The sequence below is a fragment of the Kitasatospora sp. NPDC003701 genome (genome assembly GCF_053587085.1).
The window spans coordinates 1-52,703 of sequence record NZ_JBSFNM010000067.1 but is presented as its reverse complement, the minus strand read 5'-3'; the positions used below and the strand labels follow the sequence as shown (position 1 = coordinate 52,703).

General features: G+C 74.5%; 41 protein-coding genes and 1 other RNA gene. 21 read left to right on the top strand and 21 right to left on the bottom strand.

The features are described from left to right. Positions 1–133: 133 nt before the first annotated feature. Positions 134–5,656, bottom strand: coding sequence for a pullulanase-type alpha-1,6-glucosidase (pulA, locus tag ACWDRR_RS37700; RefSeq protein ID WP_449776791.1), 5,523 nt, complete (start codon positions 5,654–5,656; stop codon positions 134–136). Between the two features lie 319 nt (positions 5,657–5,975). On the opposite strand from pulA, the gene ACWDRR_RS37695 reads away from it, so the two are divergent. Beyond that, positions 5,976–6,941 carry a phosphatase PAP2 family protein gene (locus ACWDRR_RS37695; protein WP_449776790.1) on the top strand — a complete coding sequence of 322 codons (966 nt, stop codon included), beginning with the start codon at positions 5,976–5,978 and terminating at the stop codon, positions 6,939–6,941. 120 nt (positions 6,942–7,061) lie between these two features. Here ACWDRR_RS37695 and ACWDRR_RS37690 read toward each other — a convergent pair whose 3' ends face one another. Continuing rightward, the gene (locus ACWDRR_RS37690) at positions 7,062–10,085 is read right to left on the bottom strand and encodes a bifunctional [glutamine synthetase] adenylyltransferase/[glutamine synthetase]-adenylyl-L-tyrosine phosphorylase (protein WP_449776789.1); all 3,024 of its coding nucleotides are present in this window, start codon (positions 10,083–10,085) and stop codon (positions 7,062–7,064) included. Positions 10,086–10,364: 279 nt separating this feature from the next. Here ACWDRR_RS37690 and ACWDRR_RS37685 point away from each other — a divergent pair, with 279 nt between their 5' ends. Beyond that, on the top strand, positions 10,365–11,528 hold the full coding sequence (locus ACWDRR_RS37685; RefSeq protein ID WP_449776788.1) for an acyltransferase family protein: 1,164 nt from the start codon (positions 10,365–10,367) through the stop codon (positions 11,526–11,528). Here ACWDRR_RS37685 and ACWDRR_RS37680 read toward each other — a convergent pair. Both ACWDRR_RS37680 and ACWDRR_RS37675 read right to left on the bottom strand, forming a co-directional pair. Next, on the bottom strand, positions 11,495–12,706 hold the full coding sequence (locus ACWDRR_RS37680) for a hypothetical protein (protein ID WP_449776787.1): 1,212 nt from the start codon (positions 12,704–12,706) through the stop codon (positions 11,495–11,497). The genes ACWDRR_RS37685 and ACWDRR_RS37680 overlap by 34 nt on opposite strands. Before the next feature lie 169 nt (positions 12,707–12,875). Then, complete coding sequence (locus ACWDRR_RS37675) at positions 12,876–14,237, bottom strand: glutamine synthetase family protein (protein WP_380576773.1); 1,362 nt, start codon at positions 14,235–14,237, stop codon at positions 12,876–12,878. A gap of 151 nt (positions 14,238–14,388) precedes the next feature. On the opposite strand from ACWDRR_RS37675, the gene ACWDRR_RS37670 reads away from it, so the two are divergent. Next, on the top strand, positions 14,389–16,143 hold the full coding sequence (locus ACWDRR_RS37670; RefSeq protein ID WP_449776786.1) for an NAD+ synthase: 1,755 nt from the start codon (positions 14,389–14,391) through the stop codon (positions 16,141–16,143). Positions 16,144–16,196: 53 nt separating this feature from the next. Here the strand turns inward: ACWDRR_RS37670 and ACWDRR_RS37665 are convergent, their stop codons facing one another. The 3 genes from ACWDRR_RS37665 to ACWDRR_RS37655 all read right to left on the bottom strand — a co-directional run bounded on the left by ACWDRR_RS37665 (position 16,197) and on the right by ACWDRR_RS37655 (position 20,036). Beyond that, on the bottom strand, positions 16,197–17,345 hold the full coding sequence (locus tag ACWDRR_RS37665; protein ID WP_449776785.1) for an endonuclease/exonuclease/phosphatase family protein: 1,149 nt from the start codon (positions 17,343–17,345) through the stop codon (positions 16,197–16,199). Between the two features lie 203 nt (positions 17,346–17,548). Continuing rightward, a complete protein-coding gene (locus ACWDRR_RS37660; RefSeq protein ID WP_449776784.1) occupies positions 17,549–18,190 on the bottom strand; it encodes a TetR/AcrR family transcriptional regulator in 642 nt (213 codons plus the stop codon). Between the two features lie 184 nt (positions 18,191–18,374). Continuing rightward, entirely contained in the window at positions 18,375–20,036 is a 1,662-nt protein-coding gene (locus ACWDRR_RS37655) for an MFS transporter (protein ID WP_449776783.1), read from the bottom strand. Between the two features lie 275 nt (positions 20,037–20,311). On the opposite strand from ACWDRR_RS37655, the gene panB reads away from it, so the two are divergent. The 3 genes from panB to ACWDRR_RS37640 all read left to right on the top strand — a co-directional run bounded on the left by panB (position 20,312) and on the right by ACWDRR_RS37640 (position 23,188). Then, complete coding sequence (panB, locus tag ACWDRR_RS37650) at positions 20,312–21,181, top strand: 3-methyl-2-oxobutanoate hydroxymethyltransferase (protein WP_449776782.1); 870 nt, start codon at positions 20,312–20,314, stop codon at positions 21,179–21,181. A gap of 175 nt (positions 21,182–21,356) precedes the next feature. After that, complete coding sequence (locus tag ACWDRR_RS37645; RefSeq protein WP_449776781.1) at positions 21,357–22,379, top strand: ATP-binding cassette domain-containing protein; 1,023 nt, start codon at positions 21,357–21,359, stop codon at positions 22,377–22,379. Beyond that, positions 22,376–23,188, top strand: a complete 813-nt coding sequence (locus tag ACWDRR_RS37640) for an ABC transporter permease (RefSeq protein ID WP_449776780.1) — start codon at positions 22,376–22,378, stop codon at positions 23,186–23,188. The genes ACWDRR_RS37645 and ACWDRR_RS37640 overlap by 4 nt, the downstream gene beginning before the upstream one ends. Before the next feature lie 50 nt (positions 23,189–23,238). Here the strand turns inward: ACWDRR_RS37640 and ACWDRR_RS37635 are convergent, their stop codons facing one another. After that, on the bottom strand, positions 23,239–26,604 hold the full coding sequence (locus tag ACWDRR_RS37635) for an ATP-binding protein (RefSeq protein ID WP_449776779.1): 3,366 nt from the start codon (positions 26,602–26,604) through the stop codon (positions 23,239–23,241). 177 nt (positions 26,605–26,781) lie between these two features. Here ACWDRR_RS37635 and ACWDRR_RS37630 point away from each other — a divergent pair, with 177 nt between their 5' ends. Continuing rightward, positions 26,782–27,597, top strand: a complete 816-nt coding sequence (locus ACWDRR_RS37630; protein ID WP_449776778.1) for a site-2 protease family protein — start codon at positions 26,782–26,784, stop codon at positions 27,595–27,597. 31 nt (positions 27,598–27,628) lie between these two features. Here ACWDRR_RS37630 and ACWDRR_RS37625 read toward each other — a convergent pair whose 3' ends face one another. Continuing rightward, positions 27,629–27,823: a hypothetical protein gene (locus ACWDRR_RS37625; protein ID WP_449776777.1), complete on the bottom strand. Its 195-nt coding sequence runs from the start codon at positions 27,821–27,823 to the stop codon at positions 27,629–27,631. A 181-nt stretch (positions 27,824–28,004) separates the two neighbouring features. Beyond that, the gene (gene npdG, locus ACWDRR_RS37620; protein ID WP_449776776.1) at positions 28,005–28,697 is read right to left on the bottom strand and encodes an NADPH-dependent F420 reductase; all 693 of its coding nucleotides are present in this window, start codon (positions 28,695–28,697) and stop codon (positions 28,005–28,007) included. Positions 28,698–28,744: 47 nt separating this feature from the next. Between npdG and ACWDRR_RS37615 the strand changes: the two genes are divergently transcribed. The 3 genes from ACWDRR_RS37615 (at position 28,745) to ACWDRR_RS37605 (ending at position 31,545) form a co-directional block, all read left to right on the top strand. After that, positions 28,745–29,344 (top strand): hypothetical protein, encoded by a 600-nt coding sequence (locus ACWDRR_RS37615; protein WP_449776775.1) that lies wholly within the window; start codon positions 28,745–28,747, stop codon positions 29,342–29,344. Positions 29,345–29,428: 84 nt separating this feature from the next. Then, positions 29,429–30,760 carry an MFS transporter gene (locus ACWDRR_RS37610; RefSeq protein ID WP_449776774.1) on the top strand — a complete coding sequence of 444 codons (1,332 nt, stop codon included), beginning with the start codon at positions 29,429–29,431 and terminating at the stop codon, positions 30,758–30,760. A 116-nt stretch (positions 30,761–30,876) separates the two neighbouring features. After that, positions 30,877–31,545 carry a GNAT family N-acetyltransferase gene (locus tag ACWDRR_RS37605; protein ID WP_449776773.1) on the top strand — a complete coding sequence of 223 codons (669 nt, stop codon included), beginning with the start codon at positions 30,877–30,879 and terminating at the stop codon, positions 31,543–31,545. A gap of 54 nt (positions 31,546–31,599) precedes the next feature. On the opposite strand, the gene ACWDRR_RS37600 is transcribed toward ACWDRR_RS37605, so the two are convergent. Then, positions 31,600–31,830 carry a hypothetical protein gene (locus tag ACWDRR_RS37600; RefSeq protein ID WP_449776772.1) on the bottom strand — a complete coding sequence of 77 codons (231 nt, stop codon included), beginning with the start codon at positions 31,828–31,830 and terminating at the stop codon, positions 31,600–31,602. Positions 31,831–31,934: 104 nt separating this feature from the next. Between ACWDRR_RS37600 and map the strand changes: the two genes are divergently transcribed. Beyond that, on the top strand, positions 31,935–32,780 hold the full coding sequence (gene map / locus ACWDRR_RS37595; RefSeq protein ID WP_449776771.1) for a type I methionyl aminopeptidase: 846 nt from the start codon (positions 31,935–31,937) through the stop codon (positions 32,778–32,780). Positions 32,781–32,840: 60 nt separating this feature from the next. Here the strand turns inward: map and ACWDRR_RS37590 are convergent, their stop codons facing one another. Next, positions 32,841–33,542 carry a bifunctional DNA primase/polymerase gene (locus ACWDRR_RS37590; RefSeq protein WP_449776770.1) on the bottom strand — a complete coding sequence of 234 codons (702 nt, stop codon included), beginning with the start codon at positions 33,540–33,542 and terminating at the stop codon, positions 32,841–32,843. Between the two features lie 502 nt (positions 33,543–34,044). On the opposite strand from ACWDRR_RS37590, the gene ACWDRR_RS37585 reads away from it, so the two are divergent. Together ACWDRR_RS37585 and ACWDRR_RS37580 are read left to right on the top strand one after the other, a co-directional pair. Next, positions 34,045–34,275 carry a hypothetical protein gene (locus ACWDRR_RS37585; RefSeq protein WP_449776769.1) on the top strand — a complete coding sequence of 77 codons (231 nt, stop codon included), beginning with the start codon at positions 34,045–34,047 and terminating at the stop codon, positions 34,273–34,275. A gap of 71 nt (positions 34,276–34,346) precedes the next feature. After that, the gene (locus tag ACWDRR_RS37580; protein ID WP_449776768.1) at positions 34,347–34,502 is read left to right on the top strand and encodes a hypothetical protein; all 156 of its coding nucleotides are present in this window, start codon (positions 34,347–34,349) and stop codon (positions 34,500–34,502) included. A 58-nt stretch (positions 34,503–34,560) separates the two neighbouring features. Here ACWDRR_RS37580 and ACWDRR_RS37575 read toward each other — a convergent pair whose 3' ends face one another. Then, positions 34,561–35,229, bottom strand: a complete 669-nt coding sequence (locus ACWDRR_RS37575) for a PadR family transcriptional regulator (RefSeq protein ID WP_449776767.1) — start codon at positions 35,227–35,229, stop codon at positions 34,561–34,563. A 335-nt stretch (positions 35,230–35,564) separates the two neighbouring features. Here ACWDRR_RS37575 and ACWDRR_RS37570 point away from each other — a divergent pair, with 335 nt between their 5' ends. From ACWDRR_RS37570 to ACWDRR_RS37560, 3 genes are all read left to right on the top strand, one after another. Then, positions 35,565–36,860 carry a hypothetical protein gene (locus tag ACWDRR_RS37570; protein WP_449776766.1) on the top strand — a complete coding sequence of 432 codons (1,296 nt, stop codon included), beginning with the start codon at positions 35,565–35,567 and terminating at the stop codon, positions 36,858–36,860. 89 nt (positions 36,861–36,949) lie between these two features. Then, positions 36,950–37,348: an ACT domain-containing protein gene (locus ACWDRR_RS37565; protein WP_449776765.1), complete on the top strand. Its 399-nt coding sequence runs from the start codon at positions 36,950–36,952 to the stop codon at positions 37,346–37,348. 101 nt (positions 37,349–37,449) lie between these two features. Further along, positions 37,450–37,707: a Prokaryotic metallothionein gene (locus tag ACWDRR_RS37560; RefSeq protein ID WP_329487397.1), complete on the top strand. Its 258-nt coding sequence runs from the start codon at positions 37,450–37,452 to the stop codon at positions 37,705–37,707. 155 nt (positions 37,708–37,862) lie between these two features. Here ACWDRR_RS37560 and rnpB read toward each other — a convergent pair. From rnpB to ACWDRR_RS37535, 5 genes are all read right to left on the bottom strand, one after another. Then, an RNA gene (gene rnpB, locus ACWDRR_RS37555) (RNase P RNA component class A) lies at positions 37,863–38,261 on the bottom strand. A gap of 13 nt (positions 38,262–38,274) precedes the next feature. Continuing rightward, positions 38,275–39,750, bottom strand: coding sequence for a DHA2 family efflux MFS transporter permease subunit (locus tag ACWDRR_RS37550; protein WP_449776792.1), 1,476 nt, complete (start codon positions 39,748–39,750; stop codon positions 38,275–38,277). Between the two features lie 243 nt (positions 39,751–39,993). Next, positions 39,994–41,466, bottom strand: a complete 1,473-nt coding sequence (locus tag ACWDRR_RS37545; protein ID WP_449776764.1) for an RNB domain-containing ribonuclease — start codon at positions 41,464–41,466, stop codon at positions 39,994–39,996. A 91-nt stretch (positions 41,467–41,557) separates the two neighbouring features. Then, a complete protein-coding gene (locus ACWDRR_RS37540; protein WP_449776763.1) occupies positions 41,558–41,950 on the bottom strand; it encodes a type II toxin-antitoxin system death-on-curing family toxin in 393 nt (130 codons plus the stop codon). Beyond that, entirely contained in the window at positions 41,947–42,282 is a 336-nt protein-coding gene (locus ACWDRR_RS37535; RefSeq protein ID WP_449776762.1) for a hypothetical protein, read from the bottom strand. Before ACWDRR_RS37535 ends, ACWDRR_RS37540 begins: the two co-directional genes overlap by 4 nt. A gap of 116 nt (positions 42,283–42,398) precedes the next feature. Between ACWDRR_RS37535 and ACWDRR_RS37530 the strand changes: the two genes are divergently transcribed. Together ACWDRR_RS37530 and yaaA are read left to right on the top strand one after the other, a co-directional pair. Further along, positions 42,399–42,857 carry a DUF3995 domain-containing protein gene (locus ACWDRR_RS37530; RefSeq protein ID WP_449776761.1) on the top strand — a complete coding sequence of 153 codons (459 nt, stop codon included), beginning with the start codon at positions 42,399–42,401 and terminating at the stop codon, positions 42,855–42,857. Between the two features lie 75 nt (positions 42,858–42,932). Continuing rightward, a complete protein-coding gene (gene yaaA / locus ACWDRR_RS37525) occupies positions 42,933–43,718 on the top strand; it encodes a peroxide stress protein YaaA (RefSeq protein ID WP_449776760.1) in 786 nt (261 codons plus the stop codon). Between the two features lie 40 nt (positions 43,719–43,758). Here yaaA and ACWDRR_RS37520 read toward each other — a convergent pair whose 3' ends face one another. From ACWDRR_RS37520 to ACWDRR_RS37510, 3 genes are read right to left on the bottom strand one after another with little or no spacing between them, the layout of a single operon-like run. After that, complete coding sequence (locus tag ACWDRR_RS37520; RefSeq protein WP_449776759.1) at positions 43,759–44,901, bottom strand: bifunctional RNase H/acid phosphatase; 1,143 nt, start codon at positions 44,899–44,901, stop codon at positions 43,759–43,761. 4 nt (positions 44,902–44,905) lie between these two features. Then, the gene (locus ACWDRR_RS37515) at positions 44,906–45,649 is read right to left on the bottom strand and encodes a zinc ribbon domain-containing protein (protein ID WP_449776758.1); all 744 of its coding nucleotides are present in this window, start codon (positions 45,647–45,649) and stop codon (positions 44,906–44,908) included. 23 nt (positions 45,650–45,672) lie between these two features. After that, positions 45,673–46,509: a Nif3-like dinuclear metal center hexameric protein gene (locus ACWDRR_RS37510; protein WP_449776757.1), complete on the bottom strand. Its 837-nt coding sequence runs from the start codon at positions 46,507–46,509 to the stop codon at positions 45,673–45,675. A gap of 626 nt (positions 46,510–47,135) precedes the next feature. Here ACWDRR_RS37510 and ACWDRR_RS37505 point away from each other — a divergent pair. The 3 genes from ACWDRR_RS37505 (at position 47,136) to ACWDRR_RS37495 (ending at position 52,553) form a co-directional block, all read left to right on the top strand. Then, complete coding sequence (locus tag ACWDRR_RS37505) at positions 47,136–50,273, top strand: class III lanthionine synthetase LanKC N-terminal domain-containing protein (RefSeq protein ID WP_449776756.1); 3,138 nt, start codon at positions 47,136–47,138, stop codon at positions 50,271–50,273. After that, positions 50,270–52,270 carry an alpha/beta hydrolase family protein gene (locus tag ACWDRR_RS37500; RefSeq protein ID WP_449776755.1) on the top strand — a complete coding sequence of 667 codons (2,001 nt, stop codon included), beginning with the start codon at positions 50,270–50,272 and terminating at the stop codon, positions 52,268–52,270. Before ACWDRR_RS37505 ends, ACWDRR_RS37500 begins: the two co-directional genes overlap by 4 nt. A 139-nt stretch (positions 52,271–52,409) precedes the next feature. Next, entirely contained in the window at positions 52,410–52,553 is a 144-nt protein-coding gene (locus tag ACWDRR_RS37495) for a VenA family class IV lanthipeptide (protein WP_153882823.1), read from the top strand. The last annotated feature ends 150 nt before the right edge of the window (positions 52,554–52,703 follow it).

Here is a 52,703-nt window from a genome sequence, read left to right as displayed (position 1 = left end):
TGCTGGAGGCGGCCGAGCGCGGCCTCTGGGAGCAGCCCGACCCGGCGCTGATCGAGCAGCTCCAGGCGGCGTTCCTGGAGACCGAGGGCGACCTGCCGCCCGGAGGCGGTGCGGGGCCGGGTGCGACGGTCCGTCAGCCCTGGACGAAGACCGCCACGGTGCGGCCCGGCACGGTGAAGGTGCCGGTCGCCGCGGCGAAGCCGGCCTGCCGGACCACCGGGTCGGACCCGCCGGCCTGGACGGGGTGCAGCGCCTGCGCCGTCCCCCGCAGGGCGGCCACGGTCTGGCTCTGCGCGGTGGGCGTGGCGTTGAACACCACCGTGACGCCCTTCTCCGCACCCGCCAGCCCGGTGCCGTCCAGGTGCAACGTGATCACCCCGGGCGTCTCGCCGGCCGTGCCGGAGAGCGGGTAGGAGAGCCGCTGCTGCACGGCGGCCAGGGTCGGCAGCGAGAACAGCGGCGAGCCCTGCTTGATCCGCAGGAACTGCTGGTACTGCGCGCCGGTCGCCCGGATGTCGGCGGCGCCCACCGCCAGCCGCGGATCGGCCAGCAGGGACTTGGCGGCCGGCCACATCTCCTTGTTGTCGGCCGCCATCGGCACCCCGCGGCCCCAGCCGTTGCCCCGCGAAGGGTCCCACTGGATGGCGTTGAACCAGTCGCCCGAGTCGTAGGAGTTGGCGTCCAGCGACTTGGAGCGCAGCAGGTCGCTACCGGCCTGGACGAAGCCCGGCCCCTGGGTGAGCGCGGTCAGCGAGAGCGCGAGCGCCTGCATCCGGGCCCGGTCGGCGGGCGCGGTGGCGGCGGGCAGCTTGTACGCCAGCGCGTCGAACAGGTCGGTGTTGTCGTGCGCGTCGACGTACTCCACCGCCTCGCCGGGCCCGGCCGCGTACCCGGTCGGGGCGCCGTTGTAGTCGACGCCCGCGCCGGTGACGGCCCTGCCCGCGCTGTCGGTGAAGGAGTACCCGGCCAGATTGCCGGTGAGCGCCACCTTCAGCTGGTCCATCTGCTTCAGCAGCCGGGCCTTCTGCTCCGCCGCGGTGCCGTTGGCGGGCGAGCCGTTGGGGTCGGTGAACAGGCCCGAGGCGAAGCCCTGCTGCGGGGCCGAGGAGAGCTGGAAGTTGCCGCCGCGCGCCGCGTCCCGGATCCGGTCGTCGAAGGTGGCGATGCCGGTGCCGGCCATGTTCAGCTGGGTGGCCTGCTCGAACCGGGCGTTGTTCGCGACGACGCCGAAGTTCCAGCCCTCGCCGTAGAGGAAGACGTTCTTCCCGTCGACGCCGTCCGAGTCCGGGGTCATCCTGCGCAGCGCGGCCTGCACGTCCAGCATGGTGGACTTGGGATCCAGGCCCATCAGGTCGAAGCGGAAGCCGTCGACCTTGTACTCGCGCGCCCAGGTGGTCACCGAGTCCACCACCAGGCGGTTCATCATGGCGTGCTCGGGCGCCGTGTCGGCGCAGCAACTGTCCGTCGTCACCTTGCCGTTGGCGTCCAGCCGCTGGTAGTAGCCGGGGACGACCCGGTCCAGCACCGAGTGCTCGGCCTGACCGGCGGCGGCGGTGTGGTTGTAGACCACGTCCAGCACCACGCGCAGCCCGGCCTCGTGGATCGCCTGCACCATCCGCCGGAACTGCACGGTACGGGCGGTGCCCTCCGGATCGGTGGCGTACGAGCCCTCCGGCACGTTGTAGTGCAGCGGGTCGTAGCCCCAGTTGTAGGCGTCCGCGGCGGCGACGGCCGCCACGCACTCCTGCTGCTTCTCGCTGTCCGCCGCCAGCGCCTCGAGGTCGCAGGCGGGCAGTTGCTGCTGGGCCCGGTTCTCCCGGATGGTGGCGATGTCGAAGGTCGGCAGCAGGTGCACGGTGGTCACCCCCGCCCCGGCCAGCTCGCGCAGGTGCCGCATCCCGGCCGACTGCGACTCGGTGAAGGCCAGGTAGGTACCACGCTCGGCGGCCGGCACGGTGGTGTCCTCGACCGAGAAGTCCCGGACGTGCAGCTCCTGGATCTGCTGCTGCGCGGGCGGCACGGCCTTCGGGACGGCGTGGTTCTCCCAGCCCTGCGGCTTGAGCTCCTCGGCGGCGAGGTCGGCGACCAGGCTGCGCCCGGAGTCGGTGGAGAGCGCCACCGCGTAGGGGTCGGTGACGGTGTTGACCACCAGCTGCTGGACCGACGGCGCCCAGACCTTCACCTGGTACAGGTAGTACTTGCCGTCCAACTCGGCCTTGTCCCGGACGAGTTCCCAGACGCCGGTCTCGTCGTCCAGCTTCAGCGGCACCGTCCTGGAGGTGCCGCCGGCCGGGCCGTCGAAGAGCTGGACGGAGACCTCCCGCGCGGTCGGCGCCCAGACCGACAGCGCCACCTTGCCGTTGTAGTAGGCCGGACCGAAGTCCACCCGGCCGGTGCGGCGGGCGTACAGGTCGTCCAGGACGCCCGGGATCTGCACCCCGGTGGCGGCCAGGGCCGCGCCGCTGGGCAGGTGCTCGGTGAAGAGCAGCTGGCTGCGGAGCGCGGCGGGCACCCGGGCGGCGTCCCGGGCGTCCACGGTGAAGGCCCGGTAGCCCGCCAGGTGCGGGTACTCGGCCTTCTGCGCCGCGGTCAGGCCGCCGGCGGCGGGCACCAGCCGGATCCACTGCCCGGGCCTGCTCAGCACCCCCTTGTCCGCGCGGATGCCGCCCTCGGGGTCGTACACCAGCTGGGCGCTGGTGCCGCCGGCCAGGGCGGCGTCGTTCGCGCCGTAGCCGGCGGGCACCACCACCGTCCGGGCGTCGATCCACTGGGCCTTGGCGGAGCCGAGGTCCAGCTGGGAGGAGGCGGCGGCGTTCTGCGGCAGCAGGTAGCCCTCCCGGCCGCCGAGGATCCAGACCTCGCGGCCGTTGACGGCGAGGTCCAGCGACTGGTCGTTCGGCAGGTCCTTGTCGTTGCCCCGGTGCAGGATGTAGCTGAGGCTGGTGGCGCCGGGGGCCAGCGGCACCTCGAAGACGGCGCCGAAGGCGTCGCGGCGGGCCGGCAGCAGCGGGTTGCCCCAGTCGGTCGGGGCGGCGGCGCCCGTCCAGTCGTGCAGCCCCCAGCCGTCGTAGTTCCCGTCGGCCCGGTTGTAGTGGATGACCGCGGTGTTCGCGGGCTGGGTGTCGACCGGCCCGGGGTTGACCGTCCGGACGGCCGGGTCGCCCTCCTTGAGCCAGATCTCGCCGGTCGCGCCGACGTCGATGTGGCGGTCGGCGTCCACGTCCTTGACGCCGCCCTTCTCCACGACGAAGCCGACGTCCGAGGCCCCCTCCTTCAGCTTCACGTAGGCGAAGGCGCCGTACGCGTCGCGGCCGGTGAAGCCGTGCCCGGCCGGCCAGGTGGTGGTCTCGCCGTCCGCGAGGTCGCCCCAGGCGTAGAGGTTCCAGCCGTCGTAGTCGCCGTTCGTGCGCTGGTAGTGCACGACGGCGTAGGGGCGGGCGGTGGCGCTGGGCGCCGGCGTGGGGGCCGGGGTGCCGGTGGTGAAGCTGCCGGTGGCCGAGCGCAGGTGGCCGCCGGAGTCCTGGACCACGGCCTTGTAGCGGACCACCGTGCCGGGCTTCACGGCGCCCAGGTCCTGGGTGACCCGGTACGTCCCGTTGTCGGCGGTGCCGAGGGTCTGCCAGGGCGCGTCGCCGATCTGTGCGGCGAAGGTGACCCGGTCGAAGCCGCCGCCGCCGACGTCCGCGCCGACGGTGACGGTGCCGGTGGAGCCGTCGGCCGGGGTCCGCAGCGTGAGCTGCGGCGCGGCCGCGACGGGCGCGAGCTTCGCGCCGGCCCTGAACACCACCGAGGAGAGCGCGGGCACGGTGACGGTGACCTTGCGGTCCGCGCCGCTGGTCAGCCGCTCCCCCGCCGCCGGGTAGATCCGGTCGAAGCCCTGGCCGGCCGAGAAGGTGTCCAGGGTGACGGTCTTCGCCCCGGTGGCGTTGTTGACCGCGACCAGGTACTCGACCTGCTGCCCGGCGTCGATCCGGGAGAAGGCGTACACGCCCGCGCCGTCGGCGGCGTACCGCTCGATCTGGGCGCCGTCGCCGAGGGCCGGGTGGTCGCGGCGCAGCGCGGCCAGCCCGGCGATGCCCCGGTAGAGCTCGCCGTCCCGGCCGTAGCGGTCGGCGGAGCCGGCGGGGCCGCCGAGCACCCGGTCGCCGTTGTACGAGGGGGTCTGCGAGGCGAAGAGGTCCTGCCGGGCGTCCTTGTCGCCGCCCGCGCCGGTGAAGCCCTGCTCGTCGCCGTAGTAGACGACCGGCTGGCCCCGGGTGAGGAACTGCAGCTCGGTGCCGAGCCGGTCCTTCTTCAGCAGGGTGGCCTCGTCGGCGCCCGGGTTGTCGCCGACCAGGAAGGACCCGAAGCGGCCCATGTCGTGGTTGCCGAGGAAGGTCGGCAGCTCGTAGGCGTCGGTGTCGGCGGTGGTGTAGCGGTAGTCCTGCCCGTACACGTCGGCGAGGCCGCGGGCCGAGCCGCCCTGGGAGACGTAGGAGCGGGCGGCGTTCTGGAACGGGAAGTCCAGGGTGGCCTGGAGCCGGCCCTTGGTGACGTACGGCGAGGTGATCGCCGGGTCGCCGGAGTAGACCTCGCCGAACATGAAGAACTTCTTGTTGCCCTGCTTGGCGGCGAAGTCCTTGAGCGCGGGGGCCCACTGCTGCCAGAAGGCCATGTTGACGTGCTTCACGGTGTCGATCCGGAAGCCGTCCACACCGGCGTCCTTGACCCACTGCTGGTAGACCTTCTCGAAGCCCTTGACCACCTTGGGGTTCTGGGTGTCGAGGTCGTCCAGGCCGGAGAAGTCGCCCTCGGTGGCGGACTCGCCGACGAAGGTCGAGTCACCCCGGTTGTGGTAGAGCGCGGGGTCGTTGAGCCAGGCCGGGGTCTTGGCACCGGTGTCGGCCGGGTTGCGGAAGACCGGGCTGTAGGGGAACGAGTCCTTGGTCAGCCGCGGGAAGGCGGCGCCGGACCCGACGCCCGCGTCGGCGGCGGCGGTCTCGTCGACCGGCCGGCCGTCGGCGTCCAGCACCGGGTAGGCCCCGGTGGAGCGGTAGCCGTACTGCTTCTGCGCGTAGTCGAGGACGTCGGCGGTGTGGTTGGTGATGACGTCGAAGAAGACCTTGATGCCCCGGGCGTGCGCCTTGGCTATCAGCTCCTTGAGCTGCTCGTTGGTGCCGAAGTGCGGGTCGACCTGGGTGAAGTCGGTGATCCAGTAGCCGTGGTAGCCGGCCGAGGCCTGGTCGCCCGAGCCCTGGACGGGCTTGTTCTTGAAGATCGGCGCCATCCAGATCGCGGTGGTCCCGAGGTCCTGGATGTAGTCGAGCCGCTGGATCAGGCCCGCGAGGTCGCCGCCGTGGTAGAAGCCCTTGTCGGCCGGGTCGAGGCCGTGGTCGAGCCAGCTGCCGGTGATGCCTCCGGTGTCGTTGGCCCGGTCTCCGTTGGCGAAACGATCCGGCAGGACGAAGTAGAACTGCTCACGGGTGAGGTCGTGCCGCCCGACGGTGGCGGCCAGCGCGGCGTCCGAGGGCGGGCCGGGCGGGGCCGCGGCGAGGGCCGCGGGAGCCGCGGTGCCGAGGGTGGCGGCGGTCAGCGTCGCGGCGAGCAGTACGGCCGTGCGGCCGGGTCTGCGGGTGGGGGTGGTGCTCCGCCGGCGGCGGGGCGGGACATCGGCCACAGAGGGCTCCCTTGCGGGGAAAGGGGTGTCGAGTTGCCAGGACGCTAGCGGTCTGCAATCTGTTTCAGCAAGATGCAGAAACGGTTTCGGTCCTGGAAATTCGGCCCCTCGAGCCCGCTGCCCGCCCCCCGATTGCGCCACCCGATCCGACCGGCGTGACAATAGGACGTATGCCCGTCCCACCGGTTCGTACCAGACCCCACAGCGCCCCCTACCCCGGTGGGAGTCGTCCCCTACCCCTCAAGGGGGACAGTCGGTGAAGAATCCACTTCCAGAGGATGAGCAGACGGCTACGGGACGTCTGGCAGACTTCTCGTTCATGGGGGAACCGACCGAGATCCAGCAGACCGGCGCCGAGCGCGCCGGTGCGGCGCACGGTGGCGGTTCCGCAGCGGGCCAGGCCGCCTCCGGCCGGATGCCCGACGGAGCCACCCGCGTCGCCCAGTCCCGCTCGGCCGCGCTGCGCGGCCGCATCCGTGACCAGCGCCGCTCGCCGGCCCGGCCGCGGATCTGGTTCGAGCTGGCGCTGATCGCGATCAGCTACTGGGTCTACTCCCTCGTCCGCAACGCCGTCCCCGAACAGGAAGCGATAGCCCAGAAGCACGCGAGCTGGATCTGGGACTTCGAGCAGAGCTTCGGCTTCGCCGTCGAGCGCTCGGTCAACCACGCGGTCGACAAGGCGTCGTGGCTGATCGTGGGGATGAACTACTACTACGCGACGCTGCACTTCATCGTGACCATCGGCGTCCTGGTCTGGCTCTACCGCCGCCACCCCGGCCGCTACGTCGCGGCCCGCACGGTGCTGTTCGTCACCACCGGCATCGCCCTGGTCGGCTTCTACTTCTTCCCGCTGGCCCCGCCCCGGCTGATGACGGACGGCGGCTTCATCGACACCCTCAAGGTCCACAACACCTGGGGCTCGATGGCGTCCGGGCCGGCCACCCACGTCTCCAACCAGTACGCGGCGATGCCCTCGATGCACATCGGCTGGTCGCTCTGGTGCGGTCTGACCATCTTCTTCCTGGCCCGCGCGGCCTGGGTCCGCGCGCTCGGCCTGCTCTATCCGGTCGCCACCCTGGTGGTGATCGTCTCGACCGCCAACCACTTCTGGATGGACGCCGTCGGCGGCGTCGTCTGCCTCTCGGTCGGCTTCCTCGCGGCCCGGCTGATCTACCACGTCTGGGTCTACCGATTGCCGAGGATCCCGGCCCGGGAGACGGCGGAGGAGCCGATCACCGTGCCCGAGCAGTGGAGTGCGCCCGCCGTGAGCGCCGGGCGGCGCTGAGCGACCGGGGTACGGCGAAGGGCCCGCGGAGCGATCCGCGGGCCCTTCGCCGTACCCGCCGTGCCGGGGGCCCGCCGTAGCCGGAGGCCCGCCGTACCCGAAGGCCCGCCGTACCGGGGCTCAGCCGTAGAACAGCCGCTCCACCACCGCCCGGGCCCGCCGGGTGGTGCGCCGGTAGTCGTCCACCAGCTCGCCGCTGTGTCCGGCGCCGTAGCCGAGGTAGCGGGCCACGCCGGCCAGCTCCCGGGCGTCCCCGGGGAAGCTGTCCCCGGGCCGGCCGCGGACCAGCATCACCGCGGAGCGCACCCGGGAGGCCAGCACCCAGGCGCCGTCCAGCACCGCGGCGTCCTCCGCCGCGACCAGCCCGGCCTCGACGGCGGCCGCCAGCGCGGGCCTGGTCCGGGTGGTGCGCAGCGCCGGCAGCTCGTGCCCGTGCTGGAGCTGGAGGAGCTGGACGGTCCACTCCACGTCCGCCAGCCCACCCCGGCCGATCTTGGTGTGGGTGGTCGGGTCGGCGCCGCGCGGCAGCCGCTCGGCCTCGATCCGGGCCTTGATCCGGCGGATCTCCACCACGTCCCGCTCGGGCACCCCGGAGCCCGGGTAGCGCAGCGGGTCGATCAGCTGCCGGAACCGCTCCCCCAGCTCCGCGTCCCCCGCCACCGGCTCGGCGCGCAGCAGCGCCTGGCTCTCCCAGGCGTGCGACCAGCGCCGGTAGTACGCCGTGTACGAGGCCAGGGTGCGCACCAGCGGGCCGTTGCGGCCCTCGGGGCGCAGATCGGCGTCGACCACCAGCGGCGGCTCGGTGGACGGCCCGGAGAGCAGCGTGCGCAGCTCGTGGCAGACCGCCTGGGCGGCCCGGGCGGCGTCCTGCTCCAGCGACCCGAGCAGCGGCTCGTGGACGAAGAGCACGTCCGCGTCGGAGCCGTAGCCCAGCTCGCGCCCGCCGAACCGGCCCATCGCGATCACCGCGATCCGGGTCGGCAGCTCGCCGTTGCGGGCCTCCCAGGCGGCGGTGCAGGCGCGCAGCGCGCCCTGCAGGGTGGCCGCGTTCAGCGCGGTGAGGGCCTCGCCCGCGGCGTCCAGGGCCTCGGCCGGATCCTCGCCGAGCCGCCCCAGGACGTCGGCGGCGGCGGTCCGGAACAGCTCCCGGCGCCGCACCGAGCGGGCGGCGGCGACCGCCGCGGCGGCGGAGTCGGCCCGGCCGACGGCGGCCAGTATCTCCTGCTCCAGGGCGGGCCGGCCGCGTGGCGCCAGGCCCTGCGGGTCGCCCAGCATGGCGACCGCCTCGGGGGCGCGCAGCAGCAGGTCGGGGGCGAGCCGGCCGGCCGAGAGGACCCGGGCCAGCTGCTCGGCGGCGGCGCTCTCGTCGCGCAGCAGCCGCAGGTACCAGGGGGTGCGGCCGAGCGCGTCGGAGACCTGGCGGAAGTTGAGCAGCCCGGCGTCCGGGTCGGCGGAGTCGGCGAACCAGCCGAGCAGCACCGGCAGCAGGGTCCGCTGGATGGCGGCCTTGCGGCTGACGCCGGAGGCCAGCGCGGTCAGGTGGCGCAGCGCGGCGGCCGGGTCCGCGTAGCCGAGCGCCTCCAGCCGGGCCCGGGCCGCGTCCGGGCTCAGGCCGGTCGCGCCGGTCGGCAGCTCGGCGACCGCGTCCAGCAGCGGCCGGTAGAACAGCTTCTCGTGCAGCCGGCGGACCTCGACGGCGTGCCGCTTCCACTCCCGCTGGAGGGCGGCGACCGGGTCGGCCCGGGTGTCGTCGTTGATCAGCGGGGCGAGCGAGCGGGCCAGCCGGCGCAGGTCCTCCTCGCCGGTGGGCATCAGATGGGTGCGGCGCAGCCGGTGCAGCTGGATCCGGTGCTCCAGCGAGCGCAGGAAGCGGTAGGCGGTGTCCAGCGAGGCGGCGTCGGCCCGGCCCACGTAGCCGCCGCGGGAGAGCGCGGCGAGCGCCTCCAGGGTGTTGCCGCTGCGCAGCGCCGGGTCGGTGCGGCCGTGCACCAGCTGGAGCAGCTGGACGGAGAACTCGACGTCGCGCAGGCCGCCCGGGCCCAGCTTGAGCTGGCGGTCCAGCTCGGTGACGGGGATGGAGTCGATCACCCGGCGGCGCATCTGCTGCACGTCGGTGACGAAGTTCTCCCGGGCGGCGGCCTGCCAGACCATCGGCTCCAGCGCCGCCAGGTAGGCGGCGCCCAGCTCGGCGTCCCCGGCGACCGGGCGGGCCTTGAGCAGCGCCTGGAACTCCCAGGTCTTGGCCCAGCGCTGGTAGTACGCCTGGTGGCTGGCCAGGGTCCGGACCAGCGGCCCGTTGCGGCCCTCGGGGCGCAGGTTGGCGTCGACCGGCCAGATGGTGCCCTCGCCGGTGGTGTCGGCACAGAGCCGGGTGAGGGCGGCGGCCAGCCGGGTGGCGGCCTTGAGCGCCTCGTGCTCGTCGACGCCCTCCTGCGGCTCGGCGACGAAGATGACGTCCACGTCGGAGACGTAGTTGAGCTCGCGCCCGCCGCACTTGCCCATCCCGATGACGGCCAGGCGGCAGGCCCCCGCGGCCTCCGGATCCTCCTCGGCGGCGAGCTCCAGCGCGGTCTGCAGGGTGGCGCCGGCGAGGTCGGCCAGCTCGGCGGCGGTCTGCGCGAGGTCGGTGGTGCCGGTGAGGTCGCGGGCGGCGATGGCCAGCAGGCAGCGGCGGTAGGAGACCCGCAGCGCGTCCGCCCGGCTGCCGGCGGTGTCCGCGGCCACGCCCTGGCGCAGCGCGCGCCGGAAGTCCTCCGGACCGGGGTGCATGTCGCGCAGCTCGAAGGTGACCAGGGCGTGCCAGTCGTGCGGGTGCCGGGCCAGGTGGTCGGCGAGCGCGGTGGACGCGCCGAGCACACCGAGCAGCCGGTCGCGCAGCGGCTTGGAGGTGGTCAGGGTGTCGCGCAGGGTGTGCCGCTCGGTCTCGTCGGCGCCCTCCAGCAGCCGGGCCAGGCCGAGCAGGGCGAGATCCGGGTCGGCGGTGGCGCCGAGCGCGTCCAGCAGCACCGGGTCGTCGGCCAGCCCCTCCAGGCCGGGCCCGGCGAGCAGCCGGACGGCCTGCGCCGGGTCGGTGAACCCGCGCCGGACCAGCCTGATCTCCGGCCGGCTCACCCGGCTCCCGGCCCGCTGCTCCTCCACCGTCATCGCCCCTCCGGCTCCGGCCCGCGCGGCCCGCGACCGAACGGTCCGGCCCGCCTCCAGCAGGGTACGCGGCCGGGCTCCGCCCGCGCGCCCCGGACGCGGCCCGGCCGCCGCGCCGGGGCGTGTCACCGCCGCGCCGGGGGCGTGTCCTGGGCCGGCCCCGGCTCGTTGGACCGGGCCCGACCCAGCCCGACCCAGCCCGACCCAGCCCGACCCAGCCCGACCCAGCCCGACCCAGCCCGACCCAGCCCAGCCCCACCCCCGGAGAGGAGCGCGCGCCCGATGCCCACCCGACTGCCCTCGCTCACCGGGCTGCGGTTCTGGGCCGCCCTGCTGGTGGTGCTCTACCACCTCGCCCGCAAGGTCGGCGAGGTCCCGGTGCTCGGCCCGCTCGCCTGGTACGGCCGCAGCGGTGTGACGTTCTTCTTCGTCCTCTCCGGCTTCGTCCTGGCCTGGACGTACGACGGGGTGCCGACCACCGTGCGGCGCTTCGCCCGCCGCCGGTTCGCCCGGATCTGGCCGCTGCACGCACTCGGCACGGCGCTGTCGCTCGGCGCGGACGCCGCGATCGGCGTGGCGCTGCCCCTGACGGCGGCGCTCTGGTCGCTGCCGCTGGTGCACCCGTGGGTGCAGGAGACGGTCTTCGGCGGCAACCCGGCCTCCTGGTCGCTCGGCGCGGAGGCCTGGTTCTACCTGCTCTTCCCGTTCCTGCTGCGCGCGCTCGCCCCGCGCCGCCGGCTCTGGGCGCCGCTCGCCGCGGTGTGCGCCGTCCTCGGCCCGGTGCTCTGGGCGGCGGGCGCCCTGCTCCCGGACGACCCGGCGGTACGCGGCTGGCTGCTGGACTACCTGCCGCTGACCCGCACCCCGCAGTTCGTCCTCGGCGTGGTCACCGGGCTGGCCGCCCGGCACGGCCGGCTGCCCCGCGTCCCGCTCGCCGCCGCCGCGACGGCGGTGGCCGGCTGGCACCTGCTCCTGGTGCCGTGGCACGCGGCCGCCTCGGACTCCGTCTGGTGGGGCCCCTACAGCGCGTCCCAGCTGTTCCCGGCACCGCTGTTCGCCGCGCTGCTGGTGGCCGCCGCGCAGCGCGACCTCACGCCGTCCGGCGGGCCCCGCCCGCTGGCCGGCCGGGTGGCGGTGCGGCTCGGCGAGTGGTCGTACGCCTGGTACCTGGTGCACGAGATCGGCATCCGCTGCTGGCTCGCCGTCGCCGGCCGCCCGGCGCCCGGGCCGGCGACGGCGGCGCTCTGGCTGCTGCTGGCCGCCGGGAGCCTGCTGGTGGCCGGCGCGCTGTACCGCTGGGTGGAGCGGCCCTGCGAGCGGGCCCTGCGCGGACGCCCCGCGCACACGACGGCGCCGCTGCCGCTCCACCCGGTGCGGGTGGTGCGGCAGCGGCGCCGGCCGGTGACGCCGGATCAGCCCTCCAGCGAGCCGTCCAGGTTCACGTAGGCGTAGAACACGCCCAGGTCGTAGCCGTCCTTGTCGGTGTCGAACTTGATGGAGATGTCGGTGTCGCCGTTGCGCAGGAAGGGCGAGATGTCCCACCGGTTGGAGTCGTAGCCGAAGTTGTTGCGGTTGTACGGGTTGCGGTTGAACTGGTCGGCCGGGGTCAGCTCCTCGATGGTGGAGTTGAACGAGTCGTTGACCGCGTGGTTCACGTCCTGGAAGGGCGTCAGCGGGCCGTTGGTGGACTTCATGGCGAGGGTGTCGCCGGTCCACTTCAGGTCGCCGTCGTAGACCACGAAGCCGAGCTTGCCCGCGACCGGACCGGTGGCCGGGGTCTGCAGCCCGGTGAGGTCGAACTCCCGCGGCGGGCTGTCCGGCAGCTCGACCTGGAAGCCGTCCCACACGTGGACGTGGCGCAGCGGCTTGCACGGGTTCTCGTACGCCACCACGATCGTCCAGCCGCCCCAGCTGTGCGGCTTGACCACGGAGTCCATGTTGGCCGCGGTGTAGGTGCCGTTGCCGTGCTGCTTGACCAGGTCGGTGATGTCGGCGGAGGCCTGGTAGCTGCTCTCCTCGGTGGTGGTGATGTAACCGATGGAGGGCTGGTCGTTGGCGATGTTGGTGTACTGGTTGTCGCCCGGGAACTTCAGGTAGATCTCGTCGATCTGACTCTCCGGCAGCACGGTGTCGCCGATGCCGCGGGTACCGCCCCAGTAGAGCCGGGCGTACTTGATCTCGGAGCCCTCCAGCAGGCCGAGGTCGGCGGAGCTGGCGGAGTAGATCGGGTCGCCGAGCGGGCCGATGGAGCCGGGGTCGATGTTGATGTACTTCATCTGGTAGTTGTTGTTGATCGGCCGGCTGCCCGCCCCGGTGCGGGCGTCCACGCAGGCGGGCTGGGCCGGGTCGACCGGCGGCTGGGACTCGTCACAGGTCATCAGCGAGTTGCTGATCCGGGTGACCGACCCGTGGAAGTTGCCCTCGAACCGCGTGGTGAACGGCAGCGGGTTCGAGGAGATGGTGTCGGCACGAAGCTCGGGCTGCTTGGGGCCCGATCCGCGGGCGTCGGCGACCGGCGAGGCCAGCAGCTGGGTCGCGACGGCGGCGAAGGCCGCCCCTGCGACGCCGATCCGGCGGGCGAGCAGGCGGGTGGCGGCAGCACGGCTGACGGTGGAGGAGGGCATGAGGTCCTCTCGGGGTGGGGAGGGGTTGGATCACGCTTATCGGATCACAACTCAACGTCACAATCCCCTCACATACCGCCATCGGTGCGCGCGCCAACCCAAACGGAGGGCCCGCCGTCATCCATTCGAACGACGGCGGGCCCGAAGGTCCTTGACGCGGTGTCAGGCGTCAGAGCACCTGGAGGTTCTTCCGCAGCTCGAACGGGGTGACCTCGGAGCGGTACTCCTCCCACTCCTGGCGCTTGTTCCGCAGGAAGAAGTCGAACACGTGCTCGCCGAGGGTCTCCGCGACCAGCTCGCTGCGCTGCATCAGGTCGATGGCCTCGCCCAGGTTCTGCGGCATCGGCTGGATGCCGAGGGCCCGGCGCTCGGCGTCGGTGAGCGCCCAGACGTCGTCGTCCGCGCCGGGCGGGAGTTCGAGGCCCTCCTCGATGCCCTTGAGGCCGGCGGCGAGGGTGACGGCGTAGGCGAGGTACGGGTTGCAGCCGGTGTCCAGCGAGCGGACCTCGATCCGGGTGGAGCCCTGCTTGCCGGGCTTGTACATCGGGACGCGGATCAGCGCCGAGCGGTTGTTGTGGCCCCAGCAGATGTACGAGGGCGCCTCGCCGCCGGCGCCGGCGGTGCGCTGGGAGCCGCCCCAGATCCGCTTGTAGGAGTTCACCCACTGGTTGGTGACGGCGGCCGTCTCGGCGGCGTACTTCAGCAGGCCGGCGATGAACGAGCGGCCGACCTTGGAGAGCTGGTACTCCGCACCGGACTCGTGGAACGCGTTGCGGTCGCCCTCGAACAGCGAGAGGTGGGTGTGCATCCCGGAGCCGGGGTGGTCGGAGAACGGCTTCGGCATGAAGCTGGCGTGCACGCCCTGCTCCAGCGCGACCTCCTTCATGACCAGACGGAAGGTCATGATGTTGTCGGCGGTGGAGAGCGCGTCGGCGTAGCGCAGGTCGATCTCCTGCTGCCCGGGCGCGCCCTCGTGGTGGGAGAACTCCACCGAGATGCCCATCGACTCCAGCATGGTGATCGCCTGGCGGCGGAAGTCGTGGCCCACGCCGCGCGGGGTGTGGTCGAAGTAGCCGGACTGGTCGGCCGGGATCGGCGCGGTGCCGTCGCCGGGCAGGTTCTTCAGCAGGAAGAACTCGATCTCGGGGTGGGTGTAGAAGGTGAACCCGAGCTCGGAGGCCCGCTCCAGGGTGCGCTTCAGCACGAACCGCGGGTCGGCGAAGGACGGGGAGCCGTCCGGCATCAGGATGTCGCAGAACATCCGGGCCGTCCCGGGCGTCTCCGAGCGCCAGGGCAGGATCTGGAAGGTGGTCGGGTCCGGCTTGGCGATCATGTCGGACTCGTAGACGCGGGCGAAGCCCTCGATCGCCGACCCGTCGAAGCCGATGCCCTCCTCGAAGGCCTGCTCCAGCTCCGCCGGTGCCACCGCGACCGACTTCAGGAACCCGAGCACGTCGGTGAACCACAGCCGGACGAAACGGATGTCACGCTCTTCGAGCGTCCGGAGCACGAACTCCTGCTGCTTGCCCATGGGGACAGTCTCACCTCTGCTCTTTACGTTCGTGTTACGCCCGGAAACCACCCCAAAGCGACTGCCCCCATCATGGCGGATCGCGGCTCGGGAGGGCAGTGGCAACCCCCCGGACACGACATCGCGTCAGATCGACGATTAGACTCGTGGCATGCCCAATCTCCGTCTCGCCCTGTGCCAGATCGACCCCTGGGTCGGTGACCTCGCCCGCAACACGGACGAGGTGGTGCGCCGGACCGCGCAGGCCGTCGAGGCCGGCGCCCGGCTGATCGCCTTTCCCGAGATGGCCCTGACCGGGTACCCGGTGGAGGACCTCGCCCTGCGCCGCTCGTTCGTCGAGGCGTCCCGGTCCGCGCTGGTGGGCCTGGCCGCGCGGCTGGCCGGGGAGGGGCTGGGCGAGGTGCCGGTCGTGGTCGGCTACCTCGGCCGCTCCGACCAGGCCTCGCCGCGGTTCGGCCGGCCGGCCGGGTCGCCGCAGAACTGCGCCGCGGTGCTGCACCGCGGCGAGGTGGTCACCCGGTTCGCCAAGCACCACCTGCCCAACTACGGGGTGTTCGACGAGTACCGCTGGTTCGTCCCCGGCGACCAGCTGCCGGTGCTGCGGCTGCACGGGGTGGACGTGGCGCTCGCGATCTGCGAGGACATCTGGCAGGACGGCGGCCGGGTGAGCGCCGCCCGGGAGGCCGGCGCCGGCCTGCTCCTGGTGCTCAACGGCTCGCCGTACGAGCGGAACAAGGACGACGCCCGGCTGGAGCTGGTCCGCCGGCGCGCCGCCGAGGCGGGCTGCGCGCTGGCCTACGTCAACATGGTCGGCGGGCAGGACGAGCTGGTCTTCGACGGCGACTCGATCGTGGTCGGCGCGGACGGCGAGGTGCTCGGCCGTTCACCCCAGTTCGAGGAGCACCTGCTCGTGCTCGACCTCGACCTGCCGGCCGCCGGCAGCGACCACACCGACGGGCTGCTGCTCGCCGACGGCCTGCACCTGGTCCGCTGCGAGCTGGGCGACGAGCCACTGCCCGCGCCCGCCGCCCCGGTGCGCGCCGAGGTGGCGCCCAGGATCTCGGACGAGGCCGAGATCTGGGCGGCGCTGGTCTGCGGCACCGAGGCGTACGTGCGCAAGAACGGCTTCCGCTCGGTGCTGCTCGGCCTCTCCGGCGGCATCGACTCCGCCCTGGTGGCGGCCATCGCGGTGGACGCGCTCGGCGCCGGGAACGTGCACTGCGTCTCGATGCCGAGCCGGTACTCCTCCCAGCACTCCCGGGACGACGCCGCCGAGCTGGCCCGCCGGACGGGACTGCACTTCCGGACGGTGTCGATCGCCCCGATGTTCGACGCCTACCTGGCGGCCACCGAGCTGACCGGCCTGGCCGAGGAGAACCTGCAGTCCCGGCTGCGCGGCACGCTGCTGATGGCGATCTCCAACCAGGAGGGGCACCTGGTGCTCGCGCCGGGCAACAAGAGCGAGCTGGCGGTCGGCTACTCCACACTGTACGGCGACTCGGTCGGCGCGTTCGGGCCGATCAAGGACGTCTACAAGTCGCTGATCTTCCGGCTCGCCCGCTGGCGCAACGAGGAGGCCCGGCGGCGCGGTGAGCCGGCGCCGATCCCGGAGCACACCATCGACAAGCCGCCCTCCGCCGAGCTGCGGCCGGACCAGGTGGACACCGACTCGCTGCCCGATTACGACCTGCTGGACACCGTGCTCAGCCTGTACGTCGAGGGCGACCAGGGCCGGGACGCGATCGTGGCGGCCGGCTTCGACCCCGCGGTGGTCGACCGGGTCGTCCGGCTGGTCGACATCGCCGAGTACAAGCGCCGGCAGTACCCGCCGGGCCCGAAGATCTCGGCCAAGGGCTTCGGGCGGGACCGCCGGCTGCCGATCACCAACCGGTGGCGCCGCGGCTGATCACCGGCCGGTGGCGCCGGCTGCCGATCACCGACCGGTGGCGCCCGGGCCGGTCACCCCTGGTAGCGATAGGCGGCGGCGACCGCGAGGTGGTCGCTGCCGTCCCGGCCCAGGGTCCGGGAGTCGGTGGGCTTGAGGCCGCCCTTGCTCATGATCTGGTCGATCCGGGCCATCGGGAAGGACGCCGGCCAGCTGAAGCCGAAGCCGTCGCCGGCCGCGCCCTGGGCCGAGCGCATCTGCGAGGTGATCGGCGCCAGGCTGCGGTCGTTCATGGTGCCGTTGAGGTCGCCGAGCAGCAGCACCTTCTTCAGCGACTCGGCCTGGATCGCGTCGCCGAGCGCCTGGGCGCTGGCGTCCCGCTGGTCGACGGTGAAACCGCCCTCGGCCTTCAGCCGGACCGACGGCAGGTGCGCGACGTACACCGCGACCGGGCCCTGCGGGGTGGCGACCTGGGCGCGGAAGGCCCTGGTCCAGCCCATCTTGATGTCCACCACCGAGACGCCGCTGATCGGGTACTTGGACCAGAGCCCGACCGTGCCCTCCACGGAGTGGTACGGGTAGCTGTCGGCCAGCCCGCTCTCGATGGTGCGCAGCGGCCTTCCGGCCAGCTCCTGGAGCGCGACGATCTGGGCGCCCGAGTCCTTCAGCAGCTTCACCGTGGACTCCGGGTCGGCGTTGAGGGCGGCCACGTTGTGGCTGACCACCGTCCAGTCCGCGGTGCCGCCGCTCTTGTCGCTGAGCAGCCCGCCGAACATGTTGAACCAGATCACCACCGGCAGCAGCAGCGCGATCAGCGCGGTGGCGGAGCGGCGCAGCAGCGCGGGCACCAGCAGGAGGGGGACGGCCAGGCCGAGCCAGGGCAGGAAGGTCTCCAGCAGGCTGCCGAGGTTGCCGACGCTGTTGGGCACCTCGGCGTGGAAGGCCAGCAGGGCCGCGGTGGCCAGCGCGAGGGCGGCGAGCAGCAGGCCGCGCCGCCAGGTGGTGCTGCCCCGGGCGTCACGGCCCCAGCCGCGCAGCCCCAGGAACCCGGCCCCCGAACCGCCGGAGCCGCCGGAGCCGTCCGAACCGCCCGCACCGCTGGAAGCACCGAAACCGCCGAAGCCGTCGGCGCCGTCCGGGCCGGTGCCGGTGCCCCCGGCGGTGGCCGGGGCGCCGCCCCCCGCCGCCGGTACCGCCCGGTCCGTCCAGTCCGCCTGCGCCATCCTGTGGCTCCCGTTCGTTCGTGCCGTCTGCCGGTCCGACGCGCGACGCCGCCGAAGGGCGGGCACGGTGCCGGACTGGTGCCGGTTTGATCGGATTCCCGGCTCAGCCTATGCCGGGACAGACGCGGGCCCGGTGGAGCGGGTTCCGGCGTGGCCCGGTTTGGTGAGGCAGGCCACGCTCCGGACGGACGGACGGGCGGACGTCAGTCCCGGTCCGGTCGCCAGGTCGGACCGCCGAGCCCCTGGAGCAGGGCGTCGACCATCCGGACCGGCAGCTCCGGGTCGTCCAGGTCGGAGTCCTCCCAGAGGACGGTGCGGGCGAGGATCGGGCCGAGCAGCAGGTCGGCGAGCAGTTCCTCGTCGAGGTCGGAGCGGAGCTCGCCCCCGGCGACACCGCGGCGGACGACCTCGCGGGCCATCATCCGGCGGGGCAGGATCACCCGCTCGCGGTAGGCGGCGTGCAGCTCGGGCCAGCTGTGCATCTGGCCGAGCGCGGCCCGCAGCACCCAGCGGGAGCGCTTGGCCAGGCCCCGGATGCGCATGTACTCGACCATCGCGATCAGGTCGTCCCGGACGGTGCCGCCGGTCGCCTCGGGGACGGGGGCCTCCAGCCGGCTGACCATGTCGATCAGCAGGGCCTCCTTGTTGGGCCAGCGCCGGTAGATGGTGGCCTTGCCGACGCCGGCGGCGGTGGCGATGCCCTCGATGGTCAGCTCGGGCAGGGTGGTGCCGCCCGCCATGAGTTCCTCGACCGCGGCGAAGATGGCCTGCTCGGCCGCCTCGCTGCGCGGGCGGCCCCGCCGCGGGCCGGTGCAGGTCGGCGCGGCCGTGGTGTCCGTCTTCATCCCCGCTTCTCTCCCTGGATGTTCGCGGGCGCGCGGCGCCGTTCCCTCTCCGATTGTCGTCCGTGGGCGGGCCCGGTGGAAGCCGTGGCACGGACGGCGGCCCTGCCCGGCCGGACTCGTCCGGACGGGGCAGGGCCCCCATTGTCGCTCAGCACCGCCGCGGGCCGTACTGCGCGAGCGCAGGTCAGGCGCCCGCGACCTCGCTCCGGCGGGCCGGCTCGGCGTGGTCGAGCGGCTTCCCGAGGTCCGCCGGGCGGTCCGCCGGGGCGGCGGCCGGGCCGCCCGGGGCGCCGCCGGGGGCGCCGGGGGTCAGTCGGCCGGGGAGCAGGAGCCAGGCCAGCAGCGCGCCGATCGCGGTGACGCCGGCCGAGAGGCCGGCCACCACGTGCATGGCGTCGATGAAGGAGGCGTTGGCCGGGCCGACCAGCTCGGCGCCCTGCGGGCCGAGCTTTCCGGCGACGGCCAGGGTGGCCTCCAGGGACTCGCCCGCCTTCTCCCGCAGCGCCTCGGTCGGCAGCTTGTCCAGCTGGTCGGCCATCCCGTCGCGGTAGACGGTGGAGAGCACCGCGCCGAGCACGGCGACCCCGAGCGAGCCGCCGACCTGGCGGAAGGTGTTGTTGATCGCCGAACCGGCACCGGCCTTCTCGCGCGGCAGCGAGCCCATGATGGCGACGGTGACCGGCGGCATCACGTGCGCCATGCCGCTGCCCATCAGCAGGCCGAGGACGACCAGCACCCAGATCGGCGTGTCGATGCCCAGCAGCAGGTAGCCGAGGAAGCCGATCGCGATCAGCGCCATGCCGCCGGCGCAGGTGGCGCGGACGCCGAAGCGGTCCACCACCAGCCGGGCCCGCGGCGCGAACAGCAGCTGGGCGACGGCCAGCGGCAGCATCAGCACACCGGCCTGCAGGGCGCTGTAGCCGCGCACGCTCTGGATGTAGAAGACGCCGAAGAAGGAGACGCCCATCAGCGCGAAGAAGACCACGCCGACGACGACCACGGAGGCGCTGAACACCTTGTTGCGGAACCAGGTGACGTCCAGGGCCGGGTGCGCGGTGCGGCGCTCGAACCAGACGAAGGCGACCAGCGCGACCACGCCGACCAGCATCGGCACCCAGGCCTCGGGGGAGGTGAAGTCGGCCAGCTCGCCGCCCTTGATGATGCCGAAGATCAGCGCGACCAGACCGATGATCGAGAGCAGCACGCCGACCGGGTCCAGCCGGCCCGGGTTCGGGTCCTTGGACTCGGGCACCAGCAGCACCATCGCGATCACGGCGACCACCACGATCGGGACGTTGATCAGGAAGACCGAGCCCCACCAGAAGTGCTCGATCAGCAGGCCGCCGGTGATCGGGCCGATCGCGATGGCCAGGCCGACCGCGCCGGCCCAGATGCCGATCGCCTTGGGCTGCTCGGCGCGCTCGAAGACGTTCATGATGATGGCGAGCGTGGCCGGCATCGCCAGCGCGCCGCCGACCCCCATCAGCGCGCGGTAGCCGATGAGTTCACCCGGCGAGGCGGCGAGCGAGGAGAGCAGCGAGGCTATTCCGAAGACCACCATGCCGGCGAGCAGGGCGCGCTTGCGGCCGAACCGGTCACCGAGCAGGCCTGCCGTGAACAGCAGCCCGGCGAAGACCAGGGTGTACGAGTTGATCGACCATTCCAGGTCGCTCTGGCTGGCGCCGAGGCCGGTGGGCGCCGGGGACGCGATGGTCTTCATCGCGACGTTCAGGATCGAGTTGTCCAGAACGACGACGAGCAGGGCGAGCACCAGGGTGCCCAGGATCGCCCAGCGTCGGCGGTGGATGGCTTCCGGCACGCGAGGTGGCGCGGCTGCGGTGGTCATTGCGGTTTTCCCGTCCGTGGTGGCGTGGCACTGGCGGGCAATTCCGAGTCGTGTGCGTCTCGTAACCCCCGGGTCAGCGTAGCGCGAGTTTCGATACGAGACGAATCCGTTTCGTAAAGATCGGGCAAAGGCCCGGGCTCCCGGCCCGGTGTGCCGCAGATCGCAACCCGCCCGGGGCACGCCTCTTTGCGCCCGCGCCGGGGCGTGCAAGCATGGAGGGGATCCGGGGACGCCACACGGCGCCACGAGACGACAACCCTTCAGGAGCCTGTTCGATGAACGCTTCTTCGCCCTCGCCTGCCCAGAACCAGGCGTCGACCGCCACCCTCTACGGTGGGGTCACCAACCGCCGCGTCACCGTACGCGACCTCGCCGCCGCCAAGCAGCGCGGCGAGAAGTGGTCGATGCTCACCGCCTACGACGCCCTCACCGCGGGCGTCTTCGACGAGGCCGGCACCCCCGTCCTGCTGGTCGGCGACTCGGCGGGCAACTGCCACCTCGGCTACGAGACCACCGTGCCGGTGACCATGGATCAGATGGTGATGCTCGCCGCCGCCGTCGTCCGCGGCACCAAGCGGGCGATGGTCGTCGCCGACCTGCCCTTCGGCTCCTACCAGGAGTCCCCCGCGCAGGCGATGCACAACGCCGCCCGGCTGATGAAGGAGGCCGGGGTCGGCGCGGTCAAGCTGGAGGGCGGCGAGCGCAGCGCCCGCTCGATCGAGCTGCTGGTCGAGGCCGGCGTCCCGGTGATGGCGCACATCGGCCTCACCCCGCAGTCCGTGCACGCCCTCGGCGGTTACCCCGTCCAGGGCCGCGGCGACGAGGCGGCGCACCAGCTGCTGCGCGACGCCAAGGCCGTCCAGCAGTCCGGCGCCTTCGCGGTCGTGCTGGAGGCCGTCCCGGCCGAGCTGGCCGCCCAGGTCACCGAGCAGCTGGCGATCCCGACCGTCGGCATCGGCGCCGGCGTGGACACCGACGCCCAGGTGCTGGTCTGGACGGACATGGCCGGCATGACGGCGGGCCGGGTGCCGAAGTTCGTCAAGCAGTACGCCAACCTGCGGGCCGTGCTCGGCGAGGCCGCCCGCGAGTTCGCCGCCGACGTGCAGTCCGGCGCCTTCCCGGCCCCGGAGCACACCTTCCACTGACCGGCCGGCGCGGGCCCCGTTCCCCCGGGAGCGGGGCCCGCGCCGTACCCGGCGGCGGCCGGGCCGCGGCACCGCGGGCGCCCCGACAGTGCCGCGACAGCGCGATGACAGCGGGCCGCCCCGGCCGCCCGCCCGGTGACAGCGCCGCGACAGCCGGGCCGGGCAGCCTGGGGGCATGACACGAATCACCACCGCCCCGAACGACCGGGGGCCCGCCGCGGGCAACGCCGTGGAGGTCCACGGCATCGTCAAGCACTACGGCGCCACCAAGGCCCTCGACGGGGTCGACCTCACCGTCCGCGAGGGCACCGTGCTCGGCGTGCTCGGCCCGAACGGCGCCGGCAAGACGACCCTCGTCCGCGTCCTCTCCACGCTGATCAAGCCGGACGCCGGCACCGCCTTCGTCGGCGGCTACGACGTGCTGCGCCAGCCCAAGCAGCTGCGCCGCACCATCGGCCTCACCGGTCAGTACGCCTCCGTCGACGAGATGCTCTCCGGCTACGAGAACCTCTACCTGATCGGCCGGCTGCTGGACCTCTCCCGCAAGGACGCCAAGGCCCGCGCCACCGAGCTGCTGGAGCGGTTCTCGCTCACCGAGGCCGCCAAGCGGATCGCCAAGACCTACTCCGGCGGCATGCGTCGCCGCCTCGACCTGGCCGCCTCCATGATCGGCCGCCCCCGGGTGCTCTACCTGGACGAGCCCACCACCGGTCTGGACCCGCGCACCCGCAACGAGGTCTGGGACGAGGTGCAGCGGATGGTCGCCGAGGGCTCCACGGTGCTGCTCACCACCCAGTACATGGAGGAGGCCGAGCAGCTCGCCGACGAGCTGACCGTGATCGACCGGGGCCGGGTGATCGCCGCCGGCCAGGTGTCCGAGCTCAAGGCCCAGGTCGGCGGTCAGACCCTGCAGGTCCGCCCGGCGCACCGGGCCGAACTGCCCGAGATGGCCCGCTGCCTGCAGGAGACCGGGATCGCCGAGGCCACCTTCTCCACCGACACCGGGCTGCTGTCGGTGCCGATCACCGGCGAGGAGCAGCTCACCGCCGTCGTCGGGGTGCTCGGCACCCGCGGCTTCGCCATCGCCGGCATCGACACCAAGGTGCCCAGCCTGGACGAGGTGTTCCTCACCATCACCGGCAAGTCCGCGGCCGCCGCGGCACCCGCCCCCAGCCTCGCCAAGGAGCCCGTCGCATGAGCACCGCAACCGTCGCGCCCGCCCGGGTGGAGGACACCCGGATCGGCCTGTCCGGCACGCTGCGCCACCTCGGCGCGCTGACCCGCCGCAACCTGATGCGGATCAAGGCGGACCCGGAGTCGATGTTCGACGCGGTGCTGATGCCGGTCATCTTCATCGTGCTCTTCGTCTACGTCTTCGGCGGCGCGATCTCCGGCGGCCAGGACGCCTACAAGCAGTACCTGATCCCCGGCCTGCTCGGGCAGACCGGCATCACCCTGGCGATGGCCGTCGGGACCGGCCTGAACAGCGACTTCCAGACCGGCGTGATGGACCGGTTCCGGACCCTGCCGATCGGCCGGGCCTCCGTCCTGCTCTCCAAGATCGTCGCGGAGAACTGCCGGGCGCTGGTCTCCTTCGTCATCCTGATCGGCTTCGCGATGCTCCTCGGCTTCGAGGTGAAGACCGGTCCGCTGGAGCTGCTCGCCGCGGTCGGTCTGTCGCTGCTGTTCGGCATGTCGATCGTCTGGATCTCGATGCTGCTCGGCATGGCGATGAAGAGTGCCCAGGCCGTCCAGGGGGTCTCCATGCTCGTCCTGATGCCGCTGCAGTTCGGCAGCTCGATCTTCGCCCCGACCGGCACCATGCCGGGCTGGCTGCAGTCCTTCACCGACGTCAACCCGCTCTCGGCGCTCGCCGACGCCTGCCGGGCCCTGCTCAACGGCGAGGGCGCGGTGGCCCACCCGGTGCTCATCGTGCTGGGCTGGTCGATCGGCATCACCGCGGTCTTCGCGCCGCTCGCGGTGGCCCGCTTCCGCAAGCGGACCTGACGGTCCGCGCCCCGTGGACCGGCCGGCCGGCAGACCCCTGGGACGGGAGGTCAGCCGGCCGGCCATTCGGTCATCAGGTCGAGCAGGGCGCCCGCCTGGGTGGCCGACAGGCCGGCCCCCTCCGCGTGGGCGGCGGCGTAGGCGTCCGCACCGAGCAGGGCGCGCAGGCTCGCCTCGGCGCGTTCGCCCTCGACCCGGTCCAGGTAGCCGCCCTTCGGCCCGTTCAGACCGGCGTAGGAGCCGAGCAGGACGGCCGCCCGGCGGGCCGCTTCGAGGTCGTTGTCGCGCTCGGCGAAGGACCGCAGCACGCCGACCGCCGGGGGCACCAGCATCACCGACATCCGCTCGGCGAGGCCGCTCGCCGCCTCCGGCACGTCGCACAGCGACCGCCGCCCCTGGCGCAGCAGTCGCAGCCCCAGCTCCGGATCCCCGGCGAGGGCGGCGATCCAGCCCCGGGTGACCGTCAGCATCCCGTCCACCAGACCGGGTGCGAAGGCGCCCACCCTGCGCACGCCCAGCTCGTCCAGCTCACCGAGCGCCTCGTCGTACTCGCCGCGCTGGGCGTGGATGCCGCAGAGGATCAGGCGCCCGAAGAGCAACGCGCCGTTGGCCGCCTGGCTCTCGCCCGGGTCGACCCCGGCCAGGGCCTCCCGGATGCACCGCTCGCCCTCGGCGAGGTCGCTGCCGAGCATCGCGCCGCCGAGCTGCACCCGCAGCATCGGCACCTCCTGCGGGGCGCCCAGCAGTTCGGCCAGCTCGATCGCCTGCCGGTAGGCGGCGACGGCCTCCTCGGACCGGCCCTGGTTGGCCATCGACTCGCCGCGGGCCGCGTAGGCCTGGGACATCCCCCAGCGGTCGCCGCAGCGCCGGAACAGCTCCAGCGACTCCTCGCCGTCCCGGACGGACTGCTCCAGCCCGCCGGGCCAGTCGTTCAGCATCTTGGCCCGGATCTGCAGGATGAACGCCAGGTCGTTGTCGCTGCCGTGCCGGCGGCAGCCCTCCACCGCGTCGGTCAGCAGCTCGTCCATCAGCTCCATCCGGCCGGCCAGGAAGGCCCCGAACACCCGCAGCAGGCCCGGGAACCGGTAGGCCTGCGGGAGGTCCGGGGTGTAGGCGTCGAGCAGTTGCTGGGACAGCCGCAGCGCCTCGCGGTCGCCCAGCACCTCCAGGTTGCCCTCGAAGAGCCCGACCAGCCGGTACATCACCACCTCGCGGCGGGCCTCCGCCGCCACCTCCGGCGGCAGCGGCATGCCGTACTCCAGCACCGGCCGCTCCAGCGGCCGCACCGGCAGGGTGCCCGGACCGAACGGGTCCGGGCCGATCGCGCCCACCGCCTCGTACCAGTCCCGGGCCTCCAGCCCGAAGCCGCGCAGCGACCAGTACCAGCTCATCCCGAGCACCAGGACCAGCGCCTCGTGCTCGTCACCGCGGTCCACCGCCCGTCGCAGCGCGGCCCGGATGTTGTCCTGCTCCCGCTCCAGCACCGCCAGCCAGGCCAGCTGCTCCGGGCCGTGCAGGTGCAGCTCGGCGGTGCGGACCAGCGCGCGGAAGTGCTCGACGTGCCGGCGCTCGCTCTCGCTCCGCTCGGCCGCCTCGGCCAGCCGCTCGACGGCGTACTCGTGGATGGTCTCCAGCATCCGGTAGCGCGGCAGGCCCTCGCCGCCCAGGTCCGCCACCAGCAGCGACTTGTCGACCAGCGAGAGCAGGACGTCCGCGACCTCCTCGCGGGGCACCTCGGTCTCGTCGGCGCAGACCGCCTCGGCATCCTCCAGGCGCCAGCCGCCGGCGAAGACCGAGAGCCGGCGCAGCACCGCCCGCTCCTGCTTGCCGAGCAGGTCCCAGCTCCAGTCGACCACCGCCCGCAGGGTCTGCTGACGCGGCAGCAGGGTGCGGCTGCCGGCGGTGAGCAGCGTGAACCGGCCGTCCAGGCGGTCGGCGATCTGGCGGGCCGTCATCACCCGCAGCCGGGCGGCGGCCAGTTCGATGGCGAGCGGCAGGCCGTCCAGCCGGCGGCAGATCTCGGCGCAGGCGGCCGGATCGCTCTGCGGGTCGAAGCCGGGCCGGGCCGCGGCGGCGCGCTCGGCGAGCAGGCGCAGCGCGACCGGGTCGGGCAGCGGCTCGACCGGCAGGACGCTCTCGCCGGGGACGCCGAGGGGTTCGCGGCTGGTGGCGAGGACGGTGAGGCCGGGGCACTCGGCGAGCAGCTGGTCGGCGAGGTCGGCGGCGGCCTGGATCAGATGCTCGCAGTTGTCCAGGACGAGCAGCATCCGGCGGTGCCCGCAGTACTCGACCAGCCGGCGGACCGGGTCCTCGGCCCGGCTCTCCAGCACCTCGGCGACCTTGCCGCCGGTGTGCAGCACGGTCTCGCGCAGGCCGAGCGCGGAGACCACCGCGGCCGGGACGGCGTGCGGGCTCTCCAGCGGGGCGAGTTCGGCCAGCCAGACGCCGTCCGGCCAGCGGCCGGTGGCCTGTTCGGCGCGGCCGGCCTCGATCGAGAGCCTGGTCTTGCCGGAGCCGCCGGGGCCGGTCAGGGTGACCAGCCGGCTGCCGGCCAGGGCGGTGCGCAGGGCGCCGAGATCGTCCTCCCGGCCGACGAAGCTGGTGAGCCGGCCGCGCAGGTTGCCCGCACCGCGGGCCGGTTGGGGCGCCGGTGGCGGAGTCTGCTCGCGCGCGGGCGGTCGCCCGGGCGACCGGCCCGCCTCCACCGGGGTCAGCAGCTCGGCGTGGAGGTCCTGGAGCCGGCGGCCCGGGTCGACGCCGAGCTCGTCCGCCAGGGCGCATCTGGTCCGCTCGTAGTGGCGCAGCGCCTCGGCGGTGCGGCCGCTCTCGTGCAGGGCCCGGACCATCAGGTACTGCAGGGTCTCGTCCAGCGGCTGCCGCTCGCAGAGCTCGGTGAGCTCCGCGGTGAGCTCGGCGGCCCGGCCGAGGCCGAGGTCGGCGGTGATCCGGTGCCGGCGGGCCTCGTCCCGCTGGGCCTCCAGCCGGGCGGCGGGGCCGCCGCGGTCGGGCAGGTCGGCGAGGGCGGGGCCGCGCCAGAGCGCCAGGGCGGCGCGCAGCCGCTCGGCGGCCAGCCCGTGGTCGGCGTCGTCCAGCGCCCGGCGGCCCTCGCCGGCCAGCCGCTGGAACTCGCCGAGGTCCGTCCGCGGTTCGGTCAGCCAGTAGCCGGCCGGGCCGGAGCCGACCCGGTCGCGGCCGATGGTGCGGCGCAGCCGGCCGACCAGGGTCTGCAGCGCGGCGGAGGAGTCCTGCGGTGGCTCGGTGTCCCACACCTCGTCCACCAGGAGCTCGGCCGGCACCGGCCGCCCCTGCCGCAGGACCAGCGCGGCGAGCAGCGCCCGCAGCCGGGCACCGCCGAGCGGGACCGGCGTGCCGTCGTCGTGGTGGGCAGTGGTGGTACCGAGGATGCCGTAGTGCACCCGCCCATTCTGGTCGATGGCCGGTGGTGTCACGCACACGTTTTCCCGACCGGTTCCGGTGTCCGGAACCGGAGCCCGGGCGCCGTACGTTCACCGGGGACGGCTTGTCCGGCAACGGGCCCGCCGGGCATGATCGGTCCCCTGCCCGCACCCCCAGACCCCCGGAGCAACCACGCCATGACCTTCGCCGCAACGCAGCGCTCGCGCAGCGAGGACCGACGGATCAGCCCGGTGTTCTGGGCCATGCTGGCGACCTTCGTGACCTCCGGCTGGGCGGTCTACGCGGGCTACGGCAACGCCCGGTTCGGGATCTTCCTGTTCGTGGTCGCGGGCTGGATGGTCTCGCTCTGCCTGCACGAGTACGCCCACGCCCGCACCGCGCTGCACGGCGGCGACATCACCGTCGGCGCCAAGGGCTACCTCACGCTCAACCCGCTCAAGTACGCCAACGCGCTGCTGAGCTTCGTGCTGCCGATCGTCTTCGTGCTGTTCGGCGGCATCGGCCTGCCCGGCGGCGCGGTCTGGATCGAGCGGCACCGGATCAACGGGCGGCTCAAGCACAGCCTGATCTCGGCGGCCGGCCCGCTGGTCAACCTGGCCGCGGCGGTGCTGATCCTGGTCCCGGTCGGGGCCGGCTGGCTGGACGGCAGCGAGGTGCACGCGGTCTGGAACGGCTACGAGCTGAGCGTGTCGCCGCTGGCGCTGGCCCTGGGCTTCCTCGGCATGCTGCAGCTCAGCGCGACCCTGCTGAACCTGCTGCCGGTGCCGGGCCTGGACGGCTACGGGATCATCGAGCCCTGGCTGTCCCACCGGGCCCGCCGGGCGGTCGAGCCGTTCGCGCCGTACGGGATGCTGGCGATCTTCGCGCTGCTCTGGCAGCCCGAGGTGAACCACTACTTCTTCGAGGCCGTCTACGGCGTGATGGACCTGCTCGGCGTCGACCGGGCGTACGCCCAGGTCGGCCACGACCTGTTCACCTTCTGGAAGAACTAGCCGGGGGGACCGGGCGGCGGGACCGGCCGGTTCAGGAGGTCCCGGCCCGCTCGGCGGCGGCCTTCGCCAGCTTCGCCCGGCGCAGGTTCAGCCAGAGGACGTTGCTGGCCACACCGGCCAGCGGGATCCAGACCAGGCCCACCCAGTTGCCCTGCACCATGGAGACCACGGCGGCGGTCAGTGCGAGGACGACGACGATCGAGGCGAAGAGGGACGTGCGGGGCATGGCGGGGGGCTCCTAAGGCCGGGTGACGGTCGGCCCCCATTCTCGCCGACCTCACCCCCGGCCCGGCCCAGGGGTGAGGTCGGCGCGCCCGCCGCCGGTCGGCGTCCGGTCCGGGCATCGCTTCGGACGTCGGTTCGGTGTCCGGTCGAGCGGCGGTGCGGGCGTCGGTTCTCGCCGCGGCTCAGACGTCGGTGATCCGCAGGCCCGCGTGGGCCTTGTAGCGACGGTTGACCGAGATCAGGTTGGCGACCAGCGACTCCACCTGGTGGGCGTTGCGCAGCCGGCCGGCGAAGATGCCGCGCATCCCCGGGATCCGGGCGGCCAGCGCCTGGACGAGGTCGGTGGCGGCGCGCTCGTCGCCGAGCACCATCACGTCGGTGTCGATCCGCTCGACCGACTCGTCCTGGAGCAGCACCGCCGAGAGGTGGTGGAAGGCGGCGGTGACCCGGGAGTCCGGCAGCAGAGCGGCGGCCTGCTGGGCGGCGCTGCCCTCCTCCGGCACCAGGGCGTAGGCGCCCTGCTTGTCGAAGCCGAGCGGGTTGACGCAGTCCACCACGATCTTTCCGGCCAGCTCCTCGCGGAGCGCCGAGAGGGTGGCGGCGTGCCCGTCCCAGGGCACCGCGACGATCACGATGTCGCTCTCGCGCGCGGTGGTCGCGTTGTCGGCGCCGCGCACGCCGAGGCCGAGCTGGGCCGCCGAGGCCTCGGCGCGGGCCGCGTCGCGCGAGCCGATGATCACCTGCTGGCCGGCCTTGGCGAGCCGCAGGGCGAGCCCCCGCCCCTGGTCGCCGGTGCCGCCGAGGACACCGACCACCAGCTGCGAGACGTCCGGCAGCTCGTGGGCCGGGTTTGTCGCTGATTCGAGGGAAGTCATGGGCCGATCCTGCCAAACGGCCGGCCTCCCGCGACATTCTGTGGCGTATGGACGCGGTGAGAGTTTCGGCACTCCGTGAGCGGCTGACCGGCACGGGCTGGCTGGAGGCGGTCGGCGGCTTCGCCGGCTCGCTGCGGCACGCGGTCTCCCGGCGCGGGGCCGGCGAGCTGCTGCTGGTCGGCACCGAGGGGTACGAGCCCTGGCACCTGGCCGCCCATCTGGACGACGAGGCGGCCTGGTCCGACGTCCCCCGGCTGTCGCCGACCCTGCTGCGCCACCGGGTGCCGGCGCGGGCACCGGCCCATCTGGCGCACGACCTGCGGCGGCTGACCGGGGCCGGGCGCGGGGCGACGGTGCTGGTGGTGGCCCCGACGGCGGCCGGGGCACCGCTGCTCGACCGGGTCCAGGACGCCCGGCGCGGCGGGGCGACCGTGCTCGCCCTGGACGGCCCCGCCGAGCACGGCGGGCTGGCGGGCCTCGCGCACGAGCGGCTGACGGTCGGCACCGCCGAGGAGGAGCCGTTCGACCTCGCCCAGCACCTGGTCAGCGCCGCCGCCGGGCAGGCCCCGGCGCGGCGGGGCCCGCTCGACCGGCTGGCGGCGCTCGCCGGGCGGCTCACCGCGGGGCCGGGGCTCAGCCGCTGGTAGGCGCGGGCCCGGTGGGCGGCCGCGGGCGGCCGCGGCCGATAATCCGTTGCGGCGCCGCGGCCGGGCCGCCGAGGATGGTCGTTCGTGAACGACGCCGAACCACCTCCGCGCGGCCGCCTGCGGGCGCTGCTGCGCTCCCTGCGCCCCGACCTGGCCCCCTGGCACTCCTCCCGGGACTTCCGGCTGCTCTGGCTCTCGGGCTGCGTGACCAGCCTCGGCAGCTACCTGACGTACGTCGCCGTGCCGATGCAGATCAAGGACCTCACCGGTTCGTCCTTCGCGGTCGGCCTGGTCGGCGCCTTCGAGCTGGTGCCGCTGATCGTCTTCGGCCTCTGGGGCGGCGCCCTCGCCGATGCGCTGGACCGCCGCAAGCTGGTGCTGTTCTCGGAGGCCGGGCTCGGCGTGCTCACCGGCCTGCTGCTGCTCAACGCGCTGCTGCCGACGCCGGTCCTCTGGCCGGTCTACCTGGTGGCCGCCCTGGTCGCCGCCACCGACGGCCTGCAGCGCCCGGCGCTGGACTCGCTGACCCCGCGGATCGTCCCGCACGACCAGCTGACCGCCGCCTTCGCGCTCAACTCGCTCTACCGCAACGCCGGTTCGGTGGCCGGCCCGGCGCTGGCCGGGATCATCGTGGCCTTCGCCGGGGTGCAGACCGCCTACGCGCTGGATGTGCTCACCTTCGGCGCCTCGCTGCTGCTGCTCGCCCGGATCCGCGCGGTGCCGCCGCCCACCGGTGCCGAGCGGCCGTCCGTCCGGGCCGTCCTGACCGGTGTCCGCTACGCCTGGAGCCGCAAGGACCTGCTGGGCACCTACGCCGTCGACACCTGCGCGATGCTGTTCGCCTTCCCGGTGGCGATCTTCCCCTTCCTGGCCTCGGAGCTGGGCGCCGACTGGGCGCTCGGCCCGATGTACGCGGCCTCGGCGGTGGGCGCGCTGGCGGTCTCGGCGACCAGCGGCTGGACGTCCCGGGTCCACCGGCACGGGCGGCTGCTGGTGGTGTCCGCGCTCGGCTGGGGCGCGGCGATGGCCCTGGCCGGTCTCTTCGGCAACGTCTGGCCGGTGCTGCTCTGCCTGGCGCTGGCCGGCGGCGCCGACCAGATCAGCGGGATCGCCCGCTCGACCATGTGGAACCAGTCGATCCCCGACGAGGTGCGCGGCCGGATGGCCGGTGTCGAACTGCTCAGCTACTCCGTCGGCCCGCAGCTCGGCCAGGTCCGGGCCGGCGGGATGGCCGGTCTGGTCGGCGTCCGGGCCTCGGTCTGGGCGGGCGGTGCGGCGTGCGTGGTCGGGGTGCTGGCCCTCGCCGCCGCCCTGCCCAGCCTGCTCTCGTACGACGACCGCACCGACCCGCACGCGGCGGCGGTGCGCGCCGAGCACGCGAAGGCCGAGGCGGAGCGGGCCCGGGCGGCGGTCTGACCGGCCGGACCGGTGCTGCCCGGCCGTCAGAGTGCCGCCCGAGAAAGTAAGTGACACATGGCCCATACGACCATTACCATCGTCTCCGTTGACGTTCGGCGAACGGAGGGGCGGCCATGCTGGAGACCACGGCGGAGAACGTCGTACGGAGCTGGGTGGACGGGTGGGTCGTGTCGCGGTCGGCGGCGCCGCCGATCGTGGAGCCCTGGGGGTACACCGTCGACGTCGGCGTCACCGACCACGTGACCCGGCACGTCCTGGACGCCACGGGGGGCGCCGTGCGGGAGGCCGACGTCCACAAGGTCGTCGGCGCGGTGCGCGCCCCGGGGACGTGGCTCAAGATCTTCGCCGACCCGGCGGTCGTCACCCCCTGGCTCGGGCCCCGCTGGTGGGTCGACGACGAGCCGGGCTATCTGATGACCGTCCCGCTCGGCGCCGCCCACGGGCTCACCGCCCCCGCGGGCTACCGGCTGCGCACCTGGGCCCGCGGCGACGTCGTCCGCGCCCTGGTCACCGCCGAGGACGGCTCGCTGGCGGCCCGCGGCCAGATCGCCGTCACCGGCGCGACCGCCGTCGCCGACCAGATCGAGACCGCCGCCGAGCACCGCCGCAGGGGCCTCGGCTCGCTGGTCATGCGGACGCTGGCGGGCGCGGCGCACGACCGCGGGGCGCAGACCGGTGTGCTGGCCGGGACACCGGACGGGCACGCGCTGTACACCGCGCTGGGCTGGCGGGTGGTCGCGCCGCTGACCAGCGCCAAGTACCTCGGCCCGCAGGGCGGCTGACGGGCCGTGCCGCGGCCCCGGTCCCGCCCGCAGCGGCGGGGCCGGGGCCCCGGTTCAGCTCTCGCCGCCCTCCGACGGCCGGTCGTTCCAGCGGTCGTCGTTCTTCCACTCGCGGTTGCGCTCCTCGGCGGTCTCCAGCGCGTGGGCGGCCTCCTCGCGGGTGGCGTAGGGCCCGAGGCGGTCCTTGGCGGGGCACTCCGGCCCCTCCTCCACCTTGGCGTGCTTGATGCAGTAGAACCACTCGCCCGGCAGTCCGGTCGGCTTGCGGTGGAATCCCAGGGGCATGGCGGTCTCTCCCGTTCGACGAACCTGTCGTACCGATCATGGCTCGCGGCCGCCCCTCCTGCACACCCCCGGGCGGCCGGGGGCCGGCGGATAGACTCGCGACCATGGCTCTCGTACCCGGCATCCAGTCCCCCACCCGCAAGGTCCCGGCGAACATCGCACGCCCCGAGTACGTCGGGCGGCCCGCGCCGACGCCGTACACCGGGCCCGAGGTGCAGACCGCCGAGACCATCGAGAAGATGCGGATCGCGAGCCGGATCGCCGCCCGGGCGATGGAGGAGGCCGCCAAGCTGATCGCGCCGGGCGTCACCACCGACGCGCTGGACGCCGTCGCCCACACCTACATGTGCGACCACGGCGCCTACCCGTCCGACCTCGGCTACCGGGGCTTCCCCAAGTCGATCTGCACCTCGATCAACGAGGTGATCTGCCACGGCATCCCGGACTCGACCGTGCTGCAGGACGGCGACATCGTCAACATCGACGCCACCGCGTACATCCACGGGGTGCACGGCGACCTCAACGCCACCTACCTCTGCGGCGACGTGGACGAGGAGTCCCGGCTGCTGGTCGAGCGCACCCGGGAGTCCCTCAACCGGGCGATCAAGGCGGTCAAGCCGGGGCGGCAGATCAATGTGATCGGCCGGGTGATCGAGTCCTACGCGAAGCGCTTCGACTACGGCGTGGTGCGGGACTTCACCGGGCACGGCATCAACACGTCGTTCCACTCCGGCCTGATCATCCCGCACTACGACAGCGAGCGGGCCACCGAGGTGATCAAGCCGGGGATGACCTTCACCATCGAGCCGATGCTGACCCTGGGCACCTACGACTACGAGATCTGGGCCGACGGCTGGACGGTCGTCACCAAGGACCGCAAGCGCACCGCCCAGTTCGAGCACACGCTGGTCGTCACCGCCGACGGCGCGGAGATCCTGACCCTGCCGTAGCCCGCTCCCCCGGCGGGCGCGCCGAGGACTGTCCGGTCGGCGGGGCCGGCCGGACAGGGCCTAACCGATCAGCCACTGCTCCTCGGCGACCGCGCCCACCTCGGTGCAGGCGTCGGTGAGCACGTCCAGGACGCGCAGCGGATCCGGCAGGGGCTGCTCGGGCCCGCGCAGCCAGCGCACCTGCGAGCCGTCCGGCAGCGCGGCCGGGGGCAGCAGGGTGTACGAGCCGCGGCAGTGCCAGCGCAGGCCGGGGTGCTCGGACATGGTGTCCGGCGTGGAGTCCAGCGCGCTCGGCCACCACTCGTCCTCGTCCACCGGGGTGCCCCTGGTGGCGGTGAAGAAGAGGTAGCGGTCCTCGCCGACGGCGGCCACCGGGCCCTCGACGCCCAGCGCGGCGAGGCGGTCCAGCGCCAGCCGGCCGGCCTCGGCCGGTACGTCCAGGACGTCGTGGGCACGGCCGGTGGCGGTGATGAAGTTGGCCAGAGGGTCCCGCGAGAGCCAGCGGGCGACCTGCTCGGGCTCGGTGGTCGCCTGGCTCTGCCAGGCGAAGGAGACCGGGTGCTGCGCCGGAGCCGGACACGCGACCCGGTCACAGGAACAGCGGTAGCCGGCCGGGTGGGCGGCGGGTGCGAGCGGGAATCCGGCGCGCACGGCGCCGAGCAGCTGATCCAGTCTGGCGGCGGGGCTGTCCGCCTCGGCCGACCGGGCCCGCTGACGATCACGCTTCTGCCACCAGGTCGTCCACCTGCTGCCGGCTTCCATCGGGCCCCTTCCGCGCACTGCCGTGCCTGGTGTGACACAGCATTCGACGTACCACTCCGACGCAACGCACAGCGCCCCCCGCTGCTTCCCGGGACGGTGCTCGGCCCTGCTGTCCGCGCCCCGCCGGCCGGAGCCGGGGTTGCCGGACGACCGACGCCCGGGTCACGGCACGGAGTCGCGGCAGTGCGGAGACTGCGGCTCGGCGGCCCGGCGGACACACCGCTGTGCGCCTCACCCGGCCCGTACGGGGCCCGCTGACCCGGGTGAACCCCGAGGGCGTAACAGGAAGGATAAGGGTGCGCGGGGCCTTCGGATGACCGGGGGCGGTGCCTCTCCGGTCACACTCCCGGCACCCGACCCTCACAGCCCCTCCCCCGCGCCGCCTCCGTGCGCGCCCTCGACCGCCCCCGCGCGCGCCCCGGATCGGCCGCGACCGCTGGTCGGCCACCGGTCGGCGCCGGTCGGCCGCGGCCCGGCCCCGGCGAGGTGAGACCCTGGTGGGGTGAAGAGCGCGGACACCGAATTCGTCGGCGGCCCCCTGGACGGCCGGATCCTCCCGATCCCGTTGGGGCCGATGTACGGCGTGCCCAAGACCTACAAGGTGCCGGTCCCCGCGCACGGGGAGACTCCCGCGCGCACACTGGTGTACGTCCGGGCCAAGCAGCAGCGGGGCACCCGCTGGTTCTGGCGCTACGAGTACGACGAGACGGCCACCGCCCGCGCCTCCGGGTGACGGCCGCTCCCCTCGGGAGGACGGCGATGGCGAAGACCGTACGACACGGCCCCAGGAGCCGGCCGCAGGCCGTGACCCAGCACAACCGGCAGGTCGCGGCGGTCACCGCCGGGCTGCTGGTGGTGGTCAGCCTCTACAGCGCGGTGCTCGGCCCGAACGGCTGGCTCTGGTTCGGCTGGACGGTGCTGCTGCTCGCCTGCGTGGCACTGTTCGCCGTCCGCGGCTGAGCGGCGGCACCGTCCGCCGCCCCCCTCGACCCTCCTCGGGCCGACCCCCCTCGGACGGTCAGGCATCCTCGGCGAGGATCAGGTAGAGCTTCTTGCGGGCCTCGTTGAGCACCGCCAGGCCCTTGGCGCGCTGCGCCTCCGTCCCCGTCGCCATCACCTGCCGGATCGCCTGGTCGACCGCGCCGAGCGCCTGGCCGACCTCCTGGACGGCCTCCCAGTCGACCTCCCGGCCGGCCTCCGCCCACGGCTCCGCGGGCCCTGCCTCGGCCTCGGCCCGGCCCGCCTCGGTGAGCGAGACCAGCCGCTTGCCGCCCACCTCCTCCGCGGTGATCAGGCCCTCCTCCTCCAGCAGTTGGAGGTTGGGGTAGATCGAGCCCGGGCTCGGCCGCCAGGCCCCGCCCGTCCGCTCGGTGATCTCCGCGATCATCTCGTAGCCGTGCATCGGCCGTTCCTTCAGCAGGGCGAGCAGCGAGGCCCGCACATCGCCGCGCCGGGCCCGCCCGCCGCGCCGGCCGCGCGGACCGTGCCCGCGACCGCCGTGCCCGCCGAAGCCGTGGCCGAACGGTCCGCCGGGCGGCCGCCCGGGGCCGCCGAACGGCGGCCCGAAGGCGCCGAACGCCCCACGGCCCTCGAACCCCTCCCCGGGGAACTCCCCGGACTCCGGGCCCCGTCCACGACGCCGACCGCCGCGCGGGCCCCCTTCACCGAATCGCATTCCGGAGCGCATCGCGCTCACCTCCTTGTTGATCGGACAGTGCTTACGTCACTGTCTCAATAGCTCGACGATATATCGGTGACTGTCGCTCGTCAATCGTTACCGACTGCTCCGCACGACAACGGGACGGGCCCGGCCGCCGCGCGACAGGGATCCGGTCCGGCCGCGGCCCCGCCCGCCGCAGCGGCCGCGGACGGCCCGCCGGCGGTGAACCCGGGCCGGTCCGAGGGCCGTCAACCCAGGTGTCGGCCCTCCGGGCCGGCCGGTTCGGACACCCGCGCCCACGGCGCGCCCGGACCACGGCTCACCACGGTCAGAAACGCTGACCGACGCCCAGGAGGCCGCACATGGCGCCGAGAAAACCCGTGAAGATCCCGCTCGGAAGCACCAGGCTGATCTGTCTCAGCCTCGGCGTGATCGCGATCGCCGGCGTGGCGTCCGGACAGGAGGGGACGGGGGCGACAGCACCCGTGGCGGCGGCCCGCAGCGCCCGCCCGGCCCTGACGTTCAGCAGCCTGGACGGCCCCGTCACGCCGGACGAGATCAAGTCCTTCACGTCCTACATCCGGACGCTCACCCCGGCCGCGGACAACATCGGCAACCAGTGGGCGCAGGGCCACAGCGGCGAGGACACCAAGGCGATGGGCCTGGTGTACGAGGTCTCCGGCGACCGCGCGGTCCTCGACCGGATGATCGGCTTCTGCGACGCCGTCCTCTCCGAGCGCAACGACCTGGCCAAGCGCCCGGTCGGGCAGCACGTGCTCTGGACCGGCAAGGTCGACCCCGCCTGGCCCAACGACGTCACCACCAAGCCCATCGGCACCGGCGGCGAGCAGGGCGACCCGGTGGGGCACCTCGCCAACTGCGCCCGGCTGATCCTGCGCACGCCGGCCATCTGGCAGACGCCCGTGGCCACCGGCGACCCGCACGGGTACGGCGCGACCTACCTCGACCGGGCCAAGAGGTTCGTCACCGAGGCCGACACCGCCGTCGACCGGCACATCCTGGCCCGGCTGCTGGACGTCTCCCAGGGCAACCGCCAGTACTTCGCGGCGGACTCGCCCTACAAGGGCGGCCAGCCGGTGCCGTGGAACCAGCAGATGATGTTCGACTACGCCTTCCAGAACCTGGCGATCGCGCACCAGCTGCTCGGGGACGACCCGCAGCGGGTCAAGCGGTACGACGCCCTGGTGCAGAGCAGCATCGACTGGTTCTTCTCCTCGGTGCGCACCTACACCGACCACTCCGGCAAGCCCGCCTACGACTGGGGGTACGCCCCGGCGACCAACGGCAAGGAGGACAACAACCACGGCAGCCTGGACTGCGCGGGCCTGTACCGGGCGTACCTGTCCGGCCGGTACAAGATCACCCCGGCCATGCTGGCCCCGCTGGCGAACACCTTCGTGGACGTGATGAGCAAGGCGCCGCGCCACTACGCGGGCAAGATCGACGGCACCGACGGCGCCGGGAACAGCGCGCCCACCGAGTACGTCCGCAGCGGCTGGCTCCTGATGGCCGAGTTCCGGCCCGACGCCTACCAGAAGCTGATGAACGCCAACTTCCCCAAGCGGACGACGACCGCGGACGACCAGTTCTCGCGCGCCCTGATGCTGAAGAGCCGGCGCCACAAGACGCAGGGCTGACCGGGGCCGGCCCCGCCGCCGGCGACACGCCCCGACGGCGGGGCCGGGGGCGGGCCGCCGCCCGCCCCCCAGCCGTTACGGTGGCGGGCATGGCCGGTGAACGAGATCTTGCGACCCTGCTGCGCGGCATGCGCCCGCGGCTCAACCCGGGGCGCTACGTGTACTGCACGCTGCCCGCGAAGGTGCCCGCCGGGATGCGGCCGGTGGTGACGGTCGCCGAGCCCGAGGGGGTCACGGTGGTGGTGACGCAGGAGGAGGCCGACGCGCTCGGCCTGCGCTACGAGTACGTGGCGGCCTGGATCACCCTGCACATCCACTCGGCGCTGGAGGCCGTCGGCCTGACCGCCGCCGTGGCGGGCCGGCTCGCCGAGGAGGGGATCAGCTGCAACGTGGTGGCCGGCTTCCACCACGACCACCTGTTCGTCGGCGCCGACGACGCCGACCGCGCGGTGCGCGCGCTGGAGGAGCTGTCGGCCCGGTCCGCCTGACCGGGTGCACCGAGTGGCCGCTCCCCCGGGGGGCTCCGAGACTGGGAGGGCTGAGCGCCCGCCAGGTCGGTCAGCCCCCCGACAGGAAGGGAGACGGCCCCATGGCGGTCTGCGACGTCTGTTCCAACGACTACTGGCTGTCCTTCGAGATCAAGACGATCACCGGCGACGTGTACACCTTCGACAGCTTCGAGTGCGCGATGGAGAAGCTCGCGCCGCGCTGCGAGCACTGCCAGGTCCGGATCGTCGGCCACGGCGTCGAGGTCGCCGGCCGGTTCTTCTGCTGCGCCCACTGCGCCCGCGTCAACGGCGGCCTGGGCGAGCAGATCCGCGACGCGGTCGGAGCGCACCCGGCCTAGCCGGGGCGGGCCGGGGCCCGCTCCGGCTCCGCCGGGGAGGGCCCCGGAAGCCGATGGCGAAGCAGGGGTCCAGGGCCCCGGACGCAAGGTCCGGACGGCTGAGCGAACGCGCTCGGACCGGCCCGGAACGGTGCCGGGGCGGGAGCGGGGAGGGGCGGAAGAGTCGGCCTGTACGCCGGGTTCTGTCTCCTGGGTCGCTTGCGCGGCCCGGGGAGGCGGTCATCCATCTAGGACTGCCGTTGCCGACAGCCTCGTGCGGTCTACCCGCGGACTCGGGCGAGCAGCCCTCGAACATCCGCGCACGGTGCCCGGGGGCACCGATCTTGACCTTGCTCCAGGTGGGGTTTACCGAGCCGGCCGAGTCACCCCGGTCGCTGGTGGTCTCTTACACCACCGTTTCACCCTTACCCATCGCCGAAGCGGTGGGCGGTCTGTTTTCTGTGGCACTGTCCCGCGGGTCACCCCGGGTGGGCGTTACCCACCACCCTGCTCTGTGGAGCCCGGACGTTCCTCGGCGGGTCCTGAGGACCCGTCGCGACCGCCCGGCCGACTCTTCCGCCGTAGTGGTCATGGTAGCCGCTCGGGCGGGGCCTCCCGTACTCCGGGGCGGGCCAGCGGCGGGTCACCGCCGAGGCGGGCGGCCACCCGGGTGGCGGTGCCGGTGGCCCAGGCGGTGGTGGTGACCAGGCCGAGGACGAGGATCGCGACGCCCAGTCCGGTCACGATCCACCAGCCGGCGTGGCTGGCCGGGGCGAAGCCGGTGGCGACCGGGCCGACCACGGCCGAGGTGACCACGGTGCCGATCACCGCGACGCCGAGCGACTGGCCGACCTGCCGGCTGGTCGAGGCGACCGCCGCCGCCACCCCCGCCTGGGCGCGCGGCATCCCGGAGACGGCGGCGTTGGTGATCGGCGCGTTGACCATGCCGAAGCCGAAGCCGAACAGCGCGTAGGCGGCCAGCAGCAGGCCCGGCGGGGAGTCGGCGGTGAGCGTGGTGAGCAGCACACCGCTGGTGGCGAGCCCGAGACCGGCGGCGACCAGCGGACCGCGCGGCCCCCGGCCGCCGACGATCCGGCCGGAGAGCGGGGCGCAGACCAGCATCATCCCGGCCATCGGCAGCGTCCACAGGCCCGCCTCGACCGGGCTGTAGTGCCGGACGTCCTGCAGGTAGAGGGTGTTGAGGAAGAGGAAGCCGCCGAGCGCCGCGAAGGCGCAGACGGCGGTGACGGTCGCACCGGTGAACGGCGCGCTGCGGAAGAAGCGCGGGTCGACCAGCGGCTCGGCCACCCGGAGCTCCCAGAACGGGAAGGCCGTCAGCGCGGCCAGCGCGGCCACGCCGAGCCCGAGGATCAGCGGCGACGTCCAGCCGTGCTCGGGGCCCTCGATGATCGCGGCGGTGCCGCAGCCGAGCAGCACCACCATCAGCAGCTGGCCGACCGGGTCCAGCCGGCGGGGCCGGGGCGAGCGCGACTCGGGGACGTAACGGGCGGTCAGCAGGAAGGCGACCAGCCCGACCGGAACGTTGATCAGGAAGATCGCCGGCCAGCCCGCGATGTCCACCAGGAACCCGCCGAGCAGCGGGCCGAGCGCCATCGAGATGCCGACCACACCGCCCCAGACGCCGATCGCCCGGGCCCGCTCGCGCGGCTCGGTGAAGGTGTTGGTGATGATCGACATCGCCACCGGGTTCAGCATCGACCCGCCGACGGCCTGCACCGCGCGGAACACCACCAGCCACTCCAGGCTGGGCGCCAGGCTGCAGAGCAGCGAGCCGAGCACGAAGAGCAGCAGACCGGTCTGGAACACCCGGCGGCGGCCGAAGCGGTCGGCCACCGAACCGAACAGCATCAACAGCGAGGCCAGTACCAGGGTGTAGGCGTCGATGATCCACTGCAGGCCGGAGGCCGGGGCGTCGAAGTCCTTCTGGATCGCCGGGAGGGCGATGTTCACCACCGTGTTGTCGAGCCCGACGATGAACAGGCTCAGACAGCAGATCCCGAGGATCAGCAGCCTGCGGCGCCGGCCGGGATCGGTGGACGGCATGCGGGGGGAGGTCGGTTCGGCCACGGGTCGATCCTCCCATCCGGGCGCCGCCGGGCGGTGGTGGAGCGGACCGTCCGGGTGGCGGGGCCGACCGGACCGGCCCCGGCGGGCCCGCGAGCGGGGGCGCCCGGCGACACGGCGTCGGACGGCCTCAGGCGGCCTCGGGCGGCGTCGGACAGCGTCGGGCGGCGCGACACGGCGTCAGACCGTCGCCAGACCGGCGTCAGCCGGCCCCGGACGGCCTCAGACGGCGGTGAAGCGGACCGTCCGGGTGGCGGGGTCGGCCTGCGCCAGGCGGGCCACGATCCGCCCGCCGAGCGGGAGGGGCGCACCGTTCGCCCCGCCGGCGCCGCCCGCCGCGTCGCAGCGGGCCCGGACGGCGGGTTCGCGCAGCTGGACGGTGCCCCGGGCGGGCCGCTGCTCGTCCACGTCGATGACCACGGCGGGGAAGTCCTCGCCCTCCCGGCCGGACAGCAGCTCCGCCTCCACCAGGTCGACGCAGGCCCGTTCGACCTCGGCCGAGCGGCGGTCCCCGGCCGCCATCAGGGCGGGGATGCCGGGCAGCGCCTCCCGGGCCCAGTCCGGCACCGACTCGCCGGCGGCCACGGCCGCGCAGACCTCCTGGGCGAAGCGGTCCCCGAGCCGGCGCAGCGGCGCGGTGCAGTGCGCGTACGGCGCGGCCAGCGCGGCGTGCGCCGGATCGGCCGGGGCGGGCAGGCCCTGGGTCTCGTCGAAGGCCCGGTAGCCGGCCCCGCGCAGCAGGCCGGTGCACTCGTTGAGGAAGGCCGCGTCCAGCGGGTCGTCCGGGTCGAGGGAGCGGATGAGGTCCGGGTACGGGAGGTCGTCCGGCCAGTCCACGTCGAGCGCGCGGGCGGTGCGGCGCAGCCGCTCGTACGCGGCGGCGGGCGCGGCGGGCAGGGTGCGCAGCAGGCCGACGCCGGCGTCCAGCATCAGCTCGGCCGCGGCCATCCCGGTGAGCAGGGAGATCTGGGCGTTCCAGCCGTCGGCGGGGGTGAGCGCGCGGTAGCCGAGGACGTAGCCGTGCAGGGTCTCCTCGACCTCCTGCTCGGGGACGGGCAGGCTGACCCCGCCGCGGGCCCGCTCCTGCTCCTCGCGGAGCCGGCCGACGGCGGCGAGCAGGGCGAGCTGCTCGTCGGCGCCGCCGGCGTCCACGGCCCGCTGGACGTCGGTGTAGTCGAGCCGGCGGTGCGAGCGGACCAGCGCGCGGCGCAGGTCGGCGAGGACGACGGCGCCGTCGGCGTCCAGGTCGAGCTGCCAGAGCAGGGCCGGGCGGGGCTCGCCGGGCAGCAGGCTGGCGGCGTCCTCGGAGAGCCGGGCCGGGTGCAGCGGGACGCGGTGGTCGGGGAAGTAGAGGGTCTGGACGCGGCGGCGGGCCTCGGCGTCGATCGCCCCGCCGGGGTGGACGAAGGCGGCGACGTCGGCGATCGCGTAGTGCACCCGGTAGCCGCCGCCGGGGCGGTGGGCCAGGTGCATGGCCTGGTCGAGGTCGCGCGAGCCGGGCGGGTCGACGGTGAAGAGCGGGAGGTCGGTCGCGTCGTACTCCGGCAGCCGCGGCGACTCGGCGGCCTGCTCGGCCTCCGCGAGCACGGCGTCCGGCCACTCCGTGCGGATCTCCAGGTGGGCGCGCAGCTCGGTGAGTTCGGCGTTGATCCGGGCCGAGTCGGCGGCCTTGACGCGCAGTTTTCGGCGTGGCATGCAGGCAGCGTAGGGCGAATCGGGTGATTCCGGGCGGACGTCGGCGGCGGGCGCGCCGACGCCCGGCGGTGGAGCCGCCGGGCCGGCCGGCTCAGCGGCCGAGCAGGGACCGGAGGTCCTTGGCGGCCAGGGCGACCGCGTCGTCGTAGCCGCCGGTGGCCAGCCGGAGCACGAAGGCGACGGCGTCGTCCGGGTGCGGGTCGGTGTAGGGCTCGGCGTTGTAGTCGAGGAAGAGCAGCATCGCCTCGAAGGAGGTGCGCTTGTTCCGGTCGATCAGCGGGTGGTTGCGGGCGAGGCTCTGGCCGAGCACGACCGCCTTGGTCCAGAGGTCGGGGTAGGCGTCCTCGCCGAAGAGGCTCGCCTGCGGGCGGCCGAGGGCCGAGAGCAGCGCGCCGAGGTCGCGGATGTTCTCCGGACCGCCGGCGAGGTAGCTGACGTCCGCCAGGTCGAGGTACTCGACGCCGCCGCTCCACTGCCCGGTCACAGGTCCTTGAGCCTCTCCAGCGTCTCCGCGTTGGCGGCGCGGATCCGGGCGACCATGGCGACCCGGCGCTCCTCCCGGCTGGGCGCCGGCTTCTCGGCCAGGGCCTCGGGCAGCTCGGACTGCCGCACGTCGAAGGCCAGCTCCGCGCGGTCCGGCCCGGCCGCCTCCGTCACCCGCACCCGGCCGGCCAGCACCGCCTGGGCCGCGGCCCGGAGCGCGAACTCCAGTGCCTGCCGGGTCTGCGGCGGCAGGTCGGCGGGCAGCCGGACGGGCAGGGACTCCTCCACGGCGTCGTCGTCGCCGGGTACCAGGTCCAGGGGGCGCAGGGTCATCTCGTCACTCTCCTTCGGTGCCACCGTAGGCCGGGGGCGGGCCGGCGGCCCAGCGGATTCTCCGTAAGGGCTCGTAGGGTGGCTCCGGTGATCGGACTCGGACGGGGGATCGGCTGATGGGCGCGGTACGGGTGACGGGGGCGGCGGTGGCCGGGGTGCTGGCGGCGACGGGGGCGCTGCACGCGGTCTGGGCGGTGACGCCGTGGCCGGCGCGGTCACCGCGGGAGTTCGCGGACACGGTGGTCGGCACGGGCGACGGCGTGCCGCCGGCGGCGGCCTGCCTCGCGGTGGCGGGGCTGCTGGGGACGGCGGCGTACCTGGTGGGCGCGGAGGCCGGGGCGCTGCCGGCGGTGGGGCCGCGACGGGTGCGCCGGGCCGGTGTCCGGGCGGTCGCCGGGGTGCTGCTGGCGCGCGGGGCGGCCGGACCGCTGGCGTTCGGCGTGCTGAGCGAGCGGACGGATCGGTTCAGGCGGCTGAACGTGCGGTACTACTCGCCGCTCTGCCTGGCGCTCGGCGCCGGGGCGGCCGTGGTCGCGGCGGCCGCCCCCGGCGCGTCCCCGGGCCCGGACGCGTAGCGGGGTTACCCGCGGTCGGGCCGGTTTGCGTAGGGTGGCGGGGTTCGCCCGCCACAAATTGTTGAGGAGCTCGCTGTGCTGGTGCTGTTGCCGCCCTCGGAGGGCAAGGCCGCGTCCGGGGACGGAGTGCCGGTGGCGCTCGACGCGCTGTCGCTGCCCGGGCTGACGGCGGCGCGCGCGCAGGTGCTGGAGACCCTGGTCGGCCTCTGCCGGGGTGACGAGGAGGCCGCCGCCGAGGTGCTCGGCCTGAGCCCGGGCCTGCGTGGCGAGGTCGCCCGGAACGCGGGCCTGCCGACGGCCGGCGCACGGCCCGCCGGCGAGGTGTACACCGGTGTGCTCTTCGACAACCTCGCTCTGGCCACCCTGGACGAGGCTGCCCACGACCGGGCGGAGCGCTCGCTGCTGGTCTTCTCCGGCCTCTGGGGCGCCGTCCGGATCGGCGACCGGATCCCGCCCTACCGCTGCTCGATGGGGGTGAAGCTGCCCGGCCTGGGCGCACTCGGCCCGTACTGGCGCGCGGCGACGGCCGCCGTGCTGCCGGAGGTGGCGGACGGCCTGGTGCTCGACCTGCGCAGTTCCGCGTACGCGGCGGCGTGGAAGCCGGCCGGCGAGCTGGTGACCCGGACGGCCACCGTGCGGGTGCTGCAGGAGCGCGACGGCAAGCGGTCCGTGGTGAGCCACTTCAACAAGGCCACCAAGGGCCGGCTGGTCCGCGACCTGCTGGTCGCGGGCGCCGAGCCGAAGACCCCCGGCGAGCTGGTGGAGGCGCTGCTCGGGCTGGGGCACCGGGTGGAGGTCGCGGCCGAGGGCACCGCCCGCAAGCCGTGGCAGCTGGACGTGGTGGTCACCGAGGTCCACTGAGCGGTGGCGGCGGGCCCGGCGCGGGCCCGCCGCCGGGGCGTCAGCGCAGGTGGCCGGTGTCGTTGAGCAGCCGCACCGAGGCGTTGCCGTCCGCGTAGTACTGGACGGCGCAGAGCGAGGCGGCGGACAGCTCCATCCGGTAGAGCGAGTCCGGCGGGGCGCCGAGCGCCAGCCGCACCAGGGTCTTGATCGGGCTGACGTGCGACACCACCAGGACGGTCCGGCCGTGGTGGCGGGCCAGGATCTTGTCCCGTGCGACGCCGATCCGGTGGGTGAGCGCGGTGAAGCTCTCACCGCCGCCGGTCGGCTTGGCCTTGGCGGAGCCGAGCCAGGCGTTGAGGTCCTCCGGGTGGCGTTCCTGCACCTCGGCGAAGGTCAGCCCCTCCCACGCGCCGAAGTCCACCTCGCGCAGGCCGTCCTCGTAGCGGACCTCCAGGCCGAGGCGGGCGGCGACGGTCTCGGCGGTCTGCCGGGTGCGTAGCATCGGGGAGCTGACCACGGCCTGGACGGAGCCGCGCGCGGCGAGCGCCTCGGCCGCGCGGTCGGCCTGCCAGCGGCCCTTCTCGGAGAGCTCCGGGTCGCTGCCGCCGCTGCCGGAGAAGCGCTTCTCCGGGGTGAGGTGGGTCTCGCCGTGGCGGAGCAGGACGAAGGTGGTCGGCGTGCCGAGGTCGGCGGCGGCCGCCCAGCCGGCCTTGGGGGCGACGGTCTCCAGCGGGGGCTCGGTGACGGGCGCGTCGGCCTTGGGCGCCCTGGGCTCCCACTGGCGGCCGGCCTTGCCCGCGTCCATCGCCTCGTTGGCGAGCCGGTCGGCGTCCTTGTTCCGCTCGCGCGGGATCCAGGTGTACTTGACCTGGCCGCGCGGCAGCACGGCCCGGGCCTCGGCGGCGAGCGGCTGCATGTCGGGGTGCTTGATCTTCCAGCGCCCGGACATCTGCTCGACGACCAGCTTGGAGTCCATCCGGACGTCCACCGAGGCGTCCGGGTCGATCTCCCGGGCCGCCTTCAGGCCGGCGATCAGGCCCTTGTACTCGGCCACGTTGTTGGTGGCGTGGCCGATGAACTCGGCGGCCTCGGCGATGATCAGGCCGGTGTCGCCGTCCCGGACCACCGCGCCGTAGCCGGCCGGCCCCGGGTTGCCCCGGGAACCGCCGTCCGCCTCGACGACGAACCTGCGCCCCGCCATCGGATCAGATGCCCGAATCGGCGGTGCGCACCAGGATGCGGCCGCAGTTGTCGCAGCGGACGACCGCGTCCTTGGGCTCGGCCTTGATGGCGTTCAGGTCGGAGACGGCGAACTCGACCCGGCAGCCCTCGCAGCGGCGCTGGTAGAGGCGGGCCGCGCCGACGCCGCCCTGCTGCTCGCGCAGCCGGGTGTAGAGCTTCAGCAGGTCGGCCGGGACGACGGCGGAGACGGCCTCGCGGTCGCGCTTGACCTTCTCGGCCTCGGCGTCGATCTCGGCGAAGGCGGCGTCCCGGCGGGACTCGGCCTCCGTCAGCACGACCGTGGAGTGCTCCAGGCGCGCGGTCAGCTCGGTGACCCGGGTCTGGGCGGACTCCAGACGCTCCATGATCTCCAGGACGACGTCCTCGAGGTCGCCCTGGCGCTTGGCGAGCGAGCCGATCTCGTGCTGGAGGTTCTCCAGGTCCTTCGGCGAGGTGATCGCGCCGGAGTCCAGCCGCTGCTGGTTGCGGGCGGACCGGGCACGGACCTGCTCGACGTCCTGCTCGGCCTTGGTCAGCTCACGGGTGGTGTCGCCGTGCTGGGCCTGGGCGGCCACCACGAGGTCCTTGAGCGCGGTGTGGTCGGCGGTGGCCTTGTCGATCTCGGCGTGCTCGGGCAGGCTGCGACGCCGGTGGGCCAGCTGGTCGAGCTTCGAGTCGATGGCCTGGAGGTCGAGCAGGCGGATCTGGTCGGCGGGCGCGGCGTTCAAGCGGAGAGCTCCTGTGAATCGGGTCAGGCGGTGAAGGACATGGGGGCGTGCGCGGTCCACGGGTCGGTGACCCGGTGGGAGACCTTCGTCTCCACGGCCCAGCCCCGCTGCTCGGCGGCGCCGTGCAGCGCCCGCTCGGCCAGGGTGAGCCAGGGCCACTCGGTGGCCCAGTGCGCGGCGTCGACCAGCGCGACCGGCGACGCCTCGGCGGCCTCGGACGCCGGGTGGTGGCGCAGGTCTGCGGTGACGTACGCGTCGACACCGGCCGCCCGCGCCTCGGCGAGGAAGCCGTCGCCGGAGCCGCCGCAGACCGCGACCCGGCTGATCGGCCGCGCCGGGTCACCGGAGACCCGGACGCCGGCGGCGGTGGCCGGCAGGCCCTCGGCGACCCGGGCGGTGAACGCGGCGAGGGTCAGCGGGGGCTCCAGCAGGCCGATCCGCCCGCTGCCGCGCCGGCCCAGCGGGTCCGTCGGGTCCGGCACCAGCGGGCCGGTGACGCGCAGGCCGACGGCCTCGGCCAGCGCGTCCGAGACGCCCGGGTCGGCGTGGTCGGCGTTGGTGTGCGCCACGTGCAGGGCGATGCCGTTGCGGATCAGCGTGTGCACGACCCGGCCCTTGAACGTGGTGGCCGCGACGCTGGTGGTGCCGCGCAGATAGAGGGGGTGGTGGGTGACCACCAGGTCGGCGCCCCACTCGACGGCCTCGTCGACGACCGCCTGCACGGGGTCGACGGCGAAGAGCACGCGGCGGACCTCGGCCTGAGGGTCTCCGCAGACCAGGCCGACGGCGTCCCAGGACTCCGCCCACTGCGGCGGGTAGACCTCTTCGAGCGCGGTGATGACGTCGGACAGTTTCGGCACCTGTCGAGACTACCGTGCGCGCGGGGGCGCCCGGGCCGCCCGGGCCGGGCACGGGGGTGCGCGGCCGGACGTCAACCTGCGGTTCCGGGCGTTCGAGCCGCCGCCCGGGGCGCGCTCCGGGGGCGCACCCGGGGCTCGTCCGGGGGCTCCCGGGGCGCCCGCCGCGCTCGTCGCGGGCCGGGACGCGGGCCGTGCGGGCGCCGCCGGAGCCCGGGTACGCGGGGGTGCCGCTCACAGCGGGCCGCTCGCACATATTCGAAACCGCGCCCAGATCACCCTTACGAGTGAAGTGACCCGCTACGCGTTGAGCCCGCCCGGAAACCGAAAGTAACTTCACTCCTGCGAACGGGAGTTGCCTCGACCGGGGGGTCGGGAAGGCACTCCGCCGACATGAGGGCCGGGCAGGACGGGCCGTCGGCGGACGCGGCCGGGGCCGCGCTCCCGTACTTCCGAGAAACCGATCAGGCCGTCGGCGTGCGCCGCGGGTGCCGGAGCAGTGGGCACCCGCGGGCGCCGGCCGGGACGAAGGGATGTGAATGCGGATGGGGGCGGGCACATCGCTGCGTACGGCCGGGGGGAACGGATCGGCGGACCACCGGCCGGGTGCGGCCGGCGGGTGGCCGGAGGTGGCGCGGGCGGCACTGGCCGGCACCGGAGGCCGGGGAGGCGGCGGCGACTGGGAGGTCACCGTCGAGGGCTTCTGGTGCACGGCCGGGCCGGCCGCGGCGGACCTGGCCGCGGAGGGCTGGAAGATCCATGTGAGCGCGGCGTCGGCGGTCGGCGGGGCCGTCCTGGCCGCCGTCACCGAAGTCCTGGCCGACGATCCGTGCACCTTCAAGTTCGCCGCCGGACCGGAGCAGCTGCACGAGATCAACTCGCGCAACAGCGACCGGGGTTCGGCGGGCAAGTTCATCACGGTCTACCCGGAGGGCGAGGAGCAGTTCCGGCGGCTGGCCGCCGCGCTGCACCGGGCGACGGACGGCCTGCCCGGGCCGGTGGTGCTCTCCGACCGCCCCTACCGGCCCGGCAGCCGGGTGCACTACCGCTACGGCGCCTTCGCGGCCCGCGCCGAGCTGGGCAACGACGGCGGGTACCGGTCGATGCTGCGCGGCCCGGACGGCGAGCGGGTCGAGGACGTCCGCGGGGCCTCGTACCGCTGTCCGCCGTGGGCGCGCGACCCGCTGGCCGACGGAACCGGGCCGCGGTCGCAGGACGGCGCGGTCCCGGGGCGGGCGGCCCGGGGGGACGCGACGCAGGGGCGCGGGCCCGGGGCGGCCAGGCCGGCGGCGCCCAGGCGCGGCTCCGGCGGGGTGCTGCTGGCCGGGCGGTACGCCGTCACCGGGGCGATCCGGCACAGCGCCAAGGGCGGCGTCTTCCTGGGGCGGGACACCGAGGGCGGCGCCGAGGTGGTGGTCAAGCAGGCCCGCGCGCACATCGAGGTGGACCGGGCCGGCACCGACGCCCGGGCCGCACTGCGGCACGAGGCCGCGCTGCTGGCCCGGCTGGAGGGGCAGGAGCTGGCGCCGCGGCCGGTCGAGCTGATCGAGCAGGACGACTCGCTGTTCCTGGTGCAGGAACGAATCGCCGGGCAGCCGCTCGGCAGCTGGGTGGCGGCCCGGCTGCGCCGGGACGGCAGCCCCGATGTGGACTGGGCCGAGGCCGGACCGCTGGTGCACGCCCTGCTCGACCTGGTCGAGCGGGTGCACGGGCTGGGGCTGGTCCTGCGCGACCTCTCCCCCGGCAATGTGCTGGTACGGCCCGACGGGTCGCTGCGGCTGGTCGACCTGGAGCTGGCCGCCGAGGCCGGGCGGGCGGCCGGCTCGGCCGGGACCCCCGGCTACCGGGCCCCCGAGCAGGGGCCGGGACGCCTCGCCCTGGTCACGGGCGGCGCGGGCGGCACCGACGCGGGCCGGTCGGTCCGGGGCAGCGCGGCGCGTGACGGGGCGGCCTGCGCCGGCCGGGGGCGGGACGTGCTCGGCAGGGACTTCCTGGTCGGCCCCCGCGTGCTGCCGGAAGGCACCTGCGTGGCCGAGCCGGCGGTCGACCTGTACGCGCTCGGCGGGCTGCTCTTCCTGCTGGCGACCGGCCACGACCCGCTGCTGCCCGAGGACCTCCCGCAGGCCCGGCCGGTCGGGGAGCGCCTCGGCCGCTGGCTCGCCCTGGCCGCCCGCTCGGGCGACACCGCGCGGCGGCTCGCGCCGGTGGTGCTGGGGCTGCGGGCGGAGGAGCCGGAGCGGCGCTGGAGCCTGTCCCGGGTGCGGTGCGCCCTGGCGGGCGCCCCGGACGCCCAGGGCGACACGGGCCACGCCGGCACGGCGGGCGCGACGCCGACGGGCGAGGGCGCCAGCGGCGAGGCCGCCCCGGGCGGCGGTCCGACGGCGGGCCGCCCGACCGGGGCCGCCACCCTCGTCGACCGGGTCCTGCACGACGGGCTGCACCACCTCGCGCTGACCGCCACGCCGCTGCGACGGGACCGCCTCTGGCCCGCCGTACCGGCCGGGCAGCAGTCCGACCCGTGCAACGTCCAGCACGGCGCCGCCGGCGTCCTCGCCGTGCTCGCCCGGGCCGCCCTGACGGACGGGCTGCCCGACGCCGTCCGGGAGGAGTCCCGCCGGACGGCGCGGACGGCCGTCGAGTGGATCGAGCGCCGCTGCGCCGCCGAACCGGTCGTCCTGCCGGGGCTGCACTTCGGCCGCTCGGGCGCCGCCTGGGCGCTGCTGGACGCCGCCGGGGCGCTGGGCGACCGCGCGCTCGCCGAGCGGGCCGCCGACCTCGCCCGCCGGATAGCCGTCGAGTGGCCCAACCCGGACGTCTGCCACGGCGCGGCCGGCGCGGGCTTCCTCCACCTGCGCTTCGCCGCCGACCCCCTGGCGGCCGCGCCGGAGCCCGGCGGGGAGTTCCTGGACCGGGCCGCCCGCTGCGGGCACGGCCTGCTGGCCGCCGCCCGGCCCACCCCGGAGGGCGTGGTCTGGCCGGTACCGAAGGAGTTCGACTCGGCGCTCGCCGGGATCACCCACCTCGGGTTCGCCCACGGGGTCGCGGGCGTCGGCGCCTTCCTGCTGGCCGCCGCCGAGGCCACCGGCGACCGGGCCCTGCTCGACGGCGCGACCGAGGCCGGGCGCACGCTCGCCGCCACCGTCCGCCGGGAGCACGGCGGGCTCTACCGCGGGCAGCACAGCGGACCGTTCGACGGGCCGAACGACGGGTGGTACGGCGAGGGGATCACGACCGGGGGCGGCGCCGAGGCCGACGCCCGCCCGACGGCCTGGTGGCCGCAGGGCGCGGGCGACCCGGAGCACGTCCGGCTCGCGCACTGGTGCAGCGGGTCGTCCGGCGCGGGGACCTTCCTGCTCCGGCTCTGGCAGGTCACCGGTGACGACAGCGCGCGCGAACTCGCGCTCGCCGCCGGCCGGGCGGTCCTGGCCGGACGCTGGCACTGCGGCGTCAGCGCCTGCCACGGGCTGGCCGGCAACGGCGAGTACCTGCTGGACCTGGCCGGAGCCACCGGCGAGCCGGAATTCCGCACCGGGGCCGAGGAGTTGGCCCAGTTGATCGCCGCCAGGTCGGCCCTGCGCGACGGGCTGCTGGTGCTGCCCGACGAAACCGGCACCGGCTGCGCGGCCGCGTACGGGACGGGGACGGCGGGCGCGCTGGCCTTCCTGCTGCGGCTGCGCCACGGCGGCCCCCGGCTCTGGGTGGACCCGGTGCCGCCCGCCCGGGCCGGCGAACTGCCCCCCGAAACGGGCGGGGTGAGTCCCTCGTGAACGTGGCCGTCCGCTCCGCGACGCAGGCCCTGCGCCGCCTCAGCTTCACCTTCGCCACCGACGGCAGCCACGCCGCCTGCCTCGCCTCCGCCGCCGACGGCGGCTGGTACGCGGAGAGTTGGGCCCTGCCCCCGGCCGGACCGGCCACCCCGACCGCACTGGCCCTGCCCGGCCACCGGTCCGAGAGCCTGCGCTGCCAGCTGATCGCCCTGCCGGACGGCTCGGTGCTGGTCTGCCGGCACGACGGCGAGCGGCACGACCTGGTGACACTGTCCGCCTCCCCGCCGGGGAGCGAACCGGCCACCGTGGAACGGCCGTTGGCCACGCTGCGACGGCCCGGTCTGCGCCTGCTGCCGCTCCCCGCGGCGGCGTCCGACGGCCACCGCACCCCGGTCGCGCTGGCGCTGGGCACCGACACCCGGCCGGGCACCACCGCCTGGCTGGTGTACGCCGACGGCGGCGAGCCCCGACAGGTCGCCGAGATCCCCGGTCTGCACGGCGGCGGCGTCTGGCTCGACCGCACCGGAGCCCTGCTGGCGCTCGACCGGGTCGACGCGGGCATCGTCCGCAGCGTCGTCCTGGACCTGCGCACCGGCGCGGTCACCCCCCTGCTGGAGATCGGCGAGCGCAGCAACGACCGGCTGGTCCTGTTCGACCCGGAGAGCCGCTTCGCGATGGTGCGCAGCGACGCCCCCGGGGTCGACCGGCTGGGCTGGGGCGTGCTGGGCGGCGGCGAGCCGCTGCGGTTCCCCGAGTGCCTGCACGTGGCGGGCATGTTCCTGCGGCCGGTGGCACTGCGCGCCACCCCGGACGGGGCGCGGGTGGTCGTCCAGATCGACCACGGCGCCGGCTCCGCGCTGGCGCTGTGGCGGCCGTCCGCCGGGCGGCTGGACCCGCTGCCGGTGCCGCCCGGCCGGCTCGGCGCGGTCGGGCACTGGTCGGACGCGGGGCTGCGCCTGCCGTACTCCTCGCCCGAGCACCCGGCCGCCCTGGCCACCCTGGACGTGGACACGCTGCTCGCGCAGGGCCCGACCGCCGCGGCGCCCGGACCGGTGCCGCTGCCACTGCAGTTGGCGCCGCTCGGCTCCGGCCTGCCCGGCCCCTGGCGGGACACCGTGCTGCCGTGGCAGCCCGGCGGACTGCGGGCCTCCCGCACCGCGCCCCCCGGCTGGCGACTGGACGGCAGCACCCCACCGGGGGACGGCGGGCGCTGGCACTCCGCGCAGAGCATCGAACTCGCGGGCCCGGCAGGCCCGTTGGAGGCCGTGGTGTACGGCGGGGACGCCTGGCTGAGCAGCCCGCACCTGGTCCTCGCCCTGCACGGCGGCCCGGCCGACGCCTGGCGGCTGGAGTTCGACCCCGCCCTGCAGCGGATGGCGGCCGGGGGCCTGGCCGTGATCGCGCCGAACCAACGCGGCTCCACCGGCTACGGGGTGGCGCACGCGCTGGCCATCCGCGGCGCCTGGGGCGGGCCGGACCTCGACGACGTCCTGTACCTGCTGGACGGCATCGCGGGCCAGCGCGCCGCGCTCGGCCTGGAGCCGCCCGCCCTGTTCGGCGTCAGCTACGGCGCGTTCCTCGCCCTGCTGGCGGCCGCGCACGCGCCCGCCGAACAGGTCGCGCGCTGCGCGGTGGTCGCACCGTTCCTGTCCGGCGCCCGGCTGCTGGCCGAAGCGGCGGCCCCCGTAAGGGCACTGACCACCCGGCTGGGCGGCGGCGAGCCGATCGCCGACGCCCGCGGCCCGCGCGACGTCCTCCAGCTCGCGCACCGGCTCCGCGCGCCCCTGCTGATGGTGCACGGGGACCGGGACGAGACCGTCCCGGTGAGCCAGTCCCGTGCGCTGCGCCACGAGTTGCTGCGGATCGGCCGCACCGAGGGCGCCGACTTCCGGTACGTCGAGGCCGCCGGCGCCGGGCACGAGGTACTGGCCGAGGACGGCGCCGCCGTGCTGCACGAGCTGCTGGCCGGCTTCCTGCGCACCGGCCGGCCGGGCTAGCGGCCCGGCCCCACAGACTCCCGGGCCGCCACGGCCCGGGGCGGTACCTGCGACGGCGGATGGAGGCCGTCGCAGGGCGAACACCCAACGCCCCTACCGCAGATCGCGGCGGGCGGAACAACCAGGGGAGGACCCGATCATGGAGAACATGGTGGACTTCGAGACCGACCTCGCGGCGCTGCAGGAGCTGCCCGAGACCGAGTCCGTCGAGCTGACCGGCCACGGCGGCGGCTGCCAGTACACCTGCCTCATCCTGACCTGTCTGATCTTCACGATCAGCTAGTCGCGGGCCGGTCGACCGGTGAACCGCGGCCGCCGCTCCCGCCTGTCCGGACAGGCCGAACTCGTTGTTGAAGACGGGCTTTCCGGCGGCGCCGGCGGTGTTGTAGTTCTTGATGATCTGTCCCGTACTGTCCGCGCCGATGAAGTGGTA

Excerpts from the sequence above, each read along its gene's own strand:
- ACWDRR_RS37535 (WP_449776762.1), bottom strand. The coding sequence starts at position 42,282 with ATGACCCTGCGCCCCCTGGACCTGGTACCCGGCGACGACGACGCCGTG.
- ACWDRR_RS37605 (WP_449776773.1), top strand. The coding sequence starts at position 30,877 with ATGCTGGAGACCACGGCGGAGAACGTCGTACGGAGCTGGGTGGACGGG.
- ACWDRR_RS37675 (WP_380576773.1), bottom strand. The coding sequence starts at position 14,237 with ATGGGCAAGCAGCAGGAGTTCGTGCTCCGGACGCTCGAAGAGCGTGAC.
- ACWDRR_RS37690 (WP_449776789.1), bottom strand. The coding sequence starts at position 10,085 with ATGACGGTGGAGGAGCAGCGGGCCGGGAGCCGGGTGAGCCGGCCGGAG.
- ACWDRR_RS37565 (WP_449776765.1), top strand. The coding sequence starts at position 36,950 with ATGGCCGGTGAACGAGATCTTGCGACCCTGCTGCGCGGCATGCGCCCG.
- ACWDRR_RS37550 (WP_449776792.1), bottom strand. The coding sequence starts at position 39,750 with ATGCCGTCCACCGATCCCGGCCGGCGCCGCAGGCTGCTGATCCTCGGG.
- ACWDRR_RS37590 (WP_449776770.1), bottom strand. The coding sequence starts at position 33,542 with ATGGAAGCCGGCAGCAGGTGGACGACCTGGTGGCAGAAGCGTGATCGT.
- ACWDRR_RS37560 (WP_329487397.1), top strand. The coding sequence starts at position 37,450 with ATGGCGGTCTGCGACGTCTGTTCCAACGACTACTGGCTGTCCTTCGAG.
- ACWDRR_RS37545 (WP_449776764.1), bottom strand. The coding sequence starts at position 41,466 with ATGCCACGCCGAAAACTGCGCGTCAAGGCCGCCGACTCGGCCCGGATC.
- panB (WP_449776782.1), top strand. The coding sequence starts at position 20,312 with ATGAACGCTTCTTCGCCCTCGCCTGCCCAGAACCAGGCGTCGACCGCC.
- ACWDRR_RS37645 (WP_449776781.1), top strand. The coding sequence starts at position 21,357 with ATGACACGAATCACCACCGCCCCGAACGACCGGGGGCCCGCCGCGGGC.
- ACWDRR_RS37520 (WP_449776759.1), bottom strand. The coding sequence starts at position 44,901 with ATGGCGGGGCGCAGGTTCGTCGTCGAGGCGGACGGCGGTTCCCGGGGC.
- ACWDRR_RS37660 (WP_449776784.1), bottom strand. The coding sequence starts at position 18,190 with ATGAAGACGGACACCACGGCCGCGCCGACCTGCACCGGCCCGCGGCGG.
- ACWDRR_RS37665 (WP_449776785.1), bottom strand. The coding sequence starts at position 17,345 with ATGGCGCAGGCGGACTGGACGGACCGGGCGGTACCGGCGGCGGGGGGC.
- ACWDRR_RS37695 (WP_449776790.1), top strand. The coding sequence starts at position 5,976 with ATGGGGGAACCGACCGAGATCCAGCAGACCGGCGCCGAGCGCGCCGGT.
- ACWDRR_RS37685 (WP_449776788.1), top strand. The coding sequence starts at position 10,365 with ATGCCCACCCGACTGCCCTCGCTCACCGGGCTGCGGTTCTGGGCCGCC.
- ACWDRR_RS37625 (WP_449776777.1), bottom strand. The coding sequence starts at position 27,823 with ATGCCCCGCACGTCCCTCTTCGCCTCGATCGTCGTCGTCCTCGCACTG.
- ACWDRR_RS37570 (WP_449776766.1), top strand. The coding sequence starts at position 35,565 with ATGGCGCCGAGAAAACCCGTGAAGATCCCGCTCGGAAGCACCAGGCTG.
- map (WP_449776771.1), top strand. The coding sequence starts at position 31,935 with ATGGCTCTCGTACCCGGCATCCAGTCCCCCACCCGCAAGGTCCCGGCG.
- ACWDRR_RS37630 (WP_449776778.1), top strand. The coding sequence starts at position 26,782 with ATGACCTTCGCCGCAACGCAGCGCTCGCGCAGCGAGGACCGACGGATC.
- ACWDRR_RS37530 (WP_449776761.1), top strand. The coding sequence starts at position 42,399 with ATGGGCGCGGTACGGGTGACGGGGGCGGCGGTGGCCGGGGTGCTGGCG.
- ACWDRR_RS37615 (WP_449776775.1), top strand. The coding sequence starts at position 28,745 with ATGGACGCGGTGAGAGTTTCGGCACTCCGTGAGCGGCTGACCGGCACG.
- ACWDRR_RS37495 (WP_153882823.1), top strand. The coding sequence starts at position 52,410 with ATGGAGAACATGGTGGACTTCGAGACCGACCTCGCGGCGCTGCAGGAG.
- ACWDRR_RS37600 (WP_449776772.1), bottom strand. The coding sequence starts at position 31,830 with ATGCCCCTGGGATTCCACCGCAAGCCGACCGGACTGCCGGGCGAGTGG.
- ACWDRR_RS37640 (WP_449776780.1), top strand. The coding sequence starts at position 22,376 with ATGAGCACCGCAACCGTCGCGCCCGCCCGGGTGGAGGACACCCGGATC.
- ACWDRR_RS37655 (WP_449776783.1), bottom strand. The coding sequence starts at position 20,036 with ATGACCACCGCAGCCGCGCCACCTCGCGTGCCGGAAGCCATCCACCGC.
- npdG (WP_449776776.1), bottom strand. The coding sequence starts at position 28,697 with ATGACTTCCCTCGAATCAGCGACAAACCCGGCCCACGAGCTGCCGGAC.
- ACWDRR_RS37670 (WP_449776786.1), top strand. The coding sequence starts at position 14,389 with ATGCCCAATCTCCGTCTCGCCCTGTGCCAGATCGACCCCTGGGTCGGT.
- ACWDRR_RS37680 (WP_449776787.1), bottom strand. The coding sequence starts at position 12,706 with ATGCCCTCCTCCACCGTCAGCCGTGCTGCCGCCACCCGCCTGCTCGCC.
- ACWDRR_RS37575 (WP_449776767.1), bottom strand. The coding sequence starts at position 35,229 with ATGCGCTCCGGAATGCGATTCGGTGAAGGGGGCCCGCGCGGCGGTCGG.